Here is a 57,671-nt window from a genome sequence, read left to right as displayed (position 1 = left end):
CCTAGCTGGTCTGAGAGGATGACCAGCCACACTGGAACTGAGACACGGTCCAGACTCCTACGGGAGGCAGCAGTGGGGAATATTGCACAATGGGCGCAAGCCTGATGCAGCCATGCCGCGTGTGTGAAGAAGGCCTTCGGGTTGTAAAGCACTTTCAGCGAGGAGGAAGGGTTCAGTGTTAATAGCACTGTTCATTGACGTTACTCGCAGAAGAAGCACCGGCTAACTCCGTGCCAGCAGCCGCGGTAATACGGAGGGTGCAAGCGTTAATCGGAATTACTGGGCGTAAAGCGCACGCAGGCGGTTTGTTAAGTCAGATGTGAAATCCCCGCGCTTAACGTGGGAACTGCATTTGAAACTGGCAAGCTAGAGTCTTGTAGAGGGGGGTAGAATTCCAGGTGTAGCGGTGAAATGCGTAGAGATCTGGAGGAATACCGGTGGCGAAGGCGGCCCCCTGGACAAAGACTGACGCTCAGGTGCGAAAGCGTGGGGAGCAAACAGGATTAGATACCCTGGTAGTCCACGCTGTAAACGATGTCGACTTGGAGGTTGTGCCCTTGAGGCGTGGCTTCCGGAGCTAACGCGTTAAGTCGACCGCCTGGGGAGTACGGCCGCAAGGTTAAAACTCAAATGAATTGACGGGGGCCCGCACAAGCGGTGGAGCATGTGGTTTAATTCGATGCAACGCGAAGAACCTTACCTACTCTTGACATCCAGAGAATTCGCTAGAGATAGCTTAGTGCCTTCGGGAACTCTGAGACAGGTGCTGCATGGCTGTCGTCAGCTCGTGTTGTGAAATGTTGGGTTAAGTCCCGCAACGAGCGCAACCCTTATCCTTTGTTGCCAGCACGTAATGGTGGGAACTCAAAGGAGACTGCCGGTGATAAACCGGAGGAAGGTGGGGATGACGTCAAGTCATCATGGCCCTTACGAGTAGGGCTACACACGTGCTACAATGGCGTATACAAAGAGAAGCGAACTCGCGAGAGCAAGCGGACCTCATAAAGTACGTCGTAGTCCGGATCGGAGTCTGCAACTCGACTCCGTGAAGTCGGAATCGCTAGTAATCGTAGATCAGAATGCTACGGTGAATACGTTCCCGGGCCTTGTACACACCGCCCGTCACACCATGGGAGTGGGTTGCAAAAGAAGTAGGTAGCTTAACCTTCGGGAGGGCGCTTACCACTTTGTGATTCATGACTGGGGTGAAGTCGTAACAAGGTAACCGTAGGGGAACCTGCGGTTGGATCACCTCCTTACCTAATGATATTGATTCGCGTGAAGTGCTCACACAGATTGTCTGATAGAAACGTAATGAGCAAAAGCGCTACCTGTTGATGTAATGAGTCACTGACTCATGCTGATACGAACCGATTAAGACAGTCAGTTTAATCGGATTTTCGTGTCCCCATCGTCTAGAGGCCTAGGACACTGCCCTTTCACGGCTGTAACAGGGGTTCGAATCCCCTTGGGGACGCCATCCGATAATGAGTGAAAGACATTATCACCGGTTCTTGAAACCGAAAACATCTTAAAGATGACTCTTGCGAGTCGTGTTTAAGATATTGCTCTTTAACAATCTGGAACAAGCTGAAAATTGAAACATGACAGCTGAAACTTATCCCTCCGTAGAAGTATTGGGATAAGGATTAACCTGTCATAGAGTCTCTCAAATGTAGCAGCACGAAAGTGGAAACACCTTCGGGTTGTGAGGTTAAGTGACTAAGCGTACACGGTGGATGCCTAGGCAGTCAGAGGCGATGAAGGGCGTGCTAATCTGCGATAAGCGTCGGTAAGGTGATATGAACCGTAATAACCGGCGATACCCGAATGGGGAAACCCAGTGCAATTCGTTGCACTATCATACGATGAATACATAGTCGTATGAGGCGAACCGGGGGAACTGAAACATCTAAGTACCCCGAGGAAAAGAAATCAACCGAGATTCCCCCAGTAGCGGCGAGCGAACGGGGAGGAGCCCAGAACCTGAATCAGTTCTTGTGTTAGTGGAAGCGTCTGGAAAGTCGCACAGTAAAGGGTGATAGTCCCGTACACTAAAATGCATTAACTGTGAGTTCGATGAGTAGGGCGGGACACGTGACATCCTGTCTGAATATGGGGGGACCATCCTCCAAGGCTAAATACTCCTGACTGACCGATAGTGAACCAGTACCGTGAGGGAAAGGCGAAAAGAACCCCGGCGAGGGGAGTGAAATAGAACCTGAAACCGTGTACGTACAAGCAGTGGGAGCACCTTCGTGGTGTGACTGCGTACCTTTTGTATAATGGGTCAGCGACTTATATTTTGTAGCAAGGTTAACCGTATAGGGGAGCCGTAGGGAAACCGAGTCTTAACTGGGCGAATAGTTGCAAGGTATAGACCCGAAACCCGGTGATCTAGCCATGGGCAGGTTGAAGGTTGGGTAACACTAACTGGAGGACCGAACCGACTAATGTTGAAAAATTAGCGGATGACTTGTGGCTGGGGGTGAAAGGCCAATCAAACCGGGAGATAGCTGGTTCTCCCCGAAAGCTATTTAGGTAGCGCCTCGTGAACTCATCTTCGGGGGTAGAGCACTGTTTCGGCTAGGGGGCCATCCCGGCTTACCAAACCGATGCAAACTCCGAATACCGAAGAATGTTATCACGGGAGACACACGGCGGGTGCTAACGTCCGTCGTGAAGAGGGAAACAACCCAGACCGCCAGCTAAGGTCCCAAAGTCATGGTTAAGTGGGAAACGATGTGGGAAGGCATAGACAGCCAGGATGTTGGCTTAGAAGCAGCCATCATTTAAAGAAAGCGTAATAGCTCACTGGTCGAGTCGGCCTGCGCGGAAGATGTAACGGGGCTAAACCATGCACCGAAGCTGCGGCAGCGACGCTTAGGCGTTGTTGGGTAGGGGAGCGTTCTGTAAGCCGTTGAAGGTGACCTGTGAGGGTTGCTGGAGGTATCAGAAGTGCGAATGCTGACATAAGTAACGATAAAGCGGGTGAAAAGCCCGCTCGCCGGAAGACCAAGGGTTCCTGTCCAACGTTAATCGGGGCAGGGTGAGTCGACCCCTAAGGCGAGGCCGAAAGGCGTAGTCGATGGGAAACAGGTTAATATTCCTGTACTCGGTGTTACTGCGAAGGGGGGACGGAGAAGGCTAGGCTAGCCGGGCGACGGTTGTCCCGGTTTAAGCGTGTAGGGGGAGTGACCTGGTAAATCCGGTTACTTATTAACCCTGAGGCGTGATGACGATGCACTACGGTGCAGAAGTAGTTGATGCCAAGCTTCCAGGAAAAGCCTCTAAGCATCAGGTAACACAGAATCGTACCCCAAACCGACACAGGTGGTCAGGTAGAGAATACCAAGGCGCTTGAGAGAACTCGGGTGAAGGAACTAGGCAAAATGGTGCCGTAACTTCGGGAGAAGGCACGCTGGCGCGTAGGTGAAGAGACTTGCTCTCGGAGCTGAAGCCAGTCGCAGATACCAGCTGGCTGCAACTGTTTAATAAAAACACAGCACTGTGCAAACACGAAAGTGGACGTATACGGTGTGACGCCTGCCCGGTGCTGGAAGGTTAATTGATGGGGTCAGCCGCAAGGCGAAGCTCTTGATCGAAGCCCCAGTAAACGGCGGCCGTAACTATAACGGTCCTAAGGTAGCGAAATTCCTTGTCGGGTAAGTTCCGACCTGCACGAATGGCGTAATGATGGCCAGGCTGTCTCCACCCGAGACTCAGTGAAATTGAACTCGCTGTGAAGATGCAGTGTACCCGCGGCAAGACGGAAAGACCCCGTGAACCTTTACTATAGCTTGACACTGAACATTGAGCCTTGATGTGTAGGATAGGTGGGAGGCTTTGAAGCGTGGACGCCAGTCTGCGTGGAGCCAACCTTGAAATACCACCCTTTAATGTTTGATGTTCTAACTCGGCCCCGTGATCCGGGGTGAGGACAGTGTCTGGTGGGTAGTTTGACTGGGGCGGTCTCCTCCCAAAGAGTAACGGAGGAGCACGAAGGTTAGCTAATCACGGTCGGACATCGTGAGGTTAGTGCAAAGGCATAAGCTAGCTTGACTGCGAGAGTGACGGCTCGAGCAGGTACGAAAGTAGGTCTTAGTGATCCGGTGGTTCTGAATGGAAGGGCCATCGCTCAACGGATAAAAGGTACTCCGGGGATAACAGGCTGATACCGCCCAAGAGTTCATATCGACGGCGGTGTTTGGCACCTCGATGTCGGCTCATCACATCCTGGGGCTGAAGTAGGTCCCAAGGGTATGGCTGTTCGCCATTTAAAGTGGTACGCGAGCTGGGTTTAGAACGTCGTGAGACAGTTCGGTCCCTATCTGCCGTGGGCGTTGGAAGATTGAGAGGGGTTGCTCCTAGTACGAGAGGACCGGAGTGAACGCACCACTGGTGTTCGGGTTGTCATGCCAATGGCACTGCCCGGTAGCTAAGTGCGGAAAAGATAAGCGCTGAAAGCATCTAAGCGCGAAACTTGCCTCGAGATGAGTCTTCCCTGGGCCTTTAAGGCCCCTGAAGGAACGTTTAAGACTAAGACGTTGATAGGCTGGGTGTGTAAGTGCAGCGATGCATTGAGCTAACCAGTACTAATGATCCGTGAGGCTTAACCTTACAACACCAAAGGTGTTTTAGAGAGATTGTAGAGATTTTCAGCGAGTTCCGAGATTGGTTTCAATGGCTACGGGAGTAGCGGTTGGAATGAAACAGAATTTGCCTGGCGGCAATAGCGCGGTGGTCCCACCTGACCCCATGCCGAACTCAGAAGTGAAACGCCGTAGCGCCGATGGTAGTGTGGGGTCTCCCCATGCGAGAGTAGGACACTGCCAGGCATCAATTAAGCCAAGAGGCCATCCGCAAGGATGGCCTTTTTGCTGTGTGCGAAAGAAAAAGGCGCAGCTAGGCTGCGCTTTTTAACCAGTCCCCGATAAAGTCAGCGATGCACTCTGGGTCATTAAGATCCAACAGTGGGGCATTGCCAGTGATTGATCGATCGCTGGCAATGGCGATCACAAACTCGTCCAGCATATCCTCCAGTGGTTTACCCACCTCTTCACGATAGAGAATGATTTTACTGATTGGCTCATGCTTGAACCCTTCGACTAAAATGATATCCACCTTGCCAGTATCAAAACGACTCGCCAAATATTGCAGATCCAGTGGGGGTTGTTCCGGCGTTTCTGTCATTAATGCCCAGCGGTTATTGCTGGCGACCAACGTTTGGTCGGCACCGGCTTTGCGCAGTTCATAACTGTCTTTGCCGGGGGTATCGACATCCATATCATGGTGAGTATGTTTGATCAGCCCTACGCGGATTTGCCGCTGCTTTAATAAAGGAATCAATTGTTTAAGCAGAGTGGTTTTGCCCGTGCCGCTATAGGCAGCAATGGCCAGTAGAGGGGGTTGGGAAGGGCTATTCATGGATAATTCCTTTTTCTTTTACCCAACGTCGGCAGTCCTCAAGGGTATTAATATTGTGGAAGGCCGATTGTTGCCCTTTGAACTCCACCTGCTGTGCACGCGCAGCGTCCAGGAACAGCATCAGCTCGCGTTCCCCGCGGGCCAGATAATCCTCCAACGGAGTCGCCAGACTGGTGTGCAATAGCGCTAGCGTTGGGTGAGCCCGTTCCCCATCACTGGCATAGGCGGCTATCGCACTTCCTTTTTGTTGCCAGAGTTTCTCGATAAGCGTTGCAGGAAAGTCAGGAACATCACAGGGGACAAAGGCCACCCACTCGGTCGTTGCGTATTTCAGGCCGGCCAGCATACCGGCGAGCGGGCCTGAAAAGTCAGGGATCAGATCGCCAATTATCGGCAGGCCACTTTCCCTATACCGTGCTTGATTGCGATTGGCGTTGATGGCTATCGGCCCGACCTGCGGCCGTAGCCGGGCAAGCACATACTGATACAGGGGGATGTCGGCAATGGGAACCAGACCTTTATCTTCCCCACCCATGCGAGTGGCACGCCCTCCGGCCAGAATAATGCCGGTAATCTCTTCATGCATATTTCAAATTCCACATTGTGACTAATGCCATGATTGTAGCGCTAAAGCCGGTGTGGCATCAGGATTTACCTTTATTGACAAGCTGCTTCTTTCACTGCGTTGGCAAGCCTGTTACTTTGTGTGTTTATTGATTCTATTGGACAATATTGCGATGAAAACGCACCGCGTAAACGAGCTGATTGAGCTTCTGCACCCGGCCTGGCAGGAAGATCCAGATCTTAATCTGATCCAGTTTTTACAGAAGTTGGCGCAAGAAGCTGGCTTTCAGGGCAATCTGACTGAATTGAGCGATGATATCCTGATCTATCATTTGAAAATGCGCGGCAGCGCCGGCAACGAACAGATCCCTGGTCTGAAAAAGGATTATGAGGAAGATTTCAAAACGGCACTGCTACGCGCCCGTGGTGTGATCAAAGATTAGCATTCGTGCGCCGGGGTGAAGCCGTTGCTCGTGCAGCCCGTCATTAATGCTACTATTTCTCAATCCCGGCATTGTGATGTCGCCCAAACGAAACCGAATGTTGTTATGAACAACTCAGCTTTTAATTTTCAGACCCTGTCGCCCGACCTGATTATGGACGCGCTGGAAGGGGTTGGCCTGCGTGTAGACTCCGGGCTAACGGCGCTTAACAGTTATGAAAACCGCGTCTATCAGTTTATGGACGAGGATCGTAAGCGTTATGTGGTGAAGTTTTATCGGCCAGAACGTTGGAGCGCGAAACAAATTGGTGAAGAACACCAGTTCTCCCATGATCTTGCTCTGGCGGAGATCCCTGCAGTTGCCCCATTAGTTCTGCAGGGCAATACGCTGCATACGCACAACGGTTTCTTTTTTACGGTTTTTCCCAGCGTTGGCGGGCGGCAGTATGAGATCGACAATCTCGATCAACTGGAGTGGGTTGGCCGTTTCCTGGGGCGCATTCATCAGGTGGGCAGCGAAAGCCTGTTTGTTGAACGTCCGACGATGGGCATCGAGGAGTACCTCACTTTACCGCGTCAGGTTTTGGCGGGCTGCGCGCTGTTGCCCAAAGCGCAGCGTGACAGCTTTCTTGCAGCGACTGACAAGCTGATTGAGGCGATCAAACAGCATTGGCATCAGGATTGGCAGCCGCGGCGTTTGCACGGTGACTGCCATCCGGGCAATATTCTGTGGCGTGATGGCCCACTGTTTGTTGATCTTGATGACGCGCGTAACGGGCCGGCGATACAGGATCTGTGGATGTTGTTGCACGGTGAGCGTCGCGATCGTTTGATGCAGTTAGATATTTTGTTGGAAGCGTACTCAGAGTTTGCTGAGTTTGATCAAAGTGAGTTGGCGTTGATCGAGCCGCTGCGTGCTATGCGTATGGTTTACTACCTGGCATGGGTTGCTCGCCGCTGGCAAGATCCTGCGTTCCCTAAAAGTTTTCCGTGGATGGCGGAGTCTGATTTTTGGTTGTCTCAGACGGCGGCATTCACCGAACAGGTTAAGCTGTTGCAGGAGCCCCCTCTGCAGCTGATGCCAATGTATTGAAGCTTTAACACAATGGAGAGTTTAGTCTTATGAAGAAAATTTGGTTGGCGCTCGTTGGCATGGTAATGGCATTCAGTGCCTCGGCTGCGCAGTTTAGCGATGGTACCCAGTATGTCACCCTGGACAAGCCAGTGACGGGTGAACCTCAGGTACTGGAGTTCTTCTCCTTCTATTGCCCACACTGCTATCAGTTCGAGCAGGTTTATCACGTTTCCGAAAATGTGAAAAAAGCGCTGCCTGCGGGCACTAAAATGACCAAGTACCACGTTGAGTTCCTGGGGCCGTTGGGTAAGCAACTGACTCAGGCATGGGCTGTTGCAATGGCGCTGGGTGTGGAAGATAAAGTCAGCCCGCTGATGTTCGAAGCGGTGCAGAAAACTCAGACCGTACAAACGCCTGATGATATCCGCAACGTATTTGTGAAAGCAGGCGTGAGCGCGGCTGATTATGACGGGGCTCTGAACAGCTTCGTAGTTAAATCCCTGGTGGTTCAACAGGAGAAAGCTGCAGAAGATCTGCAACTGCGTGGCGTACCGGCGGTATTTGTTAACGGCAAATACATGGTCAAAAATGACGGCCTGGACACCAGTTCGATGGATGCTTACGTGAAGCAATTCGCCGACGTGGTTAAATTCCTCAGCGAGCAGAAGTAACCGAAATTTAAAGTAAAAAAGCCGGCTTAGCCGGCTTTTTTTTAACTTCTATTGCCGTTTCAATCTATCCAGCAATCTGTCTTTATCCTGCCACAGCGTGTTCAGCCAAAGCTGGAAACGTCGCTTAAACTGCTTATCGTTAAAGTAATCGCCATGCATGCTTTCGTCGATTGGCAGCAATTCAACCCTTACCACAATGCGTTTTAACCGGCCGCACAGCATATCCATAAAAGGCCGCTCAGTATTATCTGGATAAAGCAGGGTGACGTTTAACACCTTATCGAACTGCTTACCTAATGCACTGAGTGTAAAAGCAATACCGGCAGCTTTAGGGGCTAATAAATTACGGTAGGGCGAACGAGTTTTAATTTTCTTGGCTTCGGTAAAACGCGAGCCCTCTACAAAATTAACGATGGTGGTCGGGCGTTTACGAAACTTCTCGCAAGAACGGCGTGTGGTCTCGATATCATTACCGCGCTTTTCCGGGTGTTTGAGCAAATAGGCGCGCGAATAGCGTTTCATGAAGGGCATATCCAGCGCCCAGCAGGCCAGACCGACAAAAGGGACCCAGGCCAATTGCTGTTTAAGAAAGTACTTATTCATTGGAATATGGTTACGGAACAATACGCACAGCACCACAATATCCGACCAGCTTTCGTGATTACTGATCAGCAGATACCAGTTTTTTCGATCCAGGCCTTCCAACCCTTCTATATCCCAGCGCAGTTGGCCGTTAATACGTAATAGCAGCGATAACCCCAGGCACCAGCACCACATCATAAAGTCGGCGAAGGCGGAGATACGTCGCCATACGGCAGGAAAGGGCACCAGTAACTTAATGACGCCGGCGATCGTAATGGGGATCGAACACAGTACGGTGACCAAAATGGCGAGCAGGCTGGAAACAATAAAAATAACAGGGGATAGCAATCTTGGCATGGTTATAGGCTGACGGTTGGTGAGAACAGCGTTACATGCCAGTATGCATGAACAAAAAATATTTTAGCGACATTATAGGGGGAAAATGCCTGCCAGCAGTAGCTGTTTTAAAGCGGAAAAAATAGGCATTTGCTGCGTTTTCGTGCAACTTGCTCACCTTGTGCTATGGTAATTGAGGCGCCAAATTTGATTAATAGTGCGATTAAAATCTGGCGCAAGTTATATCCACAAATTGTGTAAAAGTCGATAATAACCTTCAGTTAAAATAGCACTGTTTAACGCAGTGATTTCAATAGGATTTTTATTTCCCATTATAACGATAAACTCATCGTTATAATTTGTTGTCTTTTCTATGCACAAAGTTATCCACAGGCAGGATCTTGCGGATCGCTTTGCAGAATCACATGATTTTCGCCCTTAATGCACGCTAAGGTTCGTCTCAGGCGGCCAGCTATGGCATGCTTACCGTCATGTCCGATCACGATAAAGAAACGCTATGGCCCAGATTGCAGAAAACCCATTAATCCTGGTTGACGGTTCCTCGTACCTCTACCGCGCTTATCACGCCTTCCCTCCGCTGACCAACTCTGCGGGTGAACCTACCGGGGCAATGTATGGCGTGCTGAACATGCTGCGCAGTCTATTGCTGCAGTACCAGCCAAGCCATGTTGCGGTGGTGTTTGATGCCAAAGGAAAAACCTTCCGCGATGAGCTGTTCGCAGAATACAAATCGCACCGGCCGCCGATGCCGGACGACCTGCGCGCGCAAATCGAACCGTTGCACAAAATGGTCAAGGCGATGGGGTTGCCGCTGCTGGTCACGCCCGGCGTAGAAGCCGACGATGTGATTGGCACTTTGGCACTGGAGGCAGAAAAAGCCGGCCATGCGGTGCTGATCAGCACCGGCGATAAAGACATGGCGCAGTTGGTCACACCGAACGTTACCCTGATCAACACCATGAACAACACCATCCTTGGTCCACAGGAAGTGTGCGATAAGTACGGCATTCCGCCGGAGCTGATTATCGACTTCCTGGCGTTGATGGGTGATTCCTCGGATAACATCCCTGGCGTACCCGGTGTGGGCGAGAAAACCGCGCAGGCGCTGCTACAGGGGCTTGGGGGGCTGGATGCGCTCTATGCCAACCTCGACAGTATCGCCACGCTCAGCTTCCGCGGCGCCAAGACCATGGCGGCCAAGCTGGAACAGAACAAAGAGGTGGCTTACCTCTCCTACAAGCTGGCGACCATCAAAACCGACGTCGAACTGGATCTTACCTGCGCCGATCTCGAAGTATCAGCGCTGGATGTCGATGTGCTGCAGCAGTTGTTTAAACAATACGAATTTAAACGCTGGATGGCGGATGTCGAAGCCGGTATTTGGTTGGAAGGTAAAAAGGGTGCCGGCGTGAAAGCTGCCAGTGCGCCAAAGGCGACGGCAGTCGCTGCCGTAACAGACAAAGCACCTGCCGAAGCGACGTTATCGCAAGAAGGTTATGTCACCATCCTGGATGAAGATACTTTCGCGCAGTGGCTGGAAAAGCTGAAAAAAGCCGAGGTATTTGCGTTTGATACCGAAACCGACGGTTTGGACACCCTGACCGCCAATTTGATTGGCCTGTCGTTTGCCATTGCACCGGGCGAAGCCGCCTATTTGCCGGTAGCGCATGACTATCTCGATGCCCCGGCACAGCTGGATCGCGATTATGTGCTGGCCACCTTAAAGCCGCTGCTGGAAGACGAGAAAGCGCTCAAGGTCGGGCAAAATCTGAAGTTCGATATGGGCCTGCTGGCGCGTTACGACATTACCCTGCGCGGCATTGCCTTCGACACCATGCTGGAATCTTATGTGCTGGACAGCGTGGGCGGTCGTCACGATATGGACAGCTTGTCCGATCGTTACCTCGGCCATAAAACCGTGACCTTCGAAGAGATCGCCGGCAAGGGGAAAAAACAGCTCACCTTCAACCAGATTGCACTGGAGCAGGCGGCTCCTTACGCTGCCGAAGATGCCGACGTTACCTTGCAATTGCATTTGGCGATGTGGCCGCAATTGAAGGAAAGCGCCGAGCTGCTGAAAGTATTCAATGAGATTGAAATGCCGCTGTTACCGGTGTTGTCGCACATCGAACGCACCGGGGTGCTGATTGATCAAAGCATTCTGGCCACGCACTCCATCGAATTGACCAAACGCCTGGCCGAGCTGGAAATTCAGGCCCATGAACTGGCGGAAGAGCCTTTCAATCTGGCGTCAACCAAACAGCTGCAGGCGATCCTGTACGAAAAACAGAAGCTGCCGGTACTGAAGAAAACACCGGGTGGTGCCCCATCTACTAACGAAGAAGTGTTGGCCGAACTGGCGTTGGATTACCCGTTGCCTAAGGTGATCCTGGAATACCGTGGCTTGGCGAAGCTGAAGACGACCTACACCGACAAGTTGCCGCTGATGATCAATCCGGTCAGTGGCCGGGTGCATACCTCTTATCATCAGGCGGTGACGGCTACTGGACGTCTCTCCTCGAGCGATCCTAACCTGCAGAATATCCCGGTGCGTAACGACGAAGGGCGCCGGATCCGCCAGGCCTTTATTGCTCCTGAGGGTTACCGCATCGTTGCGGCCGACTATTCGCAAATCGAACTGCGCATTATGGCCCATCTGTCACAGGATGAAGGGTTACTGAAGGCCTTTGCGGCCGGTGAGGATATCCACCGTGCCACCGCAGCCGAGGTATTTGGCCTGCCGCTTGATAAAGTGACCCACGAACAGCGTCGCAGCGCCAAGGCAATTAACTTTGGCCTGATTTATGGCATGAGCGCGTTTGGTCTGGCACGCCAATTGGGCATTCCGCGTGGTGAAGCGCAGCGCTACATGGATCTCTACTTCGAGCGCTACCCGGGCGTATTGGAATATATGGAGCGTACCCGCCAGCAGGCTGCCAGTCAGGGCTATGTAAGCACGCTGGACGGCCGCCGTCTCTATCTGCCGGATGTCAGCTCCAGTAATGGCATGCGTCGCAAGGCGGCCGAGCGCGCGGCGATTAACGCCCCTATGCAAGGGACTGCCGCCGATATCATCAAACGTGCGATGATCGAGGTGGACGCCTGGTTGCAAGCTCAGGAAGAGCCGCTGGTGCGTATGATCATGCAGGTACACGATGAATTGGTGTTCGAGGTGCATGAATCGGTGCTGGAAGCCTCCAACCAACGCATTCGCGAGCTGATGGAAAACAGCATGACGCTGGCTGTCCCACTGAAAGTGGATGTCGGCGTGGGGGCCAACTGGGACGAAGCCCACTGATTGCGCGGCCGTTCACTGGCCTCGCTCTTAAAGGATGGGCTAACTGGCGATAACCTAAGCAGTTTTTGTAATTAAGCTACAGGATACGGCGATTGTTTCCCCAACCTCGCCGTTATTACGCGCCAAACTGTGTAAGTAAACTACAAAAAATTCTTTTGCACTGCGAAAAAATCATGTAGAGTTACTGGCGTAGGGTACAGAGGTAAGATGTTCTATCTTTCAGACCTTTTACTTCACGTAATCGGATTTGGCTGAATATTTAGCCGCCCCAGTCAGTATTGACTGGGGCGTTTTTTATTGTAAAAACAAAGCCAAACCATAGGTTCTTCTTATTCGTCCCGCGACCTCTTTCCTTCAGATTTTCCCCCGAAATGGCCTGCTCAACGGATTCTCAATACCAAGTCATCATAAGTATTTGTGATGGATTTCAGTCAGAACTGTAATTAGATAACGAAAATAGCCTGGCGCCCGAATAACGCGCATAAAAAAGCCGATGCGTTTCCACATCGGCTCTGTTGCAGCGCAGCGGCTTTTTATTCGCCGGCGGCTTCATCATCTTCCGGTAGCACTTCCGGCGGGATCTCGTTAAACCAGGTGTTCAGTTTCTGGCTCAGTTTGTCGACGCCCATCTTTTTCGGTGAGGAGAAGGCCTCAACCTGGATATCACCCATAAACGGCACTACCGCTTCACGCACCATATTCAGTTGCGCCTTACGTGCGCCGGATGCCAGTTTGTCCGCTTTGGTCAGCAGAACCAGAACCGGCGTGCCGACATCGACAGCCCATTGGATCATCTGCTGGTCGAGATCTTTCAACGGATGGCGGATGTCCATCAGCACCACCAGGCCTTTCAGGCAGTTGCGCATTTGCAGGTATTCACCCAGCGCCCGCTGCCATTTGCGTTTCATCTCTTCAGGCACTTCGGCGTAGCCATAACCCGGCAGGTCAACCAGGCGAATGCCTTCTTCCACTTCAAACAGGTTGATAAGCTGGGTACGCCCCGGCGTTTTACTGGTACGCGCCAGGCTTTTCTGGTTGGTCAGGGTATTTAACGCGCTGGACTTACCGGCGTTAGAACGGCCAGCGAACGCAACTTCAATACCTTCATCCCCCGGCAGATGGCGAATATCGGGCGCACTGGTGACGAAATGGGTCACATGATAATTGTAATTCTTGCTGGTCAAAATTTTTCGTCTCCGTGAGGATGGCTAACTGGTTGGCGATTATAACTGCATCAGCGCTAAAAATGGTGTGTTTCTCTGTTTTTAAGCGCCGGGCCAGTTGGGTGTGGCAATTTATGTGGGGCAGGCTTGTGAGACATTTGCCATTCGAATAGGGGGTAATGTCGCTTTTATTCGAAAGTTGTTTTTATTCTTTTTATTATAAAACATGTATTTAATTCTCCGATGCGTATTTTTATCAGCCTATTACGCAGCGGGTGCCTTGAGCCTGACCCCTGATAGCGTAAAGTAAGTTGCAGCACAGGGCTGTGCAGGATTAAGGAACATCCGGGAAGGGTGATAAATCTCAGGGAGAGCACGGGACGTGCTAATGAGTACCAGGACGAATAACCAAAGGAATGGGTCTATTTGCATCGGAATTTGCAAATAGCACAGGGATGGTGAAGTTACCGCAATTGGGATGCCGGCAGGAAGCAAACTCAGGAAGAGTGGACACGAACGGATTTCACCATGGACGATTTTCCCTTCAGGATGAAGGAAGTAGTGCGGCAGGGAATGCGCTTATAGCAAAAGGAAAAACCTGGATGTTGAGTGTGCGCACGGAATGCGTAGCAGGAATATCCTTCGAAAGAGGGTGCAAAAAGGCGGCGGGTTTAACCTGCCGCCTTTTTTCTTTGTTCGCTTTCTGCTAGATTCCGCCGCAATCGTATAGCATCTATCTCTATACTGAATCTACATACCTAAGAGCATACGCTATGAACCAGCCATCAAAAGCACCTCGCGCCCCACGCAGCAGCGCGGCGACGTCGAAAACCAAAAAGAAAAGCCGTGTGGAGCTCGATCAGGAAGCCCGTGAGCGCAAGCGTCTGAAAAAGCGCCGTGGTCTTGCTTCCGGTTCTCGCACCCAGGTTGAGTCTGCCAATCAAAAGAATAAGGCCGACGCGCAGACCAAAGATCCGCGCATTGGTAGCAAAGTGCCGGTAGCGCTGGTGGTTGAAGCCAAGCCAAAAGCCAAGCCGCAGCCAAAACCTAAGGCCGAAGCCAAACCACGTCTGTCCCCGGAAGAAGAGCTGGCGAAGCTGGAAAATGATGAGCGTCTGGACGCACTGCTGGATCGTATTGACGACGGCGAGACGCTGAGCGCAGAAGATCAGAGTTATGTTGACCAGACTCTGGATCGCATTGATGCCCTGATGGAACAACTGGGCATTGAGCTGGGCGACGATGAAGACGACGAAGAAGAAGAGAAAAAGGAAGATATCCTGAAACTGCTGAAAGGCGGTAACCCGAAAGACGTAATTTAACGCGTCATGTGGCTGATCCCGTCAATAGCCCTACTCTTGATGTGTTATCTGCTGTGGTTATTCGGTAAACTATGGCGGCTGTCTAAACGCAAAAAGCGTTTTCGCAGCGCTTCCGCGGCCAGACAGCGTAGACAACTGCCCATCTCCCGGCCCGGTAGGAAAAAATATCGGAAGGAGTGAGCATGTCAGAGCAGGCAATTGTCTGGGATCTGGCCCTGATCCAGAAATATAACTATTCAGGGCCGCGTTACACCTCATACCCCACAGCGCTGGAATTCAACCAGAGCTACGACGAAGCGGCGTTTCAACGCGCCGCGGCGCGTTATCCTGAGCGCCCTTTATCGCTGTACGTGCATATTCCTTTCTGCCACAAGCTCTGCTATTTCTGTGGTTGCAACAAGCTGGTGACGCGTCAAACGCACAAGGCCGATGAATATCTGGCGGTGCTGGCGCAAGAGATTGCTCAACGTGCACCGTTGTTTGCCGGGCGTAAGGTCGGCCAGATGCACTGGGGCGGCGGTACGCCAACCTATCTGAGCAAGGCACAAATCAGCCAGCTGGTAACGATGCTGCGCCAACACTTTGATTTTCTTCCCGATGCCGAAATGTCGATCGAAGTCGATCCGCGTGAGATTGAGCTGGATGTGCTCGATCATTTACGTAGCGAAGGTTTTAATCGCCTGAGCATGGGGGTGCAGGACTTCAATAAAGAGGTGCAGCGGCTGGTGAACCGCGAGCAGGATGAAGCCTTTATCTTTGCCCTGATTGCTCGCGCTAAAGCGCTTGGCTTTAATTCCACCAATATCGATCTAATCTACGGCTTGCCAAAGCAAACGCCGGAGAGCTTTGCCTACACTCTGCAGCGTGTGGCAGAGCTAAGCCCCGATCGCCTGAGCGTATTTAACTATGCCCATATGCCGAACCTGTTTGCTGCCCAGCGCAAAATCAAAGACGCAGATCTGCCGAGCGCGCAGCAGAAACTGGATATCTTGCAGCACACCATAGCCTCCCTGACCGAATCGGGTTATCAGTTTATCGGCATGGATCATTTCGCACGACCGGACGATGAGTTGGCGGTGGCACAGCGCGAAGGAAAACTTCATCGTAACTTCCAGGGGTACACCACCCAGGGCGACAGTGATTTGCTGGGGCTGGGTGTCTCCGCCATCAGCATGCTGGGGGACAGCTATGCGCAGAACCAGAAAGAGCTGAAGGTTTATTACAACAGCGTTGAAGCGCAAGGTCATGCACTGTGGCGAGGCCTGGCGATGACCGAAGACGACTGCTTGCGGCGTGAGGTGATCAAAACGCTGATCTGCAATTTCAAACTGGACTACCTGGCCATAGAACGTCAGTTCGGCATCAACTTTGCCGATTATTTTGCCGAGGATTTGCAATTGTTGGCGCCGTTTGAACGCGATGGGCTGGTGGAGCGTGACGAGCAGGGCATTCAGGTTACGCCGCGTGGCCGGTTACTGATCCGCAATATTTGCATGTGCTTTGATATCTACCTGCGTCAACAGGCCCGCACTCAGCAATTCTCTCGGGTTATTTAATGAGTAAAACATCGGCCGCTTTCGCGGCCGTTGTTTTAACTGAAGAAATTAATCAGTGCGGCACACAATACCGCAGCAACGGCTGCCTGCGGCGTGTGGCTGGCGGCAGAACCAAGTTCTGCGCCTTGAGAAATGAATGCGATTAACGAATCCAGCATGGAAGCCTCCAGGGTGTGCGCCCCGATCATACTGCGGCCTCTTCGGCTGTAAAGCCTGAAATAGCCGTTTTTTTGTGCGCTTGATTGTATTTTCTATCATCAATGCCGCAAACTATTCCATTCCCAATTCTTTCAACTTACGCGTTAACGTATTGCGCCCCCACCCCAGCAAACGGGCGGCTTCCTGCTTATGCCCCTGGGTATGACGCAGTGCAGTGGTGAGCAAGGTGCGCTCCATCTCCGGTTGCGCTTCCGACAGCAGGTTTTGATGACCGGAACGCAGCGCGCGGTCTGCCCACTGTGCCAGCAGCGTGGCCCAACTGTCGGGCAGGCTATGCCCGGTCGTTTCCGGCGCAGAGGTTTCAAACAGCTCGCTCGGCAGATCCTGAATCAGCACCTCCTGACCAGCGGCCATCACGGTTAACCAACGGCAGGTGTTCTCCAACTGGCGAACGTTACCTGGCCATGGCAGGCGCGTCAGTGCAGTTTCAGTCTCCGGGTGCAGGTTTTTCGCTTCCACACCCAGCTCCTTTGCCGCCACCTGCAGGAAGTAACGCGCCAGACGCGGAATATCCTCACGACGTTCACGCAACGGCGGAAGGTGCACGCGGATCACGTTCAGGCGATGGAACAAATCCTCACGGAATTTACCTTCCTGTACCCGCATTTCCAGGTTCTGGTGGGTGGCGGCGATGATGCGTACGTCAACCTTCACCGGGGCATAACCACCGACCCGATAGAATTGGCCATCTGCCAGCACCCGCAGCAAGCGGGTTTGCACATCCAGCGGCATATCGCCGATTTCATCCAGGAACAAGGTCCCGCCGTCGGCCTGCTCAAAGCGACCCTGACGGATTTGGTTGGCGCCGGTAAAGGCCCCTTTTTCATGCCCGAAAAGTTCGGACTCGATCAGGTCTTTGGGGATCGCCGCCATATTCAGCGCGATAAAAGGTGATTTGGCGCGCGGACTGTGACGGTGCAGGGCATGGGCAACCAGCTCTTTACCGGTACCTGATTCGCCGTTGATCAGTACGCTGATCGACGAACGCGACAGGCGCCCGATGATGCGGAACACGTCCTGCATCGCCGGGGCTTCACCGATGATGTCTGCCACCGGATCGTTGGCCGGTTGGCTGCGTGCAGGCTGCTGCTGCTCCTGATAATGGCTGATGGCGCGTTCTACCAGCGCTACGGCTTCATCGATATCAAAGGGTTTCGGCAGGTAATCGAACGCCCCTTGCTGGTAGGCGCTGACGGCGGCGTCGAGATCCGAATGTGCGGTCATTATGATGACCGGAAGCATCGGATGACGCTGTTTGATCTGCTTGAGCAACGCAAGACCATCCATACCCGGCATGCGGATGTCAGACAGCAACACGTCAGGAGTTTGCGTGGCCAGGGCTTCGAGCACCGCATTGCCACTGTCGAAGGTCACGCAGCTCACACCGGCTCCAGTGAGCGCACGTTCAAGCACCCAGCGGATGGAGCTATCGTCATCGACGATCCAGACTATCCCTCGTTGCATAGAAAACCTCACTGGCGAATAGGCAGGTAAACCGAGAATTCGGTATGTCCTGGCCAACTGTTAAATTCAATTTTTCCGCAATGCTGATCGATAAGATTACGGGCGATGGATAACCCCAGGCCGGTCCCGCCTTCGCGGCCGCTGACCATCGGGTAAAATAGCGTGTCCTGCAACTGCGCCGGCACACCGGGGCCGTCATCTTCTACGTCGATACGTGCCGCTAACCGGTAGCGGGTGCCGTGCAGGGTGATCTGGAAAGCGGTACGAGTGCGCAGCGTGATGGTGCCGCCCGTTTCTCCCAGCGCCTGCAGCGCATTGCGGGTGATGTTCAGCAATACCTGTTCGATTTGATCCGGGTCGTGCGCCATTTCAGGCAGGCTCGGGTCGTAGTCCCGCACCAGCGTCACGTTATCCGGCTTCTCAAGCGACACCAGTTGGCACACACGCTCTGCCACCTGATGAATGCTTTGGGTTATGTGCTGGCCCGGCCGCTGCGGGCCGAGCAGGCGATCGACCAGGTTGCGCAGGCGATCGGCCTGCTCAATGATCACCTTGGTGTATTCGGTCAGCGACGGATCGGGCAGCGCCTTGGCCAGCAATTGAGCCGCACCGCGCAACCCGCCAAGCGGGTTTTTAATTTCATGCGCCAGGCCTCGGACCAGATCGCGGGCTGCCACCTGCTGGGCGTGCTGAAGTTGTTCCTGGCTCAAACGGCGTTGGTTATCCATTGGTGCCAGCTCGATCAGGATATAGCCATCAGGCAGAGCCTGAGCGGTCAGGGAGAGGATATGCGCACGCCCGTCAACCACCAGGGTCACTTCGTTATCGGTAAAGCCCTGACCGGCATGCAGGCTCTCACGCATCAGATCGACGTTCAGTGAGAAATAACCGAGCAAATCGGGTAACGGTGTACCGAAAAGTTTACGAGAACTTTGTGCCAGCAGTTGTTGTGCTGCCGGATTGGCGTAATGAACCGCCAGCGAGTCATTCAACAGCAGGATACTGTTGATGAGAGAATTGAGGATCTGCCCTGCGTCGGGCAGCTTGCCAGTTGCCATATATGCCCTTTATCTTTCAAGACGCAGCGTTGTTGGCTGCTCTTACTCACACCAGTCACTTGGCAGACCAAGCTCCTGTCGGTTCGCTCGGTTGCCGCCTAGCTGCACCGTGAAATCTCTTGGGCATAGCAGACGACTGCACCTTTTTAGTGCATTTATCCTACTCCATCCGTTATGCACGCGGTATGGAATAGTTTTGCAGAAAATACGGTGGAGAAAAAAACCCATCCGAAGATGGGCTGAAAGTTTCCACGGCAACAAAAAAAGACAACTAAATCTGGGCGCCGCCCGCAGACGGCGTGGTAAAACTTAAACGCTGTAGTACAGTTCGAATTCAACCGGGTGTGGCGTCATGCGAACGCGGTCCATCTCTTCTTTGCGCAGATCGATGTAAGCATCGATAGCGTCGTCAGTGAATACGCCGCCACGGGTCAGGAACTCGCGGTCTTCGCTCAGTGCTGCCAGCGCTTCATCCAGAGAGCCTGCAACTTTTGGAATTTCAGCTTCTTCTTCCGGTGGCAGGTCATACAGGTTTTTGTCCATGGCGTCGCCAGGGTGGATTTTGTTAATCACACCGTCCAGGCCTGCCATCAGCAGGGCCGCGAAGCACAGGTACGGGTTAGCCGCTGGATCCGGGAAACGGGCTTCGATACGGCGCGCTTTCGGGCTGGCAACCACTGGAATACGAATGGAAGCGGAACGGTTACGGGCAGAATAAGCCAGCATGACCGGAGCTTCGTAGCCTGGGACCAGACGCTTGTAAGAGTTGGTGGTCGGGTTGGCCAGGGCGTTGATCGCTTTAGCGTGCTTGATGATACCGCCGATGTAGAACAGGGCAGTCTCAGACAGGCCGCCGTATTTGTCGCCGGCGAACAGGTTGGTCCCGTTCTTGGACAGCGACATGTGACAGTGCATGCCGGAACCGTTATCACCGAACATTGGCTTCGGCATGAAGGTCGCGGTTTTGCCAAATGCGTGAGCCACGTTGTGAACCACGTACTTGTAGATTTGGATTTCGTCGGCTTTCTTGGTCATGGTGTTGAAGCGGGTTGCCACTTCGTTCTGACCTGCGGTTGCCACTTCGTGGTGGTGCGCTTCAACGACCAGGCCCATTTCTTCCATGGTCAGACACATGGTAGAACGGATGTCCTGTGAAGAATCGACCGGAGGAACCGGGAAGTAACCGCCTTTGACTGCCGGACGGTGGCCTTTGTTGCCGCCATCGTATTGGGTGCCGGAGTTCCATGCGCCTTCGATATCGTCGATGGCCACGTGGGAACCGCGGATGCTGCTGCCGAAACGAATGTCGTCAAACAGGAAGAATTCTGGCTCTGGCCCGAACAGAACGGTGTCTGCGATGCCGGAAGAGCGCAGGAAATCTTCTGCACGCTTGGAGATTGAGCGCGGGTCACGATCGTAGCCCTGCATGGTGCCTGGCTCGAGGATGTCGCAGCGAATGATCAGGGTAGATTCTTCGAAGAACGGATCCAGTACCGCAGTGCTGGCGTCTGGCATCAGCACCATGTCAGATTCGTTGATGCCCTTCCAACCGCCGATCGAGGAACCGTCAAACATTTTACCTTCTTCGAAGAAGTCGGCATTTACCTGATGAGCAGGGATGGTGACGTGTTGTTCTTTACCCTTGGTGTCAGTGAAACGCAGGTCTACGAATTTCACTTCATGCTCATTCAGCATCGTCAAAACGTGTTCAGCGGACATACTTAACTCTCCCGGATTTATCATTGTCGTCGTCGTGGAACGAATCTGTGAAACTGGCTTTTTTTGCCTTGAAAAGACTAAAGCGAAAACTGTGCCAACTTTGCTAAAGCGCTTTAATCGCCTTTCTGCTTGGGTTTTGCACAGAATCAGTATGCACCATCAGTGACGCTTTGCACTTAAATGGTGCAATCAGTGCGGGGTGGGGCACTGTAATGGTGCAAAAGTGCACCGGATGCTGCTTTTTGCACCGTGAAAGGGATCACATACTGACCTGTACACAGTTGTTTATAAGAGACTGTTGTGATCTTGTTTAGTCCCTCGCTTAATACGTGTACAATAGCGCGCTATTTCTAATGCCTGAGGCAAAGCTGTGATCGAAAATTTGCGTAACATCGCCATTATTGCCCACGTTGACCATGGTAAGACCACCCTGGTTGATAAGCTGCTGCAACAATCCGGTACTTTCGGAGAGCGTGTAGAAGCCACCGAACGCGTAATGGACTCCAACGATTTGGAGAAAGAGCGTGGGATTACCATCCTCGCAAAAAACACCGCCATTAATTGGAAAGACTACCGCATCAACATCGTGGATACCCCAGGACACGCCGACTTCGGCGGTGAGGTTGAGCGTGTGATGTCAATGGTTGACTCGGTGCTGCTGGTTGTGGATGCAATGGATGGCCCAATGCCGCAAACCCGCTTCGTGACCAAAAAAGCCTTCGCTAATGGTCTGAAGCCGATCGTGGTAATCAACAAGGTTGACCGTCCGGGCGCACGTCCTGATTGGGTTGTTGATCAGGTCTTCGACCTGTTCGTTAACCTCGACGCGACCGACGAGCAGCTCGACTTCCCAATCATCTATGCTTCTGCATTGATGGGGATCGCCGGTACTGACCACAATGAGATGGCGGAAGACATGACCCCGCTGTATCAAGCGATCGTAGACCACGTGTCTGCACCGCAGGTTGAGCTCGAAGCGCCATTCCAGATGCAAATCTCCCAGTTGGACTACAACAACTACCTGGGCGTGATCGGTATCGGCCGTATCAAGCGCGGTAAAGTGAAGCCAAACCAGCAGGTCACCATCATCGATAGCGAAGGTAAAACTCGCAACGGTAAAGTGGGCAAAGTGCTGGGCCACATGGGTCTGGAGCGTATCGAGTCTACCCTGGCTGAAGCGGGCGACATCATCGCTATCACCGGTCTGGGCGAGCTGAACATTTCCGACACCATCTGTGACACCTCTGCAGTGGAAGCACTGCCGGCGCTGTCTGTAGATGAGCCGACCGTAACCATGTTCTTCAACGTCAACACCTCACCTTTCTGCGGTAAAGAAGGTAAGTTTGTGACTTCGCGTCAAATCCTTGAGCGTCTGAACAAGGAACTGGTGCACAACGTGGCACTGCGCGTTGAAGAAACTGAAGATGCTGATGCATTCCGCGTATCTGGCCGTGGTGAACTTCACCTGTCGGTTCTGATCGAAAACATGCGTCGTGAAGGTTTCGAACTGGCGGTATCCCGTCCGAAAGTAATCTTCCGTGAAATCGATGGTCGTAAACAAGAGCCGTTCGAAAACGTGACCTTGGACATCGAAGAACAGCACCAGGGTTCAGTCATGCAAGCCATGGGTGAGCGTAAAGCTGACCTGAAAAACATGGATCCAGACGGTAAAGGCCGTGTGCGTCTCGACTACGTGATCCCAAGCCGCGGCTTGATTGGCTTCCGTAACGAGTTCATGACCATGACTTCCGGTACCGGTCTGCTGTACTCCACCTTCAGCCACTACGACGACGTGCGTCCGGGTGAAGTTGGCCAGCGCCAGAACGGCGTGCTGATCTCTAACGGCCAGGGTAAAGCGGTAGCGTTCGCCCTGTTCGGTCTGCAAGATCGCGGCAAGCTGTTCCTGGGTCACGGTGCGGAAGTGTATGAAGGCCAGATCATCGGTATTCACTCACGTTCCAACGACCTGACCGTGAACTGCCTGACCGGTAAGAAGCTGACCAACATGCGTGCTTCCGGTACTGACGAAGCCACTACCCTGGTTCCGGCTATCAAAATGACTCTGGAGCAAGCTCTGGAATTCATCGATGATGACGAACTGGTAGAAGTCACGCCAACCTCGATCCGTATCCGTAAGCGTCACCTGACGGAAAACGATCGTAAGCGTGCAAGCCGCGGTCCTAAAGAAGCTTAATCGCCGATTTAGTCTGCAACACTTAGGGCGCGCCAGCGCCCTGAGTTTTTTCCTCTGTCTTTTCTCATTTCTGCCGCGTGCTATACGCTTTTCCATCCGCTCTCTATTCAGCCTCTGCTTTTCCCGCTACAGTAAAATCTCACCGGCCCATCAGGAGAGGACTATGCTGTATATCTTTGATTTAGGTAATGTGATCGTCGATATCGATTTCAAACGTGTACTGGGTGTATGGAGCAGTTTGAGCGGTACGCCATTGGCGGTCTTGTCCGAACGTTTTGCTATGGGCGAATTGTTTCAGCAGCACGAGCGCGGTGAAATCAGCGATGAAGACTTTGCCGAAGGGCTGAGTGCCGAAATGGGGATTGCCCTCAGTTTCGAGCAGTTCGCTACCGGCTGGCAGGCGGTGTTTGTCGCCCTGCGTCCAGAAGTGATCGACATCATGAAGCGCCTGCGCAGCGAAGGTCACCGGGTGGTGGTGTTATCGAACACCAACCGCTTGCACTGCAATTACTGGCCGCAGCACTACCCGCAGGTGGCCGAAGCCGCCGATCATCTCTATTTGTCGCAGGATCTTGGCATGCGTAAGCCGGACGCCAACATTTATCTACACGTACTGGATGCAGAAAATACTTCGCCGGACGACGCGGTGTTCTTTGACGATCACCCGGATAACGTCGCTGCCGCCCAGGCACTTGGCATCAAAACGGTTCACGTGACCGACCGCGACGTAGTACCGGCTTATTTTGCCCAATGACCGCAAAGGGTTAAGCTTAAGGCGTACAAACTGACATCAAGGAGTGGCCATGTCGTTTTTCCGCCGCAAGAAGCTGCCCGCTTCGATCAAACCCAGCGTCACCTTTTTACGACTGCTGATTAAACGCGTCGACAGCGATGGCCTGACCATGTTGGCGGGCCACCTGGCCTACGTATCACTGCTGTCACTGGTACCTCTGGTGACCGTGGTGTTTGCGCTGTTTGCCGCGTTCCCGATGTTCTCCGACATCAGCGTTCAACTGAAAAGCTTTATCTTTTCCAACTTCATGCCGGCCGCCGGCAACGTGATCCAAAGTTATCTGGAGCAATTTGTCGCCAACTCCAACAAGATGACCGCCGTCGGGACCTGCGGCCTGATAGTCACTGCGCTGTTGCTGATCTCGTCGGTGGACAGCGTGCTCAACACCATCTGGCGCAGCAAGAATCAGCGTCCTATCGTGTTTTCTTTCGCCGTGTACTGGATGGTGCTGACCCTGGGGCCGCTGTTGGTGGGGGCCAGTATGGCGATCAGCTCCTATCTGCTGTCGCTTAACTGGCTGGCGCAAACCGGCGTCAACAGCCTGGTGGATCAGGTGCTGCGTATTTTCCCGCTGATCCTGTCGTGGATATCGTTCTGGCTGCTGTATTGCATCGTGCCGACGGTTAGGGTGCCACCCAAGGATGCGTTGATTGGCGCACTGGTGGCCGGTTTGCTGTTTGAGCTGGGCAAGAAGGGGTTTGCGCTGTATGTCACCATGTTCCCGTCTTATCAGCTGATTTACGGCGTGTTGGCGGTGATCCCCATTTTATTCCTTTGGGTCTACTGGAGCTGGTGTATCGTGTTACTCGGTGCGGAAATCACGGTTACCATTGGGGAATACCGCGACTACCGACAGCAAAAGGCACAACAACAGGAACAGTCATCAGAAGGGCAGTTATGATTGCGTTAATTCAACGGGTATTAAATGCCAGCGTCACGGTGGAAGGCCAGACGGTAGGCAACATAGGCCCCGGTTTGTTAGTGTTATTGGGCGTGGAGCAGGACGATAACGAACAGAAGGCTGAGCGCCTGTGTGAGCGCGTATTGGGCTACCGCATCTTTGGCGATGAGAACGACAAAATGAATCTCAACGTCCAACAGGCAGGGGGCAGTTTGCTGGTGGTCTCGCAGTTCACGCTGGTGGCCGACACGCAAAAGGGGATGCGTCCGAGTTTCTCTCGTGGCGCGGTACCGCAAGAGGCCGATCGGTTATACCAATATTTTGTTGGCCAATGCCGCGAACGCGGTATCGAAACCCAAACCGGTGAGTTTGCGGCCGACATGAAAGTCGCGCTGGTGAACGACGGGCCGGTGACGTTTTGGCTTCAAGTCTAAGAATTCTGAGAGAGAAGGCGTCTATGTATCACCTACGAGTACCGGTAACAGAGCAAGAACTGAAAGAGTATTACCAGTTTCGCTGGGAAATGCTGCGCAAGCCGTTGCACCAGCCGGTGGGGTCGGAAAAGGATGCCTACGACGCCATGGCACATCATCAGATGGTGGTGGACGAGAGCGGAAAAATTGTCGCCATTGGGCGGCTGTACATCAATGCCGATAACGAAGCCGCGATTCGTTTTCTGGCGGTAGACCCGACGGTGCAGGACAAAGGCCTGGGGACGCTGGTAGCCATGACGCTGGAATCCGTGGCGCGCCAGGAGGGCGTGAAGCGCGTAGTCTGTAGCGCCCGTGAAGACGCGGTAGATTTCTTTGCCAAGCTGGGTTTCATTAATCAGGGTGAGATCACCGCGCCGCAAACCACGCCGATTCGCCATTTCCTGATGATCAAACCGGTGGCGACGCTGGACGACATCCTGCATCGGCCCGACTGGTGCGGTCAGCTGCAGCAGGCCTGGTACGATCACATTCCGCTCAGCGAGAAGATGGGGGTGCGCATCAGCCAATACACCGGCCAGCGCTTTGTCACCACCATGCCGGAAATTGGCAACCAGAACCCGCACCACACGTTGTTTGCCGGCAGCCTGTTCTCTCTGGCCACCTTGACCGCCTGGGGCCTGATCTGGCTATTGCTGCGTGAGCGCCATCTCGGTGGCACCATCATTTTAGCCGATGCCCATATTCGTTACAGCAAGCCCATCACAGGCCGACCGCGTGCAGTGGCGGATCTCAGCTCGTTGAGCGGCGATCTGGCCCGTTTGGCCCGTGGCCGCCGCGCTCGCGTACAGGCGGAAGTCCATCTGTTCGGTGACGACGACAAAGGTGCGGTATTTGAAGGCACTTATATGGTGTTGCCGGCCGAGCCGGAAGTGCCCCTGGATCAGGGCGGCTGTGAGGCGATAGACAGTTAATACCCAGGCCCTCTCTATGCGGAGAGGGCCTATCCAGAATTAAGGCAGTTGCTGGTTGACCGTTTGGCCATCGGCGGCAGTGGCCTGCAATCTGCCCTGCAATGAAGCCTTAAATGGCCCATCGCTGTTCAACAAACCTTTCAACTGTAATTGCAGATTACCGTCGCCTTCCAGCGGCACTGCTTGCCATCCCCATTGTTGTAGCGTATTCAGCGGTACCGAACGCCCATTCAACGACAGCGTAAAAGGCTTGCCCGGCAGTTGCTCGGCGGTGGCTTTGGCATCCAACAACCCCTGCGGCATAAAGGCGCTGAGCTCGGTGACGTTGATCTGCCCGTCATTGGCGTTCAGCGCCAGCGATGGTCGGCGCACGTCAATTTTGTTGAAGGTAGCTTCACTGCCGTTCAAATTCAGCGTGCCGGACCAGATGCCCCACTGGTGATCGCGCGCCAGCAGCAGGTTGCTGCCATAACCGTCCAGTGCGGTGATCTGGAAAGGGAAGGCCGGGTTGATATCGATGATTAGGTTACGGTTGGTGGTCAGTTTATTGACATACACCTCCGCCAGCCAGTTCGGCAGCGGTTGTAACCACAATGCGCGCCAGTCTATAGGCAACGTATATTCCAACGCAGCGACCGCGACCTCATCCAGCTGCAGGCGGTTGTTGGCACGCAGCCAGTTGCCCGAGGTGCGCAATAACCCACCTTCCCAGCGGGTGGTGAACTGCTGAATGGCGATGCCGGCCGGCGAGAGTCGCATATTCATGATCGGATCAATCAGATGGAAACTGCCATTGATCAGGTCGCTGGCGTTAAAGTTCAGCGAACCGTCCTGGCTGCTCCAGTCGCCTTGTTGGAAGGTGACATTTTGCAGTGACAGGTCGAGATCGTTAAATGCCCACTCCTTGCCTTCCAGCCGTGCATCTATCAGATCAAAACGTTTGAGCGTGACGGGGGGCAGAGCGGTAAAACGTTGCCAGAACTGTTCCAGTGTCAGCGGTGTCTGCATGCGCACGCCGCTGAGCCTCAGTCGCTCTACCTGCCAACTGCCGTCGGCGGCGCGGGTGGCTACGCCGGTCAAATCCCCCTGCGCCAGGTCGGCGCCGAAATTGCTGAGCAGCAGCTGATTTTGTTTCAGCTCGCCCTGAACCAGGACCTGAGAGGCCGGGATGCCATTGAGCGTCATCGAGCCAGCGCTGAACTGGAACTGATTGTTATCACCCAGCGGATGGTCGGCTTTGGGTTGCCATGGCGTGATGCCGGCGTTGACCTGCTGCGAGTTGAGCTGCCAGGTTTCATCGTTGGATTGCAGCGCCATATTGCTCAGTTGCAGCACGTCGGCCTGTATTGGCATTGCTGCGTCCTGCTGCTGCAGATTCAGCGTGCCGTCACGCAGCGTGACGCTATGGAAATGACGAGGTTCGGTAATTTGGCGCAGGCTGAGACCGAGGTCCAGACGTTTGGCCACCAGTGATTGAGGCTGATTTTTTTTGGCCAACTGAACGTCTTCCAGGCTGATTTGGCCCGGCTGGTTCCATGAGTGCGAGATTGCCGCCACCGACAGGCGGTAGTCGCTGTTATCGCTGACCCAGCGGCTGACCCAGCCCGCGGCCCAACGGGTTTGCCCTATGACGTACAACAGTGCAACGGCCAGCACGACCAGCAGCAGCAACGTCAGCAACAGTTTTCCGATAAATTTCATCGTCTACATCCGCGTCGGTCAAAAAAGATACCCTGTTTATGCCGCAATTGGCCGGGCATCTCAAGTGCAATGGTCTGATAGGCAATAAAAAACGGCCGCAAGCGGCCGTTTGTCACAAGGCAGTTCGATGAATTATTGTTTCTCGTGTTCCTGCGGGAACAGCAGGTTCAGCGCGATGGCAGTGATGCCGCCGGCAGCAATGCCTGAGGAGAGTAATGTTTTCAGCCAGTCCGGTGCGAACTGCAAGATCAACGGTTGCTGGGAAACGCCCATCCCCACGGCCAACGACAGCGCCATGATCATGATTGCACGGCGGTTCAGACGCTCTCGCGACACGATGCGCACACCGGATGCGGCGATGGTGCCGAACATCACCAGGGTGGCGCCGCCCAATACCGGCTCAGGAATGTGTTGTACGAAGCCGGCCACCGCCGGGAACAGCCCCAGCGCGATCAGCATCAGTGCCACCACGAAGCCGACGTAGCGGCTGGCGACGCCGGTCAGTTGGATCACGCCATTGTTTTGACCGAAGCAGGAGTTAGGGAAGGTATTAAACACCGCCGACAGCATGGAGTTCAGGCCGTTGGCCAGTACGCCGCCCTTAAGGCGCTTCATATACAGTGGGCCACTGACAGGTTGTTCCGACACGTCAGAGGTCGCGGTGATATCGCCGATAGTTTCCAGCGAGGTGACCATAAAGATAAGCATCAGCGGCAGCAGCAGATTCCAGTCAAAACCCAGACCGTAATACAGCGGGGTCGGGATGATGATCGCCGCCGTCTCGGGGGTGGGCTGGCTTTCTGGCAGCATGCCCATGGCCCAGGCCAGCAGATAACCTACCGCCATGGCAATCACCAGTGAGGCGACGCGCAGGTAGGGATTGCGCTGACGGTTAAGCAGAATAATGACCAGTAATACCGCGCCGGCCAGCAGCAGATTTTTGGGGGCGCCGAAGGTACCTCCGTTCATCGCAGCATAGCCGCCGCCGATGGAAGTCAAACCGACCTGAATCAGAGACAAACCGATAATCATCACCACAATGCCGGAGACCAGCGGGGTGATGATGCGCCGTGCCAAGTGCAACACGCGTGACAGCAGGATCTCGGTGCAGGAGGCGACCATCAGCGTACCGAACAGCGCAGCCATCATGGTGGGAACGTCCGCGCCGCCATTTTTCAGCGCCAGCCCGCCCATGATCAGCGGCGAAACAAAGTTAAAGCTGGTGCCCTGAATAGACAGCAAGCCCGAGCCGACGGGTCCCCAGGTTTTGATTTGTAAAATCGAGGCCAGGCCGGAGGCGAACAGCGACATGCTGATAATGTGCTGAGTGTCCTGCACCGGCAGACCCAGTGCCTGACAAATCAACAGGGCCGGTGTGATCACGGCAACGAACATCGCCAGCAGGTGCTGACCGGCGGCGAACAGCGTTTGCGGCAGCGGTGGGCGATCTTCCAGGCGATAAATCAGTTCACTGTTGCGGGGAGTGGCGGATGCTTTTTGCGCAGCATCGAACTCGGCGGATGGCTGGGTCATGGTGTGGCATTTCCAGAAACGGCAAAGCAGGCATTTTAATGATTTGGCCCATAAAAGCAAACGGTTGCGCGTTAATGCTTTGTTAGCAGTATCGTCACTTATGTCGCATTTTCGTTCATTTTTTCTTGTGTTATCAGCGTTTTTTACTTCTAATCCTGCACTCATCAAGTTTTAAAAACTAAGCGGTTTTCTCTAACTTATTATTTATTAATTGGATCTTTTCCCTTACATGGAGTAACTGGATGTTTCATCTTGATACTTATGGCACGTTAGTCGCAGCAACATTGGTTCTGCTCCTTGGGGGCAAATGCGTCACCAGCATCCCCCTGTTGAGGAAATACACCATTCCCGCTCCTGTCGCCGGTGGTTTACTGGTGGCACTCCTGTTGTTAGCCCTGAAAAAGTTCGTTAACTGGGAAATCAGCTTCGATATGTCGCTGAAAGACCCGTTAATGTTGGCCTTCTTCGCCACCATCGGTTTGAACGCCAACCTGTCGCGGTTGCGCGCGGGTGGCAAGGCATTAATGGTATTCCTGTTTGTGGTGCTGGGCCTGCTGCTGGTGCAGAACGCTATCGGCATCGGCATGGCGAAAATGCTGGGTCTGGACCCGTTGATGGGCCTGATCGCCGGCTCGATTACCCTGTCCGGCGGTCACGGTACCGGGGCGGCCTGGAGCAAGCTGTTTATCGAACGCTACGGCTTTGAAAACGCCACGGAAGTGGCGATGGCCTGTGCCACCTTCGGTCTGGTTCTGGGTGGCCTGATCGGCGGTCCGGTGGCGCGTTACCTGGTGAAGCACTCTTCCACCCCGGAAGGCTCGCCGGATGACAGCGTCCAGCCAAGCGGTTTTGAAAAACCGGAGAGCGGCCGTTTGATCACCTCGCTGATCATGATTGAAACCATCGCGATGATCGCCATCTGCCTGAGCCTGGGGCAGTTTATCTCCGGCTTGCTGAGCGGTACGGTATTTGAATTACCCAACTTTGTTTGCGTGCTGTTCGTTGGGGTGATCCTCAGCAACACCCTGGCCTTCACCGGGTTCTATACCGTGTTTGAGCGTGCGGTGTCGGTGCTGGGCAACGTTAGCCTGTCGCTGTTCCTGGCGATGGCGTTGATGAGCCTGCGTTTGTGGGAGCTGGCTTCTCTGGCGCTGCCAATGCTGGCGATCCTGGCCGTACAAACGCTGGTGATGGCACTGTACGCAATTTTCGTTACCTACCGGGTGATGGGTAAAAATTACGATGCAGCGGTGTTGGCTGCGGGCCACTGCGGTTTCGGCATGGGAGCCACGCCTACGGCGATCGCCAATATGCAGGCGATTACCGATCGCTTCGGTCCATCGCACCTGGCGTTTCTGGTGGTGCCTATGGTGGGGGCGTTCTTTATCGATATCGCCAACGCGATTGTGATTAAGCTGTATCTGCTGTTGCCGGTGTTTCCGGCGATTGGCTGATTAACCGGTCGTAATAACGAAAAAGGCGCCTATCTGGCGCCTTTTCTCTGCCTGAAAATCAGGCGTTGGAGTAACGTGCTTTCTCCGGTAGCCAGCGTTCAATCAGGGCTCTGGCATGCTCCGGGTACTGCTGGTGTATATGGCGGGCGACGCGTTGTACTTCCGGGATCATCGCCTGATCGCGCAGCAAATCCGCCACTTTGAACTCCGCACTGCCGGTTTGGCGGGTGCCCAACAGTTCACCGGGACCGCGGATCTCCAGATCGCGCTGGGCAATAACGAAACCGTCATTACTGTCGCGCAGCACCTGCAGGCGCTTTTGCGCCGTTTTGCTCAACGGGGTTTTGTACAACAACACGCAGTGAGACGCTACGGCGCCACGACCCACGCGCCCCCGCAACTGATGCAGCTGAGCCAGCCCCAGTCGCTCCGGGTTTTCGATGATCATCAGGCTGGCGTTGGGCACGTCGACCCCCACCTCGATCACCGTCGTCGCCACCAACAACTGCAGCTCACCCTGTTTAAAGGCCTGCATTACCGCCTGTTTCTCTTGTGCTTTCATGCGACCGTGCACCAGCGCCACTTTCAGCTCTGGCAGCGCGGTTTTCAATTCTTCCCAGGTGGCTTCGGCTGCCTGGGCTTCCAGCAGTTCGGATTCTTCGATCAGGGTACAAACCCAGTACGCCTGGCGGCCTTCTTCCATGCAGGCGCTTTTCACCCGCTGAATAATATCGGCGCGCCGGGTGTCTGGAATGGCAACGGTAGTGACGGGCGTTCTGCCCGGTGGCAGTTCGTCGATCACCGAGGTGTCGAGATCGGCATAGGCGGTCATTGCCAGCGTGCGTGGGATTGGCGTGGCGGTCATGATCAACTGATGGGCATGGAAGCCTTGTTCTTCGCCTTTCTCCCACAGTGCCAGCCGCTGGTGTACGCCAAAACGGTGCTGTTCATCGATGATCACCAGCGCCAGACCGGAAAATTGCACCTGTTCCTGGAAGATGGCGTGGGTACCGACCACCATGGAGACCTGCCCGCTGGCAATTGCCTCTTGCTGTGCGATACGCGCCTTGCCTTTTTGCTTGCCGGCCAGCCAGCCAACTTCTAACCCCAGCGGCTCAAACCACTGACGGAAGTTATTGGCGTGCTGTTCGGCCAGCAGTTCCGTTGGGGCCATTAACGCCACCTGCTTGCCGTGAGCGATAGCGCGCAGTGCTGCCAGCGCGGCCACCAGCGTTTTGCCGGAGCCAACGTCGCCTTGCACCAGGCGCATCATCGGGAAGCCTTTTTGCATATCGGCTTCGATATCGGCCACTACGCGATCTTGCGCGCCGGTGGGGGCAAAGGGCAACTGGGCGAGGAATTGCTTTTTAAGCCGGTCGTCGGGCATTAACGGCAGGGCCTGATAGCTCTGCGCACCGGCTCGTACCGCCAGCATGCTGAGGTTATGCGCCAACAGTTCTTCCAGGATCAGGCGTTTTTGCGCCGGATGCTTGCCCTGTTCCAAATCCGCCAATTGGATATCCGGCGGCGGGCGGTGCAGGGTATGCAGCGCCTGTGGCAGGCTCATCAGACCGCCGCTCAGTTCCGGCGGCAGCAGTTCGGCAATAGCGCAGGTATCCAGCAACTCCAGCGCCTGATCGGTCAGCTTGCGCAGCGTGGCCTGGCGTATGCCTTCGGTGGTGGGATAAACCGGTGTCAATGACTCTTGCAGCTCAACTTCGCTGCTTTCCCCTTGAATGCGATATTCAGGGTGAATAATTTCGGCGCCGTGGTTACCGCGTTTGACTTCACCGTAGGCGGTCACGCGACGGCCGGTGGCCAGGCTGTTTTTCATCGCAGCGTTGAAATTGAAGAAACGCAGGGTGAGCAGGCCGGTACCGTCGCTGATCTGGCAGGTTAGCATGCGCCTGCGTCCAAAACTGATGTCGGTACGCAGCACTTCGCCTTCCACCGTGGCAAAAATGCCAGGCTGCAGATCGTTTATCGGGTAGAGGCGGGTGCGGTCTTCATAGCGCAGCGGCAGGTGCAGCAGCAGATCTTGAATGGTTTCCAGACCAATCTTGGCCAGTTTGCCAGCCTGGCTGGCGCCAACCCCGGAAAGCGTAGTGAGTGGGACAGCATCCAGCAGACGGCCTTTCATTTGCGTACCGTCGCCTGCATGGCCGCCCACCATTCGGCATCGGCGACCACCTGGCCCTGTTGATCGATATGAGGACGCGGCAGCTTTTTACGCTTGGCCACGTTGGCCAGCACCGGGTAGCCACCTTCAAACAGCAGACGTTGTTGTTCTTCTGCGTCGAGCATACTGTGCTCACGGCGATACAGGCCGGCATTTTGCCGCTGGCGTTGCGCTTCGTACAGGATCAAGGCTGAGGCAACCGACACGTTGAGTGACTGCACCATACCGATCATCGGAATAATGATGTCCTGATCGGCAAGCGCCAGCGCTTCTTCGGTAATGCCGGTTTTTTCCTGGCCCAGCAGGACGCAGGTAGGGCGAGTGTAATCCACTTCGCGAAAGTCTACCGCCCGGGCGGAAAGGTTAGTCGCCAGGATCTGCATGCCCTGGCCTTTCAGATGAGTTACGGCGTCGCCGATAGTGCGATGGGTTTGAACATTGACCCAGCTGTTGCTGCCGGCGGCGGAGGAAACCAGGGTTCGCATGCGTGTAGTTGGCCACACGGCATGCACCTGATGCACGCCGACAGCGTCGGCGGTGCGGATAATGGCGGAGACGTTATGCGGTTTGTGAACCTGTTCCAGGCAGACGGTTAAATCCGGCTGCCGGGTGGCCAGCATTTCACAAATCCGCGCATAGCGTTCAGGGCTCATAAGCGCTAATTTCGGTTACGGTTAACTTTAATGACATCCGGCATGATACGGATTTTACGCATAATATTTGCCAGATGGATGCGATCGCGGGTGGTCAAGCGGATAAAGGCGCTATAAACCCGGCCGTCTTTCTCTTCGGTATTCAGGCTTTGAATATTGGACTCAGCCGCATTGATGGCTGCCGTCAGGTTGGCCAGCGCCCCCTGATGGTTAAACATGTCCACTTTGATCTCGGCAATGAATTCCTGCTCGATGTCTTTATCCCACTCTACCGCCATGAACTTTTCAGGCTCTTTCTGGTAGCCGCGGATATTGCGACAGGATTCATGGTGGATCACCAAGCCTTTACCTGGGCTGACGTGGGCGATAATCGGGTCACCCGGAATAGGTCGGCAACATTTGGCAAAGGTGATCAGCACGCCGTCTGCGCCCTTAATCGCCAGATTACGAACGCCGGAAGAGGTGCCCAGATTGGACTGATCGCCCTGCAGGTTTTTCGCGACCACGACGCTCATGGCATTGCCCAGGCCGATTTCAGCCAGCAGATCGTCCAGCGTCGCCAGCTTCATGCGATCCAACTCGTGTTGGATATTTTCCGGCGGGATCTCGGCCAGTTTGCGACTGCCGCCCAACGCATGGTTTAACAAACGGCGGCCGAGGCCAACCGAATCATCGCGCTTGAGGTTTTTCAACATCTGGCGAATTTTAGCGCGCGCTTTGGAGCTGACGACAAAGTTCAGCCAGGCGGCGTTTGGCCGTGCGCCCGGGGCAGTGATGATTTCGACCGTCTGTCCGCTGGTCAGTGACTGCGACAGCGGGTATGGCTGACGATCAACCCGTGCGCCAACGCAGGCGTGGCCGATATCGGTATGCACCGCGTAGGCGAAATCGACCGGGGTGGCGCCCGCAGGCAATTCAACGATGCGGCCTTCCGGGGTGAAAACGTAAATCTCATCCGGGAACAGATCGGATTTGACGCTCTCAATAAATTCAAACGAGCTACCGGCGCTCTGTTGCAGCTCCAGCAGGCTCTGCATCCAGCGCTGGGCTCGGATTTGCGCGGTGGTGCCGGTTTCACCCTGTTCTTTTTCTTTATAAGCCCAGTGCGCGGCGACCCCCATTTCGGCCATCTGATCCATATCTTCGGTACGGATCTGCACCTCTACCGGAACGCCATGCGGGCCGATAAGTGAAGTGTGCAGCGATTGATAGCCGTTGGCCTTGGGAATGGCGATATAGTCTTTGACTCTGCCAGGGCGCGGTTTATACAGGCTGTGAGCCTGACCCAGCACGCGGTAGCAGGTATCCACCTCTTTCACGATCACCCGGAACGCATAGATATCCATAATCGAATGGAAGCGCTGTTCTTTCAGGTGCATCTTGAGGTAAATGGAATACAGATGTTTTTCTCGCCCGCTGACGCGGCAGGGGATGCCGGCTTCGGTCAATCGCCCCTCGATTTCGGCGAGAATCTTCTGGATCATCTCTTTACGATTACCGCGTGCGGCTTTCACCACTTCTTTGATTACGCGATAACGGTTCGGATACAACGCCTCGAAACCCAGCTCTTCAAGCTCGGTTTTCAGGTGGTGAATACCCAGACGATGGGCCAGTGGGCTGTAGATTTCCAGGGTTTCACGTGCAATACGCCGCCGTTTGTCGGGGCGCAGCGAACCTAAGGTACGCATGTTGTGCGTGCGGTCGGCCAGTTTAATCAACACGACGCGGATATCCTGCACCATCGCCATGATCATCTTGCGGAAGTTTTCCGCCTGGGCTTCTTTTTTGTCCTGGAATTTCAGCTTGTCGAGCTTGGATACGCCCTCAACCAATTCGGCGACGCTTTTACCGAACAGCTGTTCCATATCCTGATAGGTGGCCGGGGTGTCTTCGATGACGTCGTGCAGCAGGGCTGCCATCAGCGTCTCATGATCGAGACGCATTTCCGCCAGAATACAGGCCACGGCAACCGGGTGAGTAATGTAGGGCTCACCGCTGGAGCGTGTCTGTCCCTCGTGAGCATCACGTGCAACGAGGTATGCCTGTTTGAGGCGCTTAATCTGCTCCTCAGGCAGGTAACGTTGAATCAGCAGATTCAGGCTTTCAAACAGGTACAAGGCAGGCTCGCAGTCTAATTAATTAACGACGACCTTCAGCAATCGCGGTAACCGCTTGAATTTCTGCGGCTTCCTGCTCTTGCTGCTCCTGACGATCGCGAACATCGAGGATCTGGCTGGTGATCAGGCCTTCTTCGATTTCGCGCAGCGCGATAACGGTGTACTTGTCGTTTTCTTCCGGAACAAGTGCATCTTTACCGCCAGTCTGGATTTGACGTGCCCGACGAGCAGCGACCAACACCAGGTCAAAACGGTTACCAATTTTCTCTACAGCGTCTTGAACAGTTACGCGTGCCATATTTGTGCTACTCCACAGGTGACGAAAAGACTGGGCATAATACTGAAACTGTCTTCAGTCTGCCAATAGTTTGCTGATTAAAGCGTCATGCCGCAGTAATTGGCGGCCTAAACGCAGGCGTTCGGCGCGAATAATGGTTTTCAGATCGGACAGGGCCAGATCGAAATCATCGTTCACGATTAAATAGTCATACTCCGCGTAGTGCGTCATTTCCGCCACGGCTTGCGCCATGCGTTTGGCGATCACTTCATCAGAGTCTTGTCCGCGTCCACGAAGGCGACGGCCAAGTTCTTCCTTCGACGGCGGCAAAATAAAGATGCTGCGCGCCTGGGGCATTTTGGCACGAATTTGTTGCGCGCCCTGCCAGTCGATATCCAGGAAAACGTCTACCCCGGTCGACAGCACCTGCTCAATGGCAGCGCGTGAGGTACCGTAATAGTTGCCGAACACTTCGGCGTGCTCAAGAAACGCATCCTGCTCAATCATTCGGCAGAATTCTTCTTTTGAGACGAAGAAATAATGATCGCCATGCTGTTCACCCGGGCGGCTGTCGCGCGTGGTGTGCGAAACCGAAACCTGCGTGTCGTACAGCGGTTGCGTCTTTAACAAAGCCTGAATCAGACTTGATTTCCCTGCGCCACTAGGGGCAGAGACAATATAAAGCGTGCCTTGAGCCATGATGATATTCGTTGATATGCCAATAACAGCGGATGTGTATTTTCTCCGCACAGTATACACGGCTAACGTGCCGGATGCAGCGTTAGCTCGCATTTTGCCCGCCCCTTTATGCTGAAAAAACCTCAAACAGGGTGGTTTGCGCAGCGTATCGCCAAATTTTGACGGTTTTCTGCAATGCGAGCGGGCTTTCTCGAGCCGCTGCGCAGAACGCCACATGGGCCATTGTCGTGCTTTCCTCTTCCGGCTTTACTGCCGGTTATCAGGGAGGTGAAAGATGCGCAAAAGTGTCATGAGAATAGGGATGATGCTGCTGTTCGGTTTGCTGTGCAGTGAGACTGTTCGGGCGCAAGCCTGTCCGGCGTGGCGCCCGGTGCGGATGCAGCTGGAGATAACCGCCTTAAAAAACCAGCTTGAACGCTGGGACGTAGCTTATTACCAGCAGGGCAGCAGTTTAATTGAAGATGAAGTCTACGACAGTCTGCGCGAAAAGCTGCGGTTATGGCAGCGTTGCGCCGGGGCAGCGCCGGAGGAGGGGGCTGGCCCGCTTTTACCCGAAGGCAAGGTGCCGCACCCGGTGGCGCATACCGGGTTGCGGAAATTGCCGGATCTTGCCGCCGTCGACCAATGGTTAAAGGGGCGCAGTGATCTCTGGGTTCAACCCAAAGTGGACGGTGTCGCCATCACGCTGGTTTATCACGACGGAAAACTGACGTCGGCGATCAGCCGAGGGAACGGGCTGAAAGGCGAGAACTGGCTGGAAAAAGTGCGGACTATTCCTGCGGTGCCGGTCAGTATTAAGGGGGCCCCGCCAACGTTGATTCTGCAGGGCGAGCTGTTTCTGATGGTGAACGGTCATCAACAAAAGGTCAGCGGCGGCATCAACGCCCGTGCCAAGGTCGCCGGCGCGCTGATGAAAAATAAGCCTTCGCCGCTACTCCAGCAGATCGGGCTGTTTGTCTGGGCCTGGCCGAACGGTCCGCAGGAGATGGCGCAGCGTTTACGCCAGCTTGCTGAAATGGGTTTTCCTCTTGCCCTGACTTTTTCGCAGCCGGTGAACTCCTCGGCGGAGGTGCAACAATGGCGAGAGCATTGGCATAAAACCGCTCTGCCTTTCGTCACCGATGGTGTGGTGATCCATCAGGCACACTCACCCCAGGGGCCCTACTGGCAAGCCAGGCCCGGTGATTGGGCCGTTGCCTGGAAATATCCGCCCGTGCAGCAAGTGGCGAGGGTCAATGGTATTGATTTCAATATTGGTCGCACCGGAAAAATCGCCGTGGTACTGCGGCTTGAACCCGTCAGGATGGACGATAAATGGGTGACAAGAGTTAACCTCGGCTCGCTACCACGTTGGCGAAAATGGGCGGTTGTGCCCGGAGATCAGGTAACCATCAGCCTGATGGGACACGGCATTCCACATCTCAATAATGTGGTCTGGCGTGGAACGGACCGGTCGCTGCCCAGTGCGCCGTCTGCTGAACGTTACCACGCGTTGAGTTGTTTCAGTTGGCAACCGGATTGCCGTCAGCAGTTTCTTGCCCGACTGGTGTGGTTGAGCGGCCCGCAGGGGTTAAGTTTGCGCGGCGTCAGTGAATCCACCTGGCAGACGCTGATCGATCAGGGGTTAGTGCGGAATTTGCTGGATTGGCTGTTGCTGACGCCGGAACAACTGATGGCCGCGCCCGGGATCGGCGGTAAGCGAGGGCAAAGCATTCACCGGCAATTTCAGCAGGCGCGACAACAACCGTTCGCGCGTTGGCTGCTCGCTTTGGGTATACCGCTCTCCCCGCAGCAAACGATGGCGCTGACAAACTGGCATCAGGTCCAGCAAATGTCCCTCGTGGCGTGGCGGAAAATCGTCGGTATTGGTGCAAAAAGGGCACAACAGATTGCCGATTTTCTCCAGCACCAGCCAGTCCTGGCGCTGGTCAGCATCCTGGGCTCACAAGGGATTGTGGGTTTTGCCGGCGCGCCTTGATGTGATGTTCCTCTTGAAGTCCATCAACAACGGGATTGCCTATGCTGTTATGGTGCCCTTATTAATGATCCGGATGCTGATAGTTAAACACCGGCAGACCCAGCCGAAAGCGCAGAGCAATCAGTCGGGCGCTGAGGCCGGCTACCAAAGTGATGATCACCACCATATTATGTGGCAGGCTGAAGTGTTGCAGACCGATGTACAGCCAGGCGGCGGCGAAGGAGATACCGGCGTAGATTTCTTTCTGGAATACCAAGGGAATGCGGTTGCAGAGCATATCGCGCAGAACGCCGCCGAATACGCCGGTGATCACCGCGGCAATCGCGGCAATGATGGCACCGTGGCCCATGTCCAGCGCGACCTGTGCGCCGATGATTGAAAATACAATCAGCCCAACGGCGTCCAACACCAGAAAAAGACGGCGCAGGTGACGCATCAAGGGGGCCAGCCAGGTGGTGACGATCGCGGCAATGGCAACGATAACGATATATTCAGGATGTTTGACCCACCCCAGGGGGAAATGCCCGAGCAACATGTCGCGTACCGAACCGCCACCGATTGCCGTGGCAGAGGCAATAATAATGACGCCAAACATGTCCATTTGGCGGCGGCCGGCAGCCAGTGCGCCAGTCATGGCTTCGGCAGTAATACCGATGATATAAAGAATGCTCAATAACATAAGATATTCACAGGGTGGGCGGGAATGAGTGTCATGGTGGCAGGGTAATAGCCGCGAGGACATAGCACCACTGAGTTTTTCTAACCGATGGCAATTCGGATTACTTTAGTTAATCCATTTTTTGTTTTATTTGCTTATCCATTGCCTTTTGTAACCTTATTTTATTCAAGAAAGCATTAGATATTTCGCATTGGTTTCTATTGCTGACTATGCTTTTTGCATGCGATCCCGAGGCCGCTTGGCGGTGAGGGATCTCTGGCTGATGATGGCGTTTACTGAGGAACATGAAGATAAATGAAAGCTACTTCCCTACTGGCGGCGGCTGCCGCTGTGACCATCCTGTTGAGCGGTTGCGTTGCGCCGGTTCAGAACACCGGGCCGCAAAAATCGGCGACCTGCCAGGTTGGCGATCCTATGGTCCAAACTACGCTTTATTTTGGCCTTAATCGCCCTGCGGGGCCAGCGATCGGTGCTGCCGAATGGCAGAGTTTTGTCGATCGGCAAGTGACGCCGCGTTTTAAAGATGGGTTATCGGTATTTGATGCCAAAGGACAGTGGTTGGGTAATGACGGCAAGCTGGCGCGCGAAAACAGCAAAGCGCTGATGCTGATTCATGCGCCGGGCAAGGAAAGTGAAACCCATATTGAGGCATTGCGCAGCAGCTATAAACAACAGTTTGCACAGGATTCCGTGATGCGGGTTGATGCGCCCGTGTGCGTCGCGTTCTGATAAGCTCCCGGCCCGCAGGCCGGGATAGTGTTTACAGTACCAGTCCGGCGATGGCTGCCGAAAGCAGGCTGACCAGCGTGGAACCATAAACCAGCTTCAAACCAAAACGAGAAACCACGTTACCTTGTCGCTCGTTAAGCCCTTTGATTGCCCCGGCGACGATGCCGATAGAGGCAAAGTTGGCGAAAGACACCAGGAATACCGACAGAATGCCCAGGCCGCGCGGTGACAGCTCCGTAGCGATTTTCTTCAGTTCGATCATTGCCACAAACTCATTGGCCACCAGTTTGGTCGCCATAATGCTGCCTGCTCGTAGCGCATCCGGTGCCGGGATACCGATCAGCCAGGCCAGTGGATAGAATACATAGCCCAGGATTTGCTGGAAGCTGATGCCGAACACGGCGGAGAACAGAGCGTTTACCGCTGAAATCAGCGCAATAAAGCCAATCAGCATGGCGGCGATAATCATCGCGATTTTGAAGCCCGCCAGGATGTACTCGCCCAGCATTTCAAAGAAGCTCTGGTCTTCATGCAGCTTGCTCAGTTTCAGTTCGGGTTCATCGTCCAACTGATAAGGGTTGATGATCGACAATATGATAAAGGTGCTGAACATATTGAGGATCAGCGCGGCTACCACGTATTGCGCATCGATCATCGACATGTAGGCACCGACGATGGACATGGATACCGTCGACATGGCGGTGGCTGCCATGGTGTACATGCGACGCGGCGAGATATCGCCGATGATGCCCTTGTAGGCGATAAAGTTTTCAGACTGGCCGAGCACCAGCGTGCTGACGGCGTTGAAAGATTCCAGTTTGCCCATGCCGTTAACCTTGGACAGCAGGGTGCCGACCAGACGGATAATCAGCGGCAGAATGCGGAAATGCTGCAAAATACCGATCAGCGCGGAAATAAAGATAATCGGGCATAACACGCCCAGGAAGATAAACGCCAGCCCGTCTTTACTCATGCCACCAAACACAAAGTCGGAACCCTGTGCGGCGTAGGTCAGCAGCGTTTCAAAGAAACCTGCAACGTGCTTGATGACGCTCAGGCCGCTCTCTGAATGCAGGAAGAAATAGGCGAGTGCGCCTTCAATGACTAAAAGCTGAATAATATAACGCAGGCGGATTTTCTTGCGGTCATTACTGACCAGTAGTGCCAGGGCGATGATCACCACCAGGGCAAAAATAAATTGCAGAATTTGCGGCATAAAGAGTCCGTACGGCTAAACGGGCAGGAAAAAACACATTTAGCCACAGCTCTCCCGGCCTTTCATTACATTACGTGATAATTAGAACAAAATACTTTCGGTAAGCCGGGTAAGTTGCCGATTGTCATCCTCTCTTACTTATCGGCAGTTTTTCATAAATAAATTCAACGCGAATTTCACGGCGAGAGTCGCTTGTGAGCCGGATTTTTACGGCAGTACTATACTTCAGCCTTTGCGATGGCTTATAAATCGCAGGGTTATTTTGGGCTTCACGACACATCGCGACATCCGGTTCTATAACGGAGGCTTTATGGCCTTTTTGCTGAGGAGAACTGTATGAGCCAGATTTCAGGCAAGGTTGTAATTATTACCGGCGCCAGTAGCGGATTGGGCGAGGCGACAGCTCGCCATCTCGCCGCTCGGGGCGCAACGTTGGTATTGGCAGCGCGTCGCAAAACGCGTCTTGATGCATTGGCGAATGAAATCATCGCGGCCGGGGGTAAAGCGCTCGCGGTAGCGGTAGATGTCACTCACCGTAACGACGTGGAGGCAATGGTCGATGCCGCAATAACGGAATTTGGGCGCGTTGATGTGTTGGTGAACAACGCAGGGTTAATGGCGATAGCCCCGCTGAGCGCCACCCGGGTCGACGAATGGGAACGGATGATCGATATCAACCTCAAAGGCGTGCTGTATGGCATTGCCGCTGCGCTACCGGTGTTTGAGCAACAGCAGAGCGGTCACTTTATCAATGTAGCCTCCGTCGCCGGTCTGAAGGTACTTAGCCCGGGCGGCGCCGTTTACAGCGGCACCAAGTTTGCGGTACGCGCTATCTCCGAAGGCTTGCGTTATGAGGTGGGGGCACATATTCGCACCACCATTATCTGTCCGGGAGCCGTGGATTCCGAACTGAAGCTTGGCACCTCGGACCGGGAAAGCGTGAAGTTCGTTGAGGAGTTTTATCAACAGGCCATCCCGGCGGATTCCGTAGCGCGTGCCATCGCCTATGCCATCGAGCAACCGGCGGAGGTGGATATCAACGAAATTGTTTTGCGGCCAACCCAAGAGCTGTATTAAGCCGCATACCACCGCCGCGCCTTTTCAGGTGCGGCTTTCTGCTTAGCCCCTCGCAACTGTGCACAGTTTGTTGTCTCTGCCAGCAATAAGCCCGGAATCTGGCGCGCAGTTTGTGCAATGCGCTGAGTGAACCCTTTGGTTTTTTGATTGCCCAGCAAGATAATTGTCGGACCTTCCACCACACAAGGTGGCCTATTTTCTCAGGATGAGGAGAGGGATGATGAATATCAGCACCCAATTGCGTGCTTTGGCGAATGGCGTCAATCCTGATACCGGTGAGTTATTAAAACCCGCCTCGATGGCCAGTTCGCCAGAGGCCATTCGTCTTTTGTTCGCCCTGGCGGAGGAGTTTCAGAGTGAGGCTGAACGCCAGAAAAAAACCAAGTTAACGCCGGAGGAGAAACGGCAGAAAAATATTTCCGAAGGACGGCCGGCAAAATCCTATTTCCCCTGGGACGAAGAAGAGAAACAGCGGCTGCAGGAAAGCCATGCTGAGGGTATGACGCTGGAGGCGATGAGCCGCGAATTTGAACGTTCAAGCTGGGGGATTGCTGTTCAACTGCAAAAAATGGGGTTGATTACCGAGGAACAAGCCGCGGGTTTGCCCAGAGCCTAGCCATAAAAAAGCCCGCTAACGCGGGCTTAAGCCAGGAATGAATCGGTTACTCGATATTCTGGATCTGTTCGCGCATCTGCTCGATCAACACTTTCAGCTCGATGGCTGAAGTGGTCACTTCGGCATTGATGGACTTGGATGCCAGCGTGTTGGATTCGCGGTTGAACTCCTGCATCATAAAGTCGAGGCGACGGCCCACGGCTTCTTTCTTCTTCAGGATGTTGTGCGTTTCTTTTACGTGGGCTTCCAGGCGATCCAGCTCTTCGGCAACGTCAATACGCTGCGCCATCAGCACCAGTTCCTGTTCCAGGCGGGTGTTTTCCAGCTGTACCTGGGCTTCTTCCAGTTTGCTGACCAGACGCTCACGCTGCCATTGCAGAATGTTGGGCATTTGGGCGCGAACCTTGATTACTTCAGCGCTCACGCCTTCCAGACGCTGTTCGATCAGCGCTTTCAGTGCGGTGCCTTCGCTTTCGCGAGCAACAATGAAGTCATCCAGTGCGCCATCCAGCGCTTGCATCAGCTGTGCGCTGATGGCGTCCAGATCCTGCTCCTGAGCAGACATCACGCCAGGCCAACGCAGGACATCGATAGGATCGATTTCCCCTTCGTCACTCTGCATTTTTACCCAGTTGGCGGCTTCAACCAGCTGCTTGGCCAGTTTTTCGTTCAGGATCATCGAGCTTTGCGCGCTCGGATCCAGCTCAAAGCGCAGGTTGCACTCCACTTTGCCGCGGGTCAAACGACCACGAATGCGTTCGCGGATCACCGGCTCCAGGCTGCGGAATTGCTCCGGCAAACGGATGTAGGTTTCCAGATAGCGTTGGTTAACGGAACGCAGCTCCCAAGCTGCGCTGCCCCATTCACCCTTGATTTCTCGCCGAGCGTAGGCGGTCATGCTGCGGATCATTGATGCGTACCCGTAATAGGAAAAGATGAAGCGATTATAGCGTTGGACCTCCGGGCAGGATAGGCATTACGTCACGAAGCCCGTATAATGCGCAGCCAATCGTTGATAAGAAGCCGGAGAGAGCCCATGCGTCCTGCAGGCAGAGCACCACAACAAGTTCGCCCACTGACACTGACCCGTCATTATACCAAACACGCAGAAGGCTCAGTGCTGGTTGAGTTTGGCGATACCAAAGTTTTGTGCACCGCCACGGTAGAAGAGGGTGTGCCGCGCTTCCTGAAAGGTCAGGGCCAGGGTTGGATCACCGCTGAGTACGGCATGCTGCCGCGTTCCACCCACAGCCGTAACGCCCGTGAGGCCGCCAAAGGTAAGCAAGGGGGCCGCACGCTGGAGATCCAGCGCCTGATCGCCCGTTCGCTCCGTGCAGCGGTAGATCTGAAAAAACTCGGTGAGTTCACTATCACCCTCGACTGTGACGTACTGCAGGCCGATGGCGGTACCCGTACCGCGTCCATTTCCGGCGCCTGCGTTGCGCTGGCCGATGCGTTAAATGCGCTGGTGGCCAACGGCAAGCTGAAAGCCAACCCGATGAAAGGGCTGGTGGCGGCGGTTTCCGTCGGTATCGTTAACGGCGAAGCGCTGTGCGATTTGGAGTACGTTGAGGACTCTGCAGCAGAAACCGACATGAACGTGGTGATGATGGAAGATGGCCGCATGATCGAGGTGCAGGGCACCGCCGAGGGCGAGCCGTTCAGCCACGATGAGCTGTTGGCGCTATTGGCGCTGGCCCGAGGGGGCATCGATACCATCTTCCAGGCGCAGAAAGCGGCGCTGGCAGACTAATTTTTCAAGGCGACTCAAGAGTCGCCTTTTTTACGCCCGGCGATCGGGCGGCAGTATTAACAGATCTAACCGACCAGACGAGGAGAAGCAGTAATGAAAGCCTATCAGCGCCAGTTTATCGAGTTCGCGCTTAACAAGCAGGTATTGAAATTCGGCGAGTTCACCCTGAAATCCGGCCGCACCAGCCCGTATTTCTTTAATGCCGGCCTGTTTAATACCGGGCGTGATCTTGCGCTACTCGGGCGTTTCTACGCTGAAGCTCTGATGGATTCCGGTATTGAGTTTGATCTGCTGTTTGGTCCTGCTTACAAAGGTATCCCGATTGCCACCACCACGGCGGTGGCTTTGGCAGAGCACCATGAGCGCGACGTGCCTTACTGCTTTAACCGTAAGGAAGCCAAGACCCATGGCGAAGGTGGCACGCTGGTAGGCAGCCCGCTACAGGGCCGCGTGATGCTGGTGGACGATGTGATCACTGCCGGTACGGCTATCCGTGAATCCATGGAAATCATCGGTGCCAGCGGCGCAACGTTGGCCGGCGTGCTGATTTCACTCGATCGTCAGGAACGAGGTCGTGCGGATATTTCGGCCATTCAGGAAGTTGAGCGTGACTATCACTGCAAGGTGATTTCCATCGTGACGCTGAAGGATTTGATTGTTTATCTCGAAGAAAAGCCAGAAATGGCGGATCACCTGGCGGCGGTGCGCGCCTATCGTGAGCAGTACGGGGTCTAACTCAGTATCTACGTTACCGGGCGCGTAGAATGCGCCCGGTAACGGGTTTATTGCAGCTGTGCCGCCAGCAGTGGCCAGCGGCCATCGAACTCTTGGGTTGGGCGATAGCGGAATTCAGATCGCACGTAGCGCGACAGCATCCCCTCGCAGAACGCCAGCATCTGGCTTGCCAGCAGCGTTTCGTCCACGATAAAGCCTTTGCCTTCCCGCAGTTTTCGCTCTTTCAGTACCTGACGCAATTGCGCTTCAATGCGTTCAAACAGCTGGTTGATGCGGCCTTGCAGGCGATCCTGTTCAAACATCAGCGCATGGCCGGTCATGATTCGCGTCAGGCCAGGGTTGCGTTCGGCGAACCCCAATACCAGCAGCAAAATCAGGCGCAGGCGGTTAAAGGTCTCTTTTTCATCCTGCAAAATCAGGTTGATGCGCGTGATCAGGCTGTCTTCAATAAACTCGATCAGGCTGTCGAACATCCGTGTTTTGCTGGGAAAGTGCCGGTACAGTGCAGCTTCGGAGACTCCGACGTTAGCGGCAAGTTTAGCGGTGGTAATACGCTGGCTACCGTCGCTGGACTCCAGCATCTGGGCTAATGCCTGCAGTATTTCCTCGCGCCGATTCCTTTTGATATTTTCTTTTTCTGCCATGTCTGATTAGACCCTTGCTAAAACTGCTTAGACTTTCGGAAACCCGGGCACCGGCCGTTGCAGAGAAAGCTCTGTGCGGCTTATGTGATAGCTTTTTTACGATGCTGGGGTCAGCGGCCTTAACGACCTGTATTCTCCGTGCGCCCTGGTGTGCGCTGTAATCGTAGTCGGCCAAATCTTGCCATGGAGCCGTCCTTCTCTCCGGGGTAGCAAGATTTAAGGCGACAATTCCTTGTCGTCGGTCAGGTATCAGGCAGCGCTTAGTGGCGGCCGGAGTGGCCAAAGCCACCGGCACCGCGTTCGCTGCTGTCGAACTCTTCTACCAGATTGAATTCAGCCTGAACTACCGGCACGAACACCATCTGCGCGATACGTTCACCTGGCTCAATAGTGAAGGATTTCTGACCACGGTTCCAGACGGACACCATCAGCTGGCCCTGGTAGTCGGAGTCGATCAGGCCGACCAGATTGCCCAGTACCACACCGTGTTTATGGCCCAGACCGGAACGCGGCAGGATCACTGCGGCAAGATCGGTGTCGGCAATATGAATAGCCAGGCCCGTTGGCAGCAGCGTGGTTTCACCCGGCGCCAACTCGACAGCGCTGTCCAGGCAGGCACGTAGATCAAGGCCTGCGGAACCTGGGGTGGCGTAGGTCGGTAAAGGGAAGTCCTTCCCGATACGCGGGTCGAGGATTTTAACGTCGATTTTTTTCATCATAACGGCTGACTATCTCGTCTATTAAACGTTGGCCAAGGAGTGCCTTGTCGCTCAGCGGCAGGCGCTTTTCTCCATTCTGCCAAAAAAGGTGCAAGGCATTGGTGTCACTGTTAAACCCATGCTCTGCAAGCGATACATCGTTAGCGCAAATTAAATCCAGTTTCTTACGCGCCAGTTTTTGTCGCGCGTATTCTTCCACATTCTGGGTTTCGGCAGCAAACCCCACGACAAAAGGCCGATTTTTCGTCATCGCGGCGACGCCGGCAACGATATCGGGGTTTTTTACCATTTTGAGGATGATTTCATCACCCTGTTTTTTTATTTTTTCATCGGAAATCTGCTCGGCGCGGTAATCGGCCACGGCAGCGCAAGATATAAAAATATCCTGTTGGCCGGCGCTTTGCTGGACCGCCTGCTCCATTTCCAATGCGCTGATCACATCTACACGGGTGACCGATGGCGGCGTCGGCAGAGTGACCGGCCCTGCGATCAGCGTGACCTGCGCACCGCGTGCGGCGGCGGCGGCGGCGATGGCAAAGCCCATCTTGCCGGAGCTGTGGTTGCTGATGAAACGAACCGGATCCAGCGCTTCGCGCGTGGGGCCGGCGGTGAGCATAATCTTTAAATGTTTCAGATCTTGCGGTGCGGAGAAATGGCTGTTCGCCAGTTCGACGATTTCCAGCGGATCAAGCATGCGGCCAGGACCAACGTCGCCACAGGCTTGGCTACCGCTGTCAGGTCCCCATAGCAGCATGCCGCGCGCCTGCAGCGTCTGCAGATTGGCCTGGGTGGCGACGGCGCGGTACATCTGCTGGTTCATGGCGGGTGCGGCAGCGATCGGTGCCGCTGTGGCCAGGCAGACGGTGGTCAGCAGATCGTTGGCCATTCCGGCGGCGACGCGCGCCAACAGATCGGCGGTAGCCGGCGCCAGAATCACCAGGTCCGCCCATTTGCCGAGCTCAATATGGCCCATGGCCGCTTCGGCGGCGGGATCCAGCAGATCGTCCGAGACCGGGTAGCCGGAAACGGCCTGCAGCGTCAGCGGCGTGATAAAGGCTTTCGCCGCGCCGGTCATTATCACACGCACTTCCGCGCCTCTGTCACGCAGGCGGCGTACCAGTTCTGGGCATTTGTATGCGGCGATACCGCCACTGATGCCAAGCACAATATGTTTGCCGGAAAGTCCCGTCATCATGATTGTCCGATTGAATCCGAAAGATGTGCCATTTTAGCATAACCGTCCGACAGGTGAGTGATTCCGCTGCGCCTGCAACGCGTTACATTGTGCTTTGCGCAGCACTTCGCAATGTTATCAAACACCTGTCGTGAGCTGCTTCGCTGCGTGGCATGCTGTGGCGTTTTCGGGAGGGTGTTAATGAGCAGTCAGGTAATCACCCTGTGGCAGGATACATTGGCGCCACGGGAAAAATTGTTGCGTTACGGGGCGTCGGCATTGTCCGATGCGGAGCTGCTGGCCATTTTCCTGCGCACCGGCTTTCCCGGCGTGCACGTTATGCAACTGGCAGAGCAATTATTGGCGCAGTTTGGCTCGCTGTATCACCTGATGTCGGCAGACCATTCGGTTTTTTGCAGTCACAAGGGGCTGGGTAATTCCAGTTATGCCCAACTGCAGGCGATTTCGGAGCTGGCGTTCCGCTTCTTTTCCAGTCATCTGGCACAGGAAAATGCCATGCTCAACCCCAGGATGACCCAGCATTATCTGCAAAGTTTGCTGGCGCACCATGAGCGGGAAGTGTTTTTGGTATTGTTTTTAGACAATCAGCACCGTGTTATTCGCCATCAGGAGATGTTTGCTGGTACCATCAGCAGCGTCGTCGTATACCCGAGAGAAATTGTGCGCGAAGCGTTGAAGGCTAATGCGGCCGCCATTATTCTGGCGCATAATCATCCTTCGGGTAAGGCTGAACCCAGCCACGCCGACCGTTTGATAACTGAGCAAGTGGTTAATGCCTGCCTGTTATTGGAGATCCGAGTGCTCGATCATTTGGTTATAGGTCGGGGTGAATGCGTCTCTTTTGCCGAACGCGGATGGCTTTAAGCGATTTTTTCGCGATCCTTATGGGATCTTTAGCTGTTCGGGACTTGAGCACTTACGCTTCAGAGCGTATACTACGCCACCTTTGAGAATCTTGGGTTTGGCGCAAGAGCCTATCTCAGCAGGTTTCTAACCTGATGTGTGGTTTCTGACCTGATGACGAGAGTCTCCTCAGTATGAAGTTTGCTGAGATGGGCTCTAAAAGCCTGACGAGGCGGCCATACCCTATACGAAGCTCGAGCTGATTTGATTTTTGGAGAATAGACATGTCCCGAGTCTGCCAAGTTACTGGCAAGCGCCCGGTGAGCGGTAACAACCGTTCCCACGCAATGAACGCGACCAAACGCCGTTTTCTGCCGAACCTGCACTCACACCGTTTTTGGGTTGAGGCTGAGAAGCGCTTTGTAACTCTGCGTGTATCTGCTAAAGGTATGCGTGTTATCGATAAGAAGGGTATTGAGACGGTCTTGGCCGATCTGCGTGCCCGTGGTGAGAAGTATTAAGGAACTGAATCATGGCTAAAGGTGTTCGCGAGAAGATCAAGCTGGTTTCTTCTGCTGGTACTGGTCACTTCTATACCACCACGAAGAACAAGCGTACTAAGCCGGAAAAATTGGAACTGAAGAAATTCGATCCAGTTGTCCGTCAACACGTACTGTACAAAGAAGCTAAAATTAAATAATTTTAGTGGATTAATAAAAACCCGGCCTCGGCCGGGTTTTTTGTTTTATAAAGGTAGGGAATCAACGGGAGAGCGCCAGATGCCTGAATTACCAGAAGTTGAAACCAGCCGACGCGGGATTGAACCTTATCTCGTCGGTCACAGCATTCAATATGCGGTGGTGCGGAATGCCCGTCTGCGCTGGCCGGTTTCCGAGCAAATTCTGGCGCTGAGCGACCAACCGGTGCGCAGCGTGCAACGCCGTGCCAAGTATCTGCTGATTGAACTGGACCACGGTTGGATTATCGTTCACCTGGGCATGTCCGGCAGCCTGCGCATGCTGGCTGAGGAAACCGAAGCCGGCAAACACGACCACGTCGATCTGGTGATCAGCAATGGCATGACACTGCGCTATACCGATCCCCGCCGTTTTGGCGCCTGGTTATGGTGCGAGGATCTGGCGGCCAGCAACGTGCTGGCGCACCTGGGGCCGGAACCGCTAAGCGAAGCCTTTAACGGCGCTTACCTGTACGAAAAGTCACGCAGCAAGCGCACGCTGATCAAACCCTGGTTGATGGATAACAAGTTGGTGGTCGGGGTAGGCAACATCTACGCCAGTGAATCGCTGTTTACCGCCGGGATCTTGCCAGACCGTCCAGCGGGCTCGCTGAGCAAAGCAGAGGCGGAGTTATTGGCGGAGACCATCAAGGCGGTGTTGCTGCGTTCAATCGAACAGGGGGGCACCACGCTGCGCGATTTCCTGCAGTCAGACGGTAAACCGGGTTATTTCGCGCAGGAGTTGCAGGTGTACGGCCGTGCGGGGGAGCCTTGTCGCGCATGCGGCACGCCGATTGAGTCTGCGAAACACGGGCAGCGCAGCACATTTTTCTGCCGTCGCTGCCAGCGCTGATTAGTGTTCGGCGAGCTTTTCGAACAGTGCCTGAGTGACTACGGCCGGCAGGAAAGGTGAGATATCGCCGCCGTGCCGTGCGACTTCCTTCACCAGGGTGGAGGAGATGAACGACCACTCTTCAGAAGGCATCAGAAACACGCTTTCCAATGTCGGCATTAAATGGCGGTTCATGTTCGCCAACTGCAATTCATATTCAAAATCAGAGACCGCACGCAAGCCGCGTACCAGAATATTGGCATTCTGATGGGCGGCAAAGTGAGCCATCAGTTCACTGAACCCCAGCACTTCCACGTTATCCAGATGCGACGTCACCTGGCTGGCCAAGGCTACGCGTTCATCCAGCGTGAACAGCGGCTTTTTGCTCGGGCTGGCGGCAATGGCCAAGATGACGTGATCGAACATCAAAGATGCACGTGTCACCAAATCCAGGTGGCCGTTAGTCATGGGATCGAAAGTACCGGGATAAATGGCTTTACGGGTCATGATTCACTTCTCTGAATAGTTGCGGCCCAATGCCCAGAGTGCGGCATATTTATTGAAAGTATATTGCGCGTTGACCACGGCTAACAGCAACCCCTGTTTACCGTCCAGAAAACCGGCACGCAGCAGCCAGGTTTTGCAGAAGGCGCCAAGGGTGTGGGTCAGTATCGACAGATAGCCACAGCGCTTGCCGGCCTGATGGCGTTGAATGGCCCACTCTTCGGCATAACGCAGCTGTTTGCGTTGAAAGGCAAAGAAGTCACGGCAGGTCAGGTGCAGCAGGTCGCCGCTAAGGGGCACCACTTTCGCCCCGTCAGTATTGAGCGACTCGTGCACCAGATTGTCGTTATAGCGATAACGCCGATTGGCATACAGGCGGTTGACGCGATCGGGATACCAGCCGCTGTGGCGCATAAAGCGCCCCAGGAACAGGTTGCGGCGTGCGCAGCTGTAGACCTTATTCTCATCTGGCGCGGCCAGCGCTTGTTCAATCGACTGGCGCAATTCCGGCGTAACGCGTTCGTCGGCGTCAATCATCAAAATATAGTCGTGGCTGGCGTAACTTTGAGCCAGTTGGCGCTGTTTGCCGAAGCCCTGCCAGTCGGTATGGGTGAATACTTTGGCACCCAGGCTTTCGGCAACGGCGACGCTGTCATCCTGGCTGCCAGAGTCGAGCATGATGATTTCGTCTGCCCAGGCAACGGAGTGCAGGCAATCCGGCAGCAGCCCGGCCTCGTTCTTGGCGATAATCACCACCGACAGGCTTTTACGGTCGCTCATTTAATGGCTCCGAGGCGGCAGGTGCGGTTCCAACAGTTGCAGCAGGCGTTGCAGCGCTCCCTGGTTTTGATACAGCACTTCCACCGCGTGGCGGCCGTAATAGCGACGATAGTCTTCATCGGTGAGCAATGTAGCCACTTCCTTGACCAGCGATTCCTCGTCGGTCACGGTGATCAACCCTTCCGCTTGCGACAGTTTGGCGCAAATGTCCTTGAAGTTGAAGGTATGTGGCCCCATCAGTACCGGAATGGCGTGTGCCGCGGCTTCCAGCGGGTTATGCCCGCCGCGTTCCACCAGGCTGCCGCCAACGAAGGCCAGATCGGCAATGCCGTACAGCAGCATCAGCTCGCCCATGGTATCGCCGATCACCACCTGAGTACCGCCGGAAGGGATTTCACCGCTGCTGCGCAGGGTGTAACTGAAACCAGCTTTTTGTACCAGATCTTTGGCCGTCGCGAAGCGTTCCGGGTGGCGGGGCACCAGGATCAACAGCAGGTCAGGGTGTTTCTCCAGCAGTTTTCGGTGTGCAGCCAGCAGAATGCTTTCTTCGCCTTCATGGGTGCTGGTGGCGATCCATACCGGGCGACGCGGCGCCCATTGACGGCGTAATGTGACCGCGCGTGCTGCCAGTTCCGGAGTAACGGAAATATCGAATTTCAGGCTACCGGTAACGGTAAGCTGTGAGCGTTTCAGGCCTAGTTCGATAAAGCGCTCGCCATCTTCCTGATTTTGCGCGGCGATCAGCGTAATACGGCGCAGCATATCGCGGACAAAACCGCCGATTTTTTTATAACCGGCGGCTGAGCGGGCAGAGAGACGGGCGTTGGCGATCACCAGCGGAATTTGGCGCTGATGCAATGCGTTAATCAGGTTGGGCCACAGCTCGGTTTCCATGATGATGACCAGCTTGGGATTCACCTGATCCAGGAAACGGCGCATCGAGCCAGGCAGATCGTAAGGCAGATAAACGTGATGAACGTCTTTACCGAAGGCGGACTGCACGCGTTCTGAACCTGTCGGGGTCATCGTGGTCACAGTAATCGGTAAATAGGGGTAGCGGTGGCGTAGCGCGCGGACCAAGGGGATGGCGGCCAGCGTTTCACCCACGGAGACGGAATGCAGCATAATCCCGCCCGGCACGACTTTACCGGCGCAGAAGCCATAGCGTTCTGCCCAGCGTTTACGGTAGGCTGGAGCTTTGCGGCTGCGCAACAGTAAGCGGAGCCAGATCAGGGGTTGGATAAGGTAGAGTAGTACCTGATATAAACGCAGCAACATTCTATCAATTTCATTTATATGGGTTATTCAGAATAGTACCATAACTGGAAGGGAAAGGCGCTAATTTGGTAACCTTGGGTGTCAGTTTCAGACAACAGGCGAGAGATTTCGCTGATAGGCTTGGAATGAAGAATATTTTAATTATTCGCCGTGACAATATTGGCGATCTTGTTTGTACAACCCCGTTGATCGAAGGGGTGAAAATTGCCTATCCGGACGCCAAACTTTATCTGTTAATCAATAAAGTTAGCCAGGATGTCGTTAAAAATAACCCGCATCTGGAAAAAGTCTTTGTCTATAAAAAAGCAAAGCATAAGGCGAAAAATGAAACCACGCTGGGGGTTTATTTCGAACGGCTGATGATTTTTCTTCAGCTGCGTAAAATAAAATTCGACGCGGCCATCCTGGCCAATCCGGTACCCTGCAAGTACAGCCTGCGATTGGCAAAAATGGCCGGGGTCAGCAATATCATTGGTGCAGATCTAGGCACGCCTGATATTCATCATCCTTTCCGCAAGGCGAATTTCAGCGGAAAACATCAGGTAGAACATACCTTCAGCTACCTCTCGGCTATTACCGAACAATCCATCCCTATCCCGCCGGTGCGGGTGTTTCTGACCGCGGAAGAGCGTCAACAGGCAGCGCAGCGGTTGCAAGCCAGCTTACCGTCGGCCGAGCGGATTTGTGCCGTTCATATCAGCAGCCGCAGCCCTAAGCGGCGCTGGCCGATCGAACGCTATGCTGAAATTATCAATCGCTTACTTGCTGAACCCAACACGGGAGTCCTGATTTTTTGGTCGCCCCAGGGCACGCTGACGCCGGATGATATTGGCGATCAGAAACGGGCCGAGCAACTGTTGGCGCTGTGCCAGAACGAGCGTGTGGCGCTGTACCCAACGGCGTCGGTGCGGGAATTACTGGCCGGTTTTGATTTATGCGACAGGGTGTTGTGCAGCGATGGTGGGCAGATGCATCTGGCTGCCGCGTTGAATAAAGATATGGTGGTGTTCTTTGGCGATACGGATAAAGAATCCTGGCACCCATGGTCCGGCCGCTATCACATTTTGCAGACCGAATCGGGTGACTGTATTGATGTGCCCGTTGATGATGTGTGGGAAAAAATACAGGCGTTCAATTAATTAAAAATAAGGCAGGGTTTCCCCTGCCTTAATTATTTTTTGAGCGATAAATATTGCTGACAAATAGGCTGTAACCCATAGCTCAGCAGCTGTTGGTGATTAATCTCCGGGGGCGAGGCATACATTTCCGCCATTTTTTCCGCCAGCGATTTTTCATTGAGCTCCGCCAATGCGTTTTCCATTCCCGCTTTTTCCAGAATTTCCGCAGGACCGCCCGGGCAACGGGTGCTGACCACCGGCGTATCGCACAGCAGCGCTTCAACCAGTACGTTGCCAAAGCCCTCACTGTCGGAGCTCAGCACCAGCAGGGATGCGTGGCGAATAAACGGGTAGGGATTGGCCTGGAAGCCGAGAAACAGCACGCGCTCGGCAATGCCCAACTGGTTCGCCAGTTGCTTCACCTGTGCGATGTGGGATTCGCTGCCGGTGCCGATCAGCGCCAACGGCGCCTGTATACCCGATTGGGCATAGGCTTTCAGCAGGCGATCGTGCCGTTTGTGCGGATGAAAACGCCCAACGTGCACCAGGTAATCTTTGCCCGCCAACTCGCAGGGCTCTGCCGCCTGCTGCTCGATGCTGGCAATGTCGAACGGATTATTGATCACTTCCAGTCTGCTTGGCTGGATCGGCAGGTTCCGCTGTAAATCGTCCCCGACGGCCTTTGATACCGCAACGATATTTCTGCCTTGGTAAACCGCCGCGATTTTTCGCTGTTTCAACCAGCGATCCAGCCCCTTGCGGTGGCCCAGATAAGAGGTTGAAAGGATGCCGTGAATGCAAAACCACAGGCGATCTGACGAGAGCAGTTTGCTGCGGCTGACGATGCGATCGGTTTTATGCAGGTTGGAGAACACCAGATCATAGGCGCCCTGTTGCCGTTCGTTATCTGCGATGGCCTTGTCCAACGCGGCGGCGCGGCGAGACAGCTCGGTCAGTTTACGCCATGGCGAACGGCTGCTGTCCGCCACCACCTGGTAGTGAATGCCAGTAGGGATAGGGTAGTTACAGACATCGCGCAATGAAATCAGACTGACGTCATTGCCCATTTGCTGCATGCCCTGGCACAGCGTCAGCACCACTTTTTCTGCGCCGCCGCCGGGCAGGCCGTCGATAATCATCAGAATACGCATAGTTAATCCAGCAGCCGGTTATAAAGGGATATCAGCTGTTCCGACAGGTGTGCCGGGGTAGCCGACATGATACGTAATCTTGCGGCTTCACCCATGGTGGAACCCTGAGCCTGACGTGGCAACGCGGTGATCGCCTCGATCAGCGCCGGTACGTCGAGGGCATCGGTCACAAACCCATTTTGCCCCTGAGTGATAAACTCGGCACCGCCACAGGTGGTGCTGGTGATCACCGGAAGGCCACAGGACATGGCTTCCAGAATCACATTGGGGAACGGGTCGTACAACGTCGGTAATAACAGCGCATCGGCGGCCTGGTAGAAGGGCAGCGTTTGTTTCTGCACTCCCATAAACCGCACCCGTTCGCTGCAACCGAGCGACTGCGCCAGCGCCTGATAGCGTTTTTCGGCCTTATCCTTGCCTACCACCAGCAGATAGCTGTCGGTGGCTGCGACGGCGCGAATGGCGGCGGCCAGCCCCTTGCGTTCAAAACCTGAGCCGACAAAAATCAGGCAGTGCGCCTGTTGCGGGATCTGGTATTGCTGACGTAGCTGCTGTCGCTGTTCGGCATTGGCGGGCAGAAATTTTTGATTATCAATGGCGTTGTAGATCACCGTAATTTTATCGGCGGGAACGCCGAAATCATCGATGATTTCCTGCTTAATCATTTCGGCGTTGCAGATGACCGCTTTCAGCTCCGGAGCGGCGTACATCGCCCGTTCCGCACACATAACGTAGCGGTGGTAGCGGTTGGAGAACAGCCACTTGCGGCGCCATTCCGGCAGCAGGCGCGCCCGCTGCAATAACCAGCGGCGATGCACGCCATCGCCGGCGCGATAAATATCGCAGCCCGGAATGCGCTCATGGCTTTGCACCAAATCGAAGCGTTCCTTTTGCCACAGGGCTCTGGCCGCGTCGGCAAAGCCGCGTTCACGGCTGATGCGGCCAAATTTCAGCGGATTGCACAGGTGAATGTGCCAGTTCGGGTTGGCATCACCCTGCCATTCGCGGGTGATGACGTTAAGATCCAGGTCCTGCTGTTCCAGCGCCTCCAGGGCGCGTGAGACGAAACGCTCAGCTCCACCGTCCGGGCGGTATTTTTGGCGAACGATCGCCAAACGAAATGCTTTCATGCCAGCGTGCTCCGCGCGGCTGCAATCACCGCGTCTGTAGGAATAAGGTCCAGATAACGTTCATCGGTGCCGGTATCAATGGCGTCCGGATCGGGCAAGGTGCCATAATCACCGGCCCATATCACATGGCCAATGACCTGCCATGGACGCCAGAACACCAGCTTGGAAGGGCCAAACAGCGCGACGCAAGGGGTCTGCAGCGCGGCGGCCATGTGCATAGGCACCGAATCTACGCCGATAAACAGTTTTGCGTGGTCGATCAGGGCGGCCAGTTGCCGCAGCGTCAGTTGCCCAGCCAGGGACACTACGCCCTGTGGCGGACAGAGCGCCAGAATGCGCGCCACCATTTCGCGTTCTTTTGGATCCGGGCCAGAGGTGATCACCAATGAGTGACCGTCGGCCTGCAACGCGCTGATGGTGGCGGCCATTTTTTCTTCGCTCCAGCATTTGAAGAACCAGCGGGAAGTGGGTTGCACCACAATGTAATCGCCGGTAATGCCCTGTTGCTGCAACAGTTGCTCGCAGGCTTGCCAGTCCTGCGATGGATAGCTCATGGTGACCTGCTGACTGACGCCTGGCAGGCCAAGCGGCTGTAACAGCGACAGGTTTTGTTCAACGGTGTGCAACCGGGCATGATCGCTGACCGGTACCAAATGCGTGTGGCAGTGCCGCCATAAGAAACCCTGACGCTTGGGGAAATCGAACCCCAGCCGGATACGTGCACCGGTCAGCCGGGCGAGAATAGCGCTGCGCCACTGATCGGCCAGGTTGACCACCAGATCGTAATGCCGGGCCTTAAGCTGTCGGATCAGATTCAGTTCATGACTCAGGTGCGCTTTCGTACCCTGTTTTTTCCATTGACGATCGATCACGAAGACGTTCGACAAGGCCGGATGGCTGACCAGCATTTCCTGGGTTTCTTTATACAGCAGTACGTCGATCTGCGCCTGCGGGTAGTTTTGCTGCAGGGTATTGATGACCGGCGTGATCAGCAACATGTCGCCGTGGTGGCGAAGTTTAACGATCAAAATACGCTGTATCGAGGTATCAGGAGCAAGGGCTGGCGCGTCGTTCATCATGAGTCGCTTTCAGGGAAACCAATCTTTGATTCTAAATGACCCGATCGCATGTGGCT

The 57,671-nt window shown here is 54.5% G+C and carries 50 protein-coding genes, 1 tRNA gene and 3 rRNA genes (1 of these 54 only partly in view); 27 read left to right on the top strand and 27 right to left on the bottom strand.

Annotation, left to right across the window (positions count from 1 at the left end; all coding sequences use genetic code 11):
* The 4 genes from EBA31_RS25585 to rrf form a co-directional block, all read left to right on the top strand.
* Positions 1-1,259 (top strand): 16S ribosomal RNA (locus tag EBA31_RS25585); it begins 282 nt to the left of the window's first position.
* Between the two features lie 145 nt (positions 1,260-1,404).
* Positions 1,405-1,480 (top strand) — tRNA-Glu (locus EBA31_RS25580).
* A gap of 232 nt (positions 1,481-1,712) precedes the next feature.
* Positions 1,713-4,620: ribosomal RNA gene (locus EBA31_RS25575) — 23S ribosomal RNA — on the top strand.
* A 102-nt stretch (positions 4,621-4,722) separates the two neighbouring features.
* Positions 4,723-4,838: ribosomal RNA gene (rrf, locus tag EBA31_RS25570) — 5S ribosomal RNA — on the top strand.
* The 16S, 23S and 5S rRNA genes sit together here with 1 tRNA gene alongside, the layout of an rRNA operon.
* Positions 4,839-4,905: 67 nt before the next feature.
* On the opposite strand, the gene mobB is transcribed toward rrf, so the two are convergent.
* Both mobB and mobA read right to left on the bottom strand, forming a co-directional pair.
* Complete coding sequence (gene mobB, locus EBA31_RS25565; protein WP_122080483.1) at positions 4,906-5,427, bottom strand: molybdopterin-guanine dinucleotide biosynthesis protein MobB; 522 nt, start codon at positions 5,425-5,427, stop codon at positions 4,906-4,908.
* Positions 5,420-6,013 carry a molybdenum cofactor guanylyltransferase MobA gene (gene mobA, locus EBA31_RS25560; protein ID WP_122080482.1) on the bottom strand — a complete coding sequence of 198 codons (594 nt, stop codon included), beginning with the start codon at positions 6,011-6,013 and terminating at the stop codon, positions 5,420-5,422. Before mobA ends, mobB begins: the two co-directional genes overlap by 8 nt.
* Positions 6,014-6,164: 151 nt before the next feature.
* On the opposite strand from mobA, the gene EBA31_RS25555 reads away from it, so the two are divergent.
* The 3 genes from EBA31_RS25555 (at position 6,165) to dsbA (ending at position 8,179) form a co-directional block, all read left to right on the top strand.
* Complete coding sequence (locus EBA31_RS25555; RefSeq protein ID WP_046375106.1) at positions 6,165-6,434, top strand: YihD family protein; 270 nt, start codon at positions 6,165-6,167, stop codon at positions 6,432-6,434.
* Between the two features lie 105 nt (positions 6,435-6,539).
* Entirely contained in the window at positions 6,540-7,526 is a 987-nt protein-coding gene (locus EBA31_RS25550; protein ID WP_020837682.1) for a serine/threonine protein kinase, read from the top strand.
* A 29-nt stretch (positions 7,527-7,555) separates the two neighbouring features.
* A complete protein-coding gene (gene dsbA, locus EBA31_RS25545) occupies positions 7,556-8,179 on the top strand; it encodes a thiol:disulfide interchange protein DsbA (protein WP_020837681.1) in 624 nt (207 codons plus the stop codon).
* A 48-nt stretch (positions 8,180-8,227) separates the two neighbouring features.
* Here dsbA and EBA31_RS25540 read toward each other — a convergent pair whose 3' ends face one another.
* Entirely contained in the window at positions 8,228-9,118 is an 891-nt protein-coding gene (locus tag EBA31_RS25540) for an acyltransferase (RefSeq protein ID WP_020837680.1), read from the bottom strand.
* 496 nt (positions 9,119-9,614) lie between these two features.
* Between EBA31_RS25540 and polA the strand changes: the two genes are divergently transcribed.
* A complete protein-coding gene (polA, locus tag EBA31_RS25535; RefSeq protein WP_122080481.1) occupies positions 9,615-12,416 on the top strand; it encodes a DNA polymerase I in 2,802 nt (933 codons plus the stop codon).
* Between the two features lie 533 nt (positions 12,417-12,949).
* Here polA and yihA read toward each other — a convergent pair.
* A complete protein-coding gene (gene yihA, locus EBA31_RS25530; protein ID WP_046374857.1) occupies positions 12,950-13,600 on the bottom strand; it encodes a ribosome biogenesis GTP-binding protein YihA/YsxC in 651 nt (216 codons plus the stop codon).
* Positions 13,601-14,352: 752 nt separating this feature from the next.
* Here yihA and yihI point away from each other — a divergent pair.
* Both yihI and hemN read left to right on the top strand, forming a co-directional pair.
* Complete coding sequence (gene yihI, locus EBA31_RS25520; RefSeq protein ID WP_020837675.1) at positions 14,353-14,901, top strand: Der GTPase-activating protein YihI; 549 nt, start codon at positions 14,353-14,355, stop codon at positions 14,899-14,901.
* 182 nt (positions 14,902-15,083) lie between these two features.
* Positions 15,084-16,457 carry an oxygen-independent coproporphyrinogen III oxidase gene (hemN, locus tag EBA31_RS25510; protein WP_122080480.1) on the top strand — a complete coding sequence of 458 codons (1,374 nt, stop codon included), beginning with the start codon at positions 15,084-15,086 and terminating at the stop codon, positions 16,455-16,457.
* Positions 16,458-16,492: 35 nt separating this feature from the next.
* On the opposite strand, the gene EBA31_RS26860 is transcribed toward hemN, so the two are convergent.
* From EBA31_RS26860 to glnA, 4 genes are all read right to left on the bottom strand, one after another.
* Complete coding sequence (locus EBA31_RS26860) at positions 16,493-16,615, bottom strand: YshB family small membrane protein (RefSeq protein WP_139285489.1); 123 nt, start codon at positions 16,613-16,615, stop codon at positions 16,493-16,495.
* 112 nt (positions 16,616-16,727) lie between these two features.
* Positions 16,728-18,140, bottom strand: a complete 1,413-nt coding sequence (gene glnG, locus EBA31_RS25505) for a nitrogen regulation protein NR(I) (protein ID WP_041415118.1) — start codon at positions 18,138-18,140, stop codon at positions 16,728-16,730.
* A gap of 8 nt (positions 18,141-18,148) precedes the next feature.
* Positions 18,149-19,198 (bottom strand): nitrogen regulation protein NR(II), encoded by a 1,050-nt coding sequence (gene glnL, locus EBA31_RS25500; protein WP_122080479.1) that lies wholly within the window; start codon positions 19,196-19,198, stop codon positions 18,149-18,151.
* Positions 19,199-19,507: 309 nt separating this feature from the next.
* Positions 19,508-20,917, bottom strand: coding sequence for a glutamate--ammonia ligase (glnA, locus tag EBA31_RS25495; RefSeq protein WP_020837667.1), 1,410 nt, complete (start codon positions 20,915-20,917; stop codon positions 19,508-19,510).
* Between the two features lie 370 nt (positions 20,918-21,287).
* Here glnA and typA point away from each other — a divergent pair, with 370 nt between their 5' ends.
* From typA to fabY, 5 genes are all read left to right on the top strand, one after another.
* On the top strand, positions 21,288-23,111 hold the full coding sequence (typA, locus tag EBA31_RS25490) for a ribosome-dependent GTPase TypA (protein WP_020837665.1): 1,824 nt from the start codon (positions 21,288-21,290) through the stop codon (positions 23,109-23,111).
* Between the two features lie 163 nt (positions 23,112-23,274).
* Entirely contained in the window at positions 23,275-23,865 is a 591-nt protein-coding gene (yihX, locus tag EBA31_RS25485) for a glucose-1-phosphatase (RefSeq protein ID WP_020837663.1), read from the top strand.
* A gap of 49 nt (positions 23,866-23,914) precedes the next feature.
* Positions 23,915-24,805, top strand: a complete 891-nt coding sequence (locus EBA31_RS25480; RefSeq protein ID WP_020837662.1) for a virulence factor BrkB family protein — start codon at positions 23,915-23,917, stop codon at positions 24,803-24,805.
* Positions 24,802-25,239 carry a D-aminoacyl-tRNA deacylase gene (dtd, locus tag EBA31_RS25475; protein WP_020837661.1) on the top strand — a complete coding sequence of 146 codons (438 nt, stop codon included), beginning with the start codon at positions 24,802-24,804 and terminating at the stop codon, positions 25,237-25,239. The genes EBA31_RS25480 and dtd overlap by 4 nt, the downstream gene beginning before the upstream one ends.
* 23 nt (positions 25,240-25,262) lie before the next feature.
* Positions 25,263-26,210 (top strand): fatty acid biosynthesis protein FabY, encoded by a 948-nt coding sequence (gene fabY, locus EBA31_RS25470; protein ID WP_020837659.1) that lies wholly within the window; start codon positions 25,263-25,265, stop codon positions 26,208-26,210.
* 39 nt (positions 26,211-26,249) lie between these two features.
* On the opposite strand, the gene EBA31_RS25465 is transcribed toward fabY, so the two are convergent.
* Positions 26,250-27,911 carry an AsmA family protein gene (locus EBA31_RS25465; protein WP_122080478.1) on the bottom strand — a complete coding sequence of 554 codons (1,662 nt, stop codon included), beginning with the start codon at positions 27,909-27,911 and terminating at the stop codon, positions 26,250-26,252.
* Positions 27,912-28,043: 132 nt separating this feature from the next.
* Positions 28,044-29,444 carry an NCS2 family protein gene (locus tag EBA31_RS25460; protein ID WP_122080477.1) on the bottom strand — a complete coding sequence of 467 codons (1,401 nt, stop codon included), beginning with the start codon at positions 29,442-29,444 and terminating at the stop codon, positions 28,044-28,046.
* A 242-nt stretch (positions 29,445-29,686) separates the two neighbouring features.
* Between EBA31_RS25460 and gltS the strand changes: the two genes are divergently transcribed.
* Entirely contained in the window at positions 29,687-30,898 is a 1,212-nt protein-coding gene (gene gltS, locus EBA31_RS25455; protein ID WP_020837656.1) for a sodium/glutamate symporter, read from the top strand.
* A 58-nt stretch (positions 30,899-30,956) separates the two neighbouring features.
* On the opposite strand, the gene recG is transcribed toward gltS, so the two are convergent.
* From recG to gmk, 5 genes are read right to left on the bottom strand one after another with little or no spacing between them, the layout of a single operon-like run.
* Entirely contained in the window at positions 30,957-33,038 is a 2,082-nt protein-coding gene (gene recG / locus EBA31_RS25450) for an ATP-dependent DNA helicase RecG (protein WP_046375107.1), read from the bottom strand.
* Complete coding sequence (gene trmH / locus EBA31_RS25445; protein ID WP_020837654.1) at positions 33,035-33,730, bottom strand: tRNA (guanosine(18)-2'-O)-methyltransferase TrmH; 696 nt, start codon at positions 33,728-33,730, stop codon at positions 33,035-33,037. The genes recG and trmH overlap by 4 nt, the downstream gene beginning before the upstream one ends.
* 5 nt (positions 33,731-33,735) lie before the next feature.
* Positions 33,736-35,847 (bottom strand): bifunctional GTP diphosphokinase/guanosine-3',5'-bis pyrophosphate 3'-pyrophosphohydrolase, encoded by a 2,112-nt coding sequence (spoT, locus tag EBA31_RS25440; protein ID WP_020837653.1) that lies wholly within the window; start codon positions 35,845-35,847, stop codon positions 33,736-33,738.
* Positions 35,848-35,869: 22 nt separating this feature from the next.
* The gene (rpoZ, locus tag EBA31_RS25435; protein ID WP_004953385.1) at positions 35,870-36,145 is read right to left on the bottom strand and encodes a DNA-directed RNA polymerase subunit omega; all 276 of its coding nucleotides are present in this window, start codon (positions 36,143-36,145) and stop codon (positions 35,870-35,872) included.
* A 54-nt stretch (positions 36,146-36,199) separates the two neighbouring features.
* Positions 36,200-36,823 (bottom strand): guanylate kinase, encoded by a 624-nt coding sequence (gene gmk / locus EBA31_RS25430; protein WP_041415115.1) that lies wholly within the window; start codon positions 36,821-36,823, stop codon positions 36,200-36,202.
* A 274-nt stretch (positions 36,824-37,097) separates the two neighbouring features.
* Here gmk and ligB point away from each other — a divergent pair, with 274 nt between their 5' ends.
* Complete coding sequence (gene ligB, locus EBA31_RS25425; protein ID WP_122080476.1) at positions 37,098-38,801, top strand: NAD-dependent DNA ligase LigB; 1,704 nt, start codon at positions 37,098-37,100, stop codon at positions 38,799-38,801.
* 61 nt (positions 38,802-38,862) lie between these two features.
* Here ligB and EBA31_RS25420 read toward each other — a convergent pair whose 3' ends face one another.
* Positions 38,863-39,480, bottom strand: coding sequence for a trimeric intracellular cation channel family protein (locus tag EBA31_RS25420; protein ID WP_020837649.1), 618 nt, complete (start codon positions 39,478-39,480; stop codon positions 38,863-38,865).
* A 294-nt stretch (positions 39,481-39,774) separates the two neighbouring features.
* On the opposite strand from EBA31_RS25420, the gene EBA31_RS25415 reads away from it, so the two are divergent.
* Complete coding sequence (locus EBA31_RS25415; protein WP_020837646.1) at positions 39,775-40,209, top strand: DUF3574 domain-containing protein; 435 nt, start codon at positions 39,775-39,777, stop codon at positions 40,207-40,209.
* A 31-nt stretch (positions 40,210-40,240) separates the two neighbouring features.
* Here EBA31_RS25415 and EBA31_RS25410 read toward each other — a convergent pair whose 3' ends face one another.
* A complete protein-coding gene (locus tag EBA31_RS25410) occupies positions 40,241-41,425 on the bottom strand; it encodes a NupC/NupG family nucleoside CNT transporter (RefSeq protein WP_020837645.1) in 1,185 nt (394 codons plus the stop codon).
* Between the two features lie 336 nt (positions 41,426-41,761).
* Between EBA31_RS25410 and EBA31_RS25405 the strand changes: the two genes are divergently transcribed.
* Together EBA31_RS25405 and EBA31_RS25400 are read left to right on the top strand one after the other, a co-directional pair.
* Positions 41,762-42,502, top strand: a complete 741-nt coding sequence (locus EBA31_RS25405; RefSeq protein WP_122080475.1) for an SDR family oxidoreductase — start codon at positions 41,762-41,764, stop codon at positions 42,500-42,502.
* Between the two features lie 220 nt (positions 42,503-42,722).
* Positions 42,723-43,118 carry a hypothetical protein gene (locus EBA31_RS25400; protein WP_369982367.1) on the top strand — a complete coding sequence of 132 codons (396 nt, stop codon included), beginning with the start codon at positions 42,723-42,725 and terminating at the stop codon, positions 43,116-43,118.
* 46 nt (positions 43,119-43,164) lie between these two features.
* Here EBA31_RS25400 and EBA31_RS25395 read toward each other — a convergent pair whose 3' ends face one another.
* A complete protein-coding gene (locus EBA31_RS25395) occupies positions 43,165-44,028 on the bottom strand; it encodes a YicC/YloC family endoribonuclease (protein WP_020837642.1) in 864 nt (287 codons plus the stop codon).
* A 126-nt stretch (positions 44,029-44,154) separates the two neighbouring features.
* On the opposite strand from EBA31_RS25395, the gene rph reads away from it, so the two are divergent.
* Both rph and pyrE read left to right on the top strand, forming a co-directional pair.
* Positions 44,155-44,871, top strand: a complete 717-nt coding sequence (gene rph, locus EBA31_RS25390; protein WP_012147518.1) for a ribonuclease PH — start codon at positions 44,155-44,157, stop codon at positions 44,869-44,871.
* Positions 44,872-44,964: 93 nt separating this feature from the next.
* Positions 44,965-45,606 (top strand): orotate phosphoribosyltransferase, encoded by a 642-nt coding sequence (gene pyrE, locus EBA31_RS25385; RefSeq protein WP_020837639.1) that lies wholly within the window; start codon positions 44,965-44,967, stop codon positions 45,604-45,606.
* Positions 45,607-45,653: 47 nt separating this feature from the next.
* Here the strand turns inward: pyrE and slmA are convergent, their stop codons facing one another.
* The 3 genes from slmA to coaBC form a co-directional block, all read right to left on the bottom strand.
* Positions 45,654-46,250, bottom strand: a complete 597-nt coding sequence (gene slmA, locus EBA31_RS25380; RefSeq protein WP_122080473.1) for a nucleoid occlusion factor SlmA — start codon at positions 46,248-46,250, stop codon at positions 45,654-45,656.
* Between the two features lie 260 nt (positions 46,251-46,510).
* Complete coding sequence (gene dut, locus EBA31_RS25375; protein ID WP_046374864.1) at positions 46,511-46,969, bottom strand: dUTP diphosphatase; 459 nt, start codon at positions 46,967-46,969, stop codon at positions 46,511-46,513.
* Entirely contained in the window at positions 46,947-48,164 is a 1,218-nt protein-coding gene (gene coaBC, locus EBA31_RS25370) for a bifunctional phosphopantothenoylcysteine decarboxylase/phosphopantothenate--cysteine ligase CoaBC (protein WP_020837634.1), read from the bottom strand. The genes dut and coaBC overlap by 23 nt, the downstream gene beginning before the upstream one ends.
* A 180-nt stretch (positions 48,165-48,344) precedes the next feature.
* Here coaBC and radC point away from each other — a divergent pair, with 180 nt between their 5' ends.
* The 4 genes from radC to mutM all read left to right on the top strand — a co-directional run bounded on the left by radC (position 48,345) and on the right by mutM (position 50,596).
* Positions 48,345-49,028: a DNA repair protein RadC gene (gene radC, locus EBA31_RS25365; protein ID WP_122080472.1), complete on the top strand. Its 684-nt coding sequence runs from the start codon at positions 48,345-48,347 to the stop codon at positions 49,026-49,028.
* Positions 49,029-49,291: 263 nt separating this feature from the next.
* The gene (gene rpmB / locus EBA31_RS25360; RefSeq protein ID WP_004931195.1) at positions 49,292-49,528 is read left to right on the top strand and encodes a 50S ribosomal protein L28; all 237 of its coding nucleotides are present in this window, start codon (positions 49,292-49,294) and stop codon (positions 49,526-49,528) included.
* Between the two features lie 11 nt (positions 49,529-49,539).
* The gene (rpmG, locus tag EBA31_RS25355) at positions 49,540-49,707 is read left to right on the top strand and encodes a 50S ribosomal protein L33 (protein ID WP_002208990.1); all 168 of its coding nucleotides are present in this window, start codon (positions 49,540-49,542) and stop codon (positions 49,705-49,707) included.
* 79 nt (positions 49,708-49,786) lie between these two features.
* Entirely contained in the window at positions 49,787-50,596 is an 810-nt protein-coding gene (gene mutM / locus EBA31_RS25350; protein WP_122080471.1) for a bifunctional DNA-formamidopyrimidine glycosylase/DNA-(apurinic or apyrimidinic site) lyase, read from the top strand.
* Here mutM and coaD read toward each other — a convergent pair whose 3' ends face one another.
* Genes coaD through waaA form a run of 3 tightly spaced genes read right to left on the bottom strand, consistent with a single transcriptional unit; the run spans position 50,597 to position 53,137 of the window.
* Positions 50,597-51,082, bottom strand: coding sequence for a pantetheine-phosphate adenylyltransferase (gene coaD, locus EBA31_RS25345; protein ID WP_020837609.1), 486 nt, complete (start codon positions 51,080-51,082; stop codon positions 50,597-50,599).
* A gap of 3 nt (positions 51,083-51,085) precedes the next feature.
* Positions 51,086-51,859 (bottom strand): glycosyltransferase family 2 protein, encoded by a 774-nt coding sequence (locus EBA31_RS25340; RefSeq protein ID WP_122080470.1) that lies wholly within the window; start codon positions 51,857-51,859, stop codon positions 51,086-51,088.
* Positions 51,860-53,137 (bottom strand): lipid IV(A) 3-deoxy-D-manno-octulosonic acid transferase, encoded by a 1,278-nt coding sequence (gene waaA / locus EBA31_RS25335; protein ID WP_048762411.1) that lies wholly within the window; start codon positions 53,135-53,137, stop codon positions 51,860-51,862. It lies immediately after the preceding gene.
* Between the two features lie 125 nt (positions 53,138-53,262).
* Between waaA and EBA31_RS25330 the strand changes: the two genes are divergently transcribed.
* Positions 53,263-54,276: a glycosyltransferase family 9 protein gene (locus EBA31_RS25330; protein WP_122080469.1), complete on the top strand. Its 1,014-nt coding sequence runs from the start codon at positions 53,263-53,265 to the stop codon at positions 54,274-54,276.
* Positions 54,277-54,308: 32 nt separating this feature from the next.
* On the opposite strand, the gene EBA31_RS25325 is transcribed toward EBA31_RS25330, so the two are convergent.
* Genes EBA31_RS25325 through rfaQ form a run of 3 tightly spaced genes read right to left on the bottom strand, consistent with a single transcriptional unit; the run spans position 54,309 to position 57,615 of the window.
* Positions 54,309-55,406, bottom strand: a complete 1,098-nt coding sequence (locus EBA31_RS25325; protein ID WP_122080468.1) for a glycosyltransferase — start codon at positions 55,404-55,406, stop codon at positions 54,309-54,311.
* A gap of 2 nt (positions 55,407-55,408) precedes the next feature.
* Positions 55,409-56,536 (bottom strand): glycosyltransferase family 4 protein, encoded by a 1,128-nt coding sequence (locus EBA31_RS25320; protein ID WP_122080467.1) that lies wholly within the window; start codon positions 56,534-56,536, stop codon positions 55,409-55,411.
* Complete coding sequence (gene rfaQ, locus EBA31_RS25315) at positions 56,533-57,615, bottom strand: putative lipopolysaccharide heptosyltransferase III (RefSeq protein ID WP_122080466.1); 1,083 nt, start codon at positions 57,613-57,615, stop codon at positions 56,533-56,535. The genes EBA31_RS25320 and rfaQ overlap by 4 nt, the downstream gene beginning before the upstream one ends.
* Between the last annotated feature and the right edge of the window lie 56 nt (positions 57,616-57,671).

Source organism: Serratia sp. P2ACOL2, from assembly GCF_003691565.1.
In the GTDB taxonomy this organism is placed as follows: Bacteria; Pseudomonadota; Gammaproteobacteria; order Enterobacterales; family Enterobacteriaceae; genus Serratia; species Serratia liquefaciens.
This window is presented reverse-complemented; position numbering and strand designations above follow the sequence as displayed.

Bases quoted from the DNA above. Each gene is read 5' to 3' on its own strand.
- mobB (WP_122080483.1), bottom strand. From the start codon at position 5,427: ATGAATAGCCCTTCCCAACCCCCTCTACTGGCCATTGCTGCCTATAGC.
- mobA (WP_122080482.1), bottom strand. From the start codon at position 6,013: ATGCATGAAGAGATTACCGGCATTATTCTGGCCGGAGGGCGTGCCACT.
- EBA31_RS25555 (WP_046375106.1), top strand. From the start codon at position 6,165: ATGAAAACGCACCGCGTAAACGAGCTGATTGAGCTTCTGCACCCGGCC.
- EBA31_RS25550 (WP_020837682.1), top strand. From the start codon at position 6,540: ATGAACAACTCAGCTTTTAATTTTCAGACCCTGTCGCCCGACCTGATT.
- dsbA (WP_020837681.1), top strand. From the start codon at position 7,556: ATGAAGAAAATTTGGTTGGCGCTCGTTGGCATGGTAATGGCATTCAGT.
- EBA31_RS25540 (WP_020837680.1), bottom strand. From the start codon at position 9,118: ATGCCAAGATTGCTATCCCCTGTTATTTTTATTGTTTCCAGCCTGCTC.
- polA (WP_122080481.1), top strand. From the start codon at position 9,615: ATGGCCCAGATTGCAGAAAACCCATTAATCCTGGTTGACGGTTCCTCG.
- yihI (WP_020837675.1), top strand. From the start codon at position 14,353: ATGAACCAGCCATCAAAAGCACCTCGCGCCCCACGCAGCAGCGCGGCG.
- hemN (WP_122080480.1), top strand. From the start codon at position 15,084: ATGTCAGAGCAGGCAATTGTCTGGGATCTGGCCCTGATCCAGAAATAT.
- EBA31_RS26860 (WP_139285489.1), bottom strand. From the start codon at position 16,615: ATGCTGGATTCGTTAATCGCATTCATTTCTCAAGGCGCAGAACTTGGT.
- glnG (WP_041415118.1), bottom strand. From the start codon at position 18,140: ATGCAACGAGGGATAGTCTGGATCGTCGATGACGATAGCTCCATCCGC.
- glnL (WP_122080479.1), bottom strand. From the start codon at position 19,198: ATGGCAACTGGCAAGCTGCCCGACGCAGGGCAGATCCTCAATTCTCTC.
- glnA (WP_020837667.1), bottom strand. From the start codon at position 20,917: ATGTCCGCTGAACACGTTTTGACGATGCTGAATGAGCATGAAGTGAAA.
- yihX (WP_020837663.1), top strand. From the start codon at position 23,275: ATGCTGTATATCTTTGATTTAGGTAATGTGATCGTCGATATCGATTTC.
- EBA31_RS25480 (WP_020837662.1), top strand. From the start codon at position 23,915: ATGTCGTTTTTCCGCCGCAAGAAGCTGCCCGCTTCGATCAAACCCAGC.
- dtd (WP_020837661.1), top strand. From the start codon at position 24,802: ATGATTGCGTTAATTCAACGGGTATTAAATGCCAGCGTCACGGTGGAA.
- fabY (WP_020837659.1), top strand. From the start codon at position 25,263: ATGTATCACCTACGAGTACCGGTAACAGAGCAAGAACTGAAAGAGTAT.
- EBA31_RS25465 (WP_122080478.1), bottom strand. From the start codon at position 27,911: ATGAAATTTATCGGAAAACTGTTGCTGACGTTGCTGCTGCTGGTCGTG.
- EBA31_RS25460 (WP_122080477.1), bottom strand. From the start codon at position 29,444: ATGACCCAGCCATCCGCCGAGTTCGATGCTGCGCAAAAAGCATCCGCC.
- gltS (WP_020837656.1), top strand. From the start codon at position 29,687: ATGTTTCATCTTGATACTTATGGCACGTTAGTCGCAGCAACATTGGTT.
- recG (WP_046375107.1), bottom strand. From the start codon at position 33,038: ATGAAAGGCCGTCTGCTGGATGCTGTCCCACTCACTACGCTTTCCGGG.
- trmH (WP_020837654.1), bottom strand. From the start codon at position 33,730: ATGAGCCCTGAACGCTATGCGCGGATTTGTGAAATGCTGGCCACCCGG.
- rpoZ (WP_004953385.1), bottom strand. From the start codon at position 36,145: ATGGCACGCGTAACTGTTCAAGACGCTGTAGAGAAAATTGGTAACCGT.
- gmk (WP_041415115.1), bottom strand. From the start codon at position 36,823: ATGGCTCAAGGCACGCTTTATATTGTCTCTGCCCCTAGTGGCGCAGGG.
- ligB (WP_122080476.1), top strand. From the start codon at position 37,098: ATGCGCAAAAGTGTCATGAGAATAGGGATGATGCTGCTGTTCGGTTTG.
- EBA31_RS25420 (WP_020837649.1), bottom strand. From the start codon at position 39,480: ATGTTATTGAGCATTCTTTATATCATCGGTATTACTGCCGAAGCCATG.
- EBA31_RS25415 (WP_020837646.1), top strand. From the start codon at position 39,775: ATGAAAGCTACTTCCCTACTGGCGGCGGCTGCCGCTGTGACCATCCTG.
- EBA31_RS25410 (WP_020837645.1), bottom strand. From the start codon at position 41,425: ATGCCGCAAATTCTGCAATTTATTTTTGCCCTGGTGGTGATCATCGCC.
- EBA31_RS25405 (WP_122080475.1), top strand. From the start codon at position 41,762: ATGAGCCAGATTTCAGGCAAGGTTGTAATTATTACCGGCGCCAGTAGC.
- EBA31_RS25400 (WP_369982367.1), top strand. From the start codon at position 42,723: ATGAATATCAGCACCCAATTGCGTGCTTTGGCGAATGGCGTCAATCCT.
- EBA31_RS25395 (WP_020837642.1), bottom strand. From the start codon at position 44,028: ATGATCCGCAGCATGACCGCCTACGCTCGGCGAGAAATCAAGGGTGAA.
- rph (WP_012147518.1), top strand. From the start codon at position 44,155: ATGCGTCCTGCAGGCAGAGCACCACAACAAGTTCGCCCACTGACACTG.
- pyrE (WP_020837639.1), top strand. From the start codon at position 44,965: ATGAAAGCCTATCAGCGCCAGTTTATCGAGTTCGCGCTTAACAAGCAG.
- slmA (WP_122080473.1), bottom strand. From the start codon at position 46,250: ATGGCAGAAAAAGAAAATATCAAAAGGAATCGGCGCGAGGAAATACTG.
- dut (WP_046374864.1), bottom strand. From the start codon at position 46,969: ATGATGAAAAAAATCGACGTTAAAATCCTCGACCCGCGTATCGGGAAG.
- coaBC (WP_020837634.1), bottom strand. From the start codon at position 48,164: ATGATGACGGGACTTTCCGGCAAACATATTGTGCTTGGCATCAGTGGC.
- radC (WP_122080472.1), top strand. From the start codon at position 48,345: ATGAGCAGTCAGGTAATCACCCTGTGGCAGGATACATTGGCGCCACGG.
- rpmB (WP_004931195.1), top strand. From the start codon at position 49,292: ATGTCCCGAGTCTGCCAAGTTACTGGCAAGCGCCCGGTGAGCGGTAAC.
- rpmG (WP_002208990.1), top strand. From the start codon at position 49,540: ATGGCTAAAGGTGTTCGCGAGAAGATCAAGCTGGTTTCTTCTGCTGGT.
- mutM (WP_122080471.1), top strand. From the start codon at position 49,787: ATGCCTGAATTACCAGAAGTTGAAACCAGCCGACGCGGGATTGAACCT.
- coaD (WP_020837609.1), bottom strand. From the start codon at position 51,082: ATGACCCGTAAAGCCATTTATCCCGGTACTTTCGATCCCATGACTAAC.
- EBA31_RS25340 (WP_122080470.1), bottom strand. From the start codon at position 51,859: ATGAGCGACCGTAAAAGCCTGTCGGTGGTGATTATCGCCAAGAACGAG.
- waaA (WP_048762411.1), bottom strand. From the start codon at position 53,137: ATGTTGCTGCGTTTATATCAGGTACTACTCTACCTTATCCAACCCCTG.
- EBA31_RS25330 (WP_122080469.1), top strand. From the start codon at position 53,263: ATGAAGAATATTTTAATTATTCGCCGTGACAATATTGGCGATCTTGTT.
- EBA31_RS25325 (WP_122080468.1), bottom strand. From the start codon at position 55,406: ATGCGTATTCTGATGATTATCGACGGCCTGCCCGGCGGCGGCGCAGAA.
- EBA31_RS25320 (WP_122080467.1), bottom strand. From the start codon at position 56,536: ATGAAAGCATTTCGTTTGGCGATCGTTCGCCAAAAATACCGCCCGGAC.
- rfaQ (WP_122080466.1), bottom strand. From the start codon at position 57,615: ATGATGAACGACGCGCCAGCCCTTGCTCCTGATACCTCGATACAGCGT.